46 protein-coding genes, 2 tRNA genes, 1 pseudogene and 1 CRISPR repeat array (2 of these 50 only partly in view) are annotated in these 57,671 nt (G+C 48.7%); of the genes and pseudogenes, 14 read left to right on the forward strand and 35 right to left on the reverse strand.

Features of this window, described 5'->3' with window-relative positions; all coding sequences use genetic code 11:
* From LVJ88_RS02100 to LVJ88_RS02110, 3 genes are all read left to right on the forward strand, one after another.
* A protein-coding gene (locus LVJ88_RS02100) for a tyrosine-type recombinase/integrase (RefSeq protein ID WP_198941578.1) crosses the window boundary here: on the forward strand, positions 1-762 show its 3' portion. The gene continues 453 nt to the left of window position 1, outside the view; 762 of the gene's 1,215 nt are visible here — the last part of the coding sequence; its start codon lies off the left edge, out of view; the stop codon is at positions 760-762.
* 370 nt (positions 763-1,132) lie between these two features.
* Positions 1,133-1,312, forward strand: a complete 180-nt coding sequence (locus LVJ88_RS02105; RefSeq protein WP_158087943.1) for a helix-turn-helix transcriptional regulator — start codon at positions 1,133-1,135, stop codon at positions 1,310-1,312.
* A gap of 1,588 nt (positions 1,313-2,900) precedes the next feature.
* Entirely contained in the window at positions 2,901-3,653 is a 753-nt protein-coding gene (locus tag LVJ88_RS02110) for a hypothetical protein (RefSeq protein WP_085418493.1), read from the forward strand.
* A gap of 298 nt (positions 3,654-3,951) precedes the next feature.
* On the opposite strand, the gene LVJ88_RS02115 is transcribed toward LVJ88_RS02110, so the two are convergent.
* The 4 genes from LVJ88_RS02115 to csm6 form a co-directional block, all read right to left on the reverse strand.
* Positions 3,952-4,959 (reverse strand): IS5 family transposase, encoded by a 1,008-nt coding sequence (locus LVJ88_RS02115; protein WP_244694179.1) that lies wholly within the window; start codon positions 4,957-4,959, stop codon positions 3,952-3,954.
* A gap of 103 nt (positions 4,960-5,062) precedes the next feature.
* A complete protein-coding gene (locus tag LVJ88_RS02120) occupies positions 5,063-6,208 on the reverse strand; it encodes a Card1-like endonuclease domain-containing protein (RefSeq protein WP_158087942.1) in 1,146 nt (381 codons plus the stop codon).
* Between the two features lie 34 nt (positions 6,209-6,242).
* On the reverse strand, positions 6,243-6,494 hold the full coding sequence (csx16, locus tag LVJ88_RS02125; RefSeq protein WP_233127589.1) for a CRISPR-associated protein Csx16: 252 nt from the start codon (positions 6,492-6,494) through the stop codon (positions 6,243-6,245).
* Between the two features lie 62 nt (positions 6,495-6,556).
* Positions 6,557-7,669 (reverse strand): CRISPR-associated ring nuclease Csm6, encoded by a 1,113-nt coding sequence (csm6, locus tag LVJ88_RS02130; RefSeq protein ID WP_085418489.1) that lies wholly within the window; start codon positions 7,667-7,669, stop codon positions 6,557-6,559.
* 923 nt (positions 7,670-8,592) lie between these two features.
* Between csm6 and cas2 (LVJ88_RS02135) the strand changes: the two genes are divergently transcribed.
* From cas2 (LVJ88_RS02135) to cas2 (LVJ88_RS02145), 3 genes are read left to right on the forward strand one after another with little or no spacing between them, the layout of a single operon-like run.
* The gene (gene cas2 / locus LVJ88_RS02135) at positions 8,593-8,871 is read left to right on the forward strand and encodes a CRISPR-associated endonuclease Cas2 (RefSeq protein WP_085418488.1); all 279 of its coding nucleotides are present in this window, start codon (positions 8,593-8,595) and stop codon (positions 8,869-8,871) included.
* 18 nt (positions 8,872-8,889) lie between these two features.
* Positions 8,890-9,873 carry a CRISPR-associated endonuclease Cas1 gene (gene cas1 / locus LVJ88_RS02140; protein ID WP_085418487.1) on the forward strand — a complete coding sequence of 328 codons (984 nt, stop codon included), beginning with the start codon at positions 8,890-8,892 and terminating at the stop codon, positions 9,871-9,873.
* A complete protein-coding gene (gene cas2 / locus LVJ88_RS02145; protein ID WP_085418486.1) occupies positions 9,870-10,193 on the forward strand; it encodes a CRISPR-associated endonuclease Cas2 in 324 nt (107 codons plus the stop codon). Before cas1 ends, cas2 (LVJ88_RS02145) begins: the two co-directional genes overlap by 4 nt.
* 335 nt (positions 10,194-10,528) lie before the next feature.
* A CRISPR array of direct repeats spans positions 10,529-13,878; the repeat unit is 36 nt; unit sequence GTCTTAATCCCCGAATGGTGGGGCTTTGTTTTCAAT.
* Positions 13,879-13,944: 66 nt separating this feature from the next.
* On the opposite strand, the gene cas6 is transcribed toward cas2 (LVJ88_RS02145), so the two are convergent.
* The 14 genes and pseudogenes from cas6 to LVJ88_RS02215 form a co-directional block, all read right to left on the reverse strand.
* Positions 13,945-14,910, reverse strand: a complete 966-nt coding sequence (gene cas6, locus LVJ88_RS02150) for a CRISPR system precrRNA processing endoribonuclease RAMP protein Cas6 (protein ID WP_085418485.1) — start codon at positions 14,908-14,910, stop codon at positions 13,945-13,947.
* A gap of 139 nt (positions 14,911-15,049) precedes the next feature.
* A complete protein-coding gene (locus tag LVJ88_RS02155; RefSeq protein ID WP_085418484.1) occupies positions 15,050-16,708 on the reverse strand; it encodes a hypothetical protein in 1,659 nt (552 codons plus the stop codon).
* Positions 16,709-16,765: 57 nt separating this feature from the next.
* Positions 16,766-17,704 carry a type III-A CRISPR-associated RAMP protein Csm4 gene (csm4, locus tag LVJ88_RS02160; protein ID WP_085418483.1) on the reverse strand — a complete coding sequence of 313 codons (939 nt, stop codon included), beginning with the start codon at positions 17,702-17,704 and terminating at the stop codon, positions 16,766-16,768.
* A 3-nt stretch (positions 17,705-17,707) separates the two neighbouring features.
* Positions 17,708-18,418: a type III-A CRISPR-associated RAMP protein Csm3 gene (gene csm3 / locus LVJ88_RS02165; protein WP_085418482.1), complete on the reverse strand. Its 711-nt coding sequence runs from the start codon at positions 18,416-18,418 to the stop codon at positions 17,708-17,710.
* A 12-nt stretch (positions 18,419-18,430) separates the two neighbouring features.
* Positions 18,431-18,835 (reverse strand): type III-A CRISPR-associated protein Csm2, encoded by a 405-nt coding sequence (gene csm2, locus LVJ88_RS02170; RefSeq protein ID WP_085418481.1) that lies wholly within the window; start codon positions 18,833-18,835, stop codon positions 18,431-18,433.
* A gap of 2 nt (positions 18,836-18,837) precedes the next feature.
* Positions 18,838-21,792 carry a type III-A CRISPR-associated protein Cas10/Csm1 gene (gene cas10 / locus LVJ88_RS02175; RefSeq protein WP_233127588.1) on the reverse strand — a complete coding sequence of 985 codons (2,955 nt, stop codon included), beginning with the start codon at positions 21,790-21,792 and terminating at the stop codon, positions 18,838-18,840.
* 35 nt (positions 21,793-21,827) lie between these two features.
* A pseudogene (locus LVJ88_RS02180) lies at positions 21,828-22,736 on the reverse strand (IS5 family transposase); the annotation flags it as partial.
* Between the two features lie 626 nt (positions 22,737-23,362).
* Positions 23,363-23,614: a hypothetical protein gene (locus LVJ88_RS02185; protein WP_143773663.1), complete on the reverse strand. Its 252-nt coding sequence runs from the start codon at positions 23,612-23,614 to the stop codon at positions 23,363-23,365.
* A gap of 15 nt (positions 23,615-23,629) precedes the next feature.
* A complete protein-coding gene (locus tag LVJ88_RS02190; protein WP_085418478.1) occupies positions 23,630-24,169 on the reverse strand; it encodes a hypothetical protein in 540 nt (179 codons plus the stop codon).
* A gap of 2 nt (positions 24,170-24,171) precedes the next feature.
* Positions 24,172-25,173, reverse strand: coding sequence for a hypothetical protein (locus tag LVJ88_RS02195; protein WP_085418477.1), 1,002 nt, complete (start codon positions 25,171-25,173; stop codon positions 24,172-24,174).
* On the reverse strand, positions 25,167-27,713 hold the full coding sequence (locus LVJ88_RS02200) for a type VI secretion system Vgr family protein (protein ID WP_085418476.1): 2,547 nt from the start codon (positions 27,711-27,713) through the stop codon (positions 25,167-25,169). The genes LVJ88_RS02195 and LVJ88_RS02200 overlap by 7 nt, the downstream gene beginning before the upstream one ends.
* A 479-nt stretch (positions 27,714-28,192) precedes the next feature.
* Positions 28,193-28,269: transfer RNA gene (locus LVJ88_RS02205), tRNA-Asp, on the reverse strand.
* 12 nt (positions 28,270-28,281) lie between these two features.
* Positions 28,282-28,357, reverse strand: a tRNA-Val gene (locus LVJ88_RS02210).
* 57 nt (positions 28,358-28,414) lie between these two features.
* Complete coding sequence (locus tag LVJ88_RS02215; protein ID WP_085355741.1) at positions 28,415-30,406, reverse strand: cation:proton antiporter; 1,992 nt, start codon at positions 30,404-30,406, stop codon at positions 28,415-28,417.
* Between the two features lie 432 nt (positions 30,407-30,838).
* Between LVJ88_RS02215 and rho the strand changes: the two genes are divergently transcribed.
* A complete protein-coding gene (gene rho, locus LVJ88_RS02220) occupies positions 30,839-32,098 on the forward strand; it encodes a transcription termination factor Rho (protein ID WP_054599596.1) in 1,260 nt (419 codons plus the stop codon).
* A gap of 74 nt (positions 32,099-32,172) precedes the next feature.
* Positions 32,173-33,522, forward strand: coding sequence for a deoxyguanosinetriphosphate triphosphohydrolase (locus LVJ88_RS02225; protein WP_085355789.1), 1,350 nt, complete (start codon positions 32,173-32,175; stop codon positions 33,520-33,522).
* A 270-nt stretch (positions 33,523-33,792) separates the two neighbouring features.
* Here LVJ88_RS02225 and tgt read toward each other — a convergent pair whose 3' ends face one another.
* The 12 genes from tgt to guaB form a co-directional block, all read right to left on the reverse strand.
* Positions 33,793-34,908, reverse strand: coding sequence for a tRNA guanosine(34) transglycosylase Tgt (gene tgt / locus LVJ88_RS02230; RefSeq protein ID WP_054599597.1), 1,116 nt, complete (start codon positions 34,906-34,908; stop codon positions 33,793-33,795).
* Positions 34,909-34,989: 81 nt separating this feature from the next.
* Positions 34,990-36,009 (reverse strand): pseudouridine synthase, encoded by a 1,020-nt coding sequence (locus LVJ88_RS02235; protein WP_085355742.1) that lies wholly within the window; start codon positions 36,007-36,009, stop codon positions 34,990-34,992.
* 325 nt (positions 36,010-36,334) lie between these two features.
* The gene (scpB, locus tag LVJ88_RS02240) at positions 36,335-36,952 is read right to left on the reverse strand and encodes an SMC-Scp complex subunit ScpB (RefSeq protein WP_085355743.1); all 618 of its coding nucleotides are present in this window, start codon (positions 36,950-36,952) and stop codon (positions 36,335-36,337) included.
* A 2-nt stretch (positions 36,953-36,954) separates the two neighbouring features.
* The gene (locus LVJ88_RS02245) at positions 36,955-38,073 is read right to left on the reverse strand and encodes an HNH endonuclease (RefSeq protein WP_085355744.1); all 1,119 of its coding nucleotides are present in this window, start codon (positions 38,071-38,073) and stop codon (positions 36,955-36,957) included.
* A gap of 2 nt (positions 38,074-38,075) precedes the next feature.
* Positions 38,076-39,275, reverse strand: coding sequence for a DNA cytosine methyltransferase (locus LVJ88_RS02250; protein WP_085355745.1), 1,200 nt, complete (start codon positions 39,273-39,275; stop codon positions 38,076-38,078).
* A 13-nt stretch (positions 39,276-39,288) separates the two neighbouring features.
* Complete coding sequence (ylqF, locus tag LVJ88_RS02255) at positions 39,289-40,212, reverse strand: ribosome biogenesis GTPase YlqF (protein WP_085418661.1); 924 nt, start codon at positions 40,210-40,212, stop codon at positions 39,289-39,291.
* Between the two features lie 242 nt (positions 40,213-40,454).
* Positions 40,455-41,309: an RNase adapter RapZ gene (gene rapZ / locus LVJ88_RS02260; RefSeq protein WP_085418662.1), complete on the reverse strand. Its 855-nt coding sequence runs from the start codon at positions 41,307-41,309 to the stop codon at positions 40,455-40,457.
* A complete protein-coding gene (gene hprK, locus LVJ88_RS02265; RefSeq protein WP_085418663.1) occupies positions 41,290-42,252 on the reverse strand; it encodes an HPr(Ser) kinase/phosphatase in 963 nt (320 codons plus the stop codon). The genes rapZ and hprK overlap by 20 nt, the downstream gene beginning before the upstream one ends.
* A gap of 3 nt (positions 42,253-42,255) precedes the next feature.
* Entirely contained in the window at positions 42,256-42,705 is a 450-nt protein-coding gene (gene ptsN / locus LVJ88_RS02270; RefSeq protein ID WP_054599606.1) for a PTS IIA-like nitrogen regulatory protein PtsN, read from the reverse strand.
* A gap of 217 nt (positions 42,706-42,922) precedes the next feature.
* The gene (ftsB, locus tag LVJ88_RS02275) at positions 42,923-43,198 is read right to left on the reverse strand and encodes a cell division protein FtsB (protein ID WP_085418664.1); all 276 of its coding nucleotides are present in this window, start codon (positions 43,196-43,198) and stop codon (positions 42,923-42,925) included.
* 17 nt (positions 43,199-43,215) lie between these two features.
* On the reverse strand, positions 43,216-44,502 hold the full coding sequence (eno, locus tag LVJ88_RS02280) for a phosphopyruvate hydratase (RefSeq protein ID WP_085418665.1): 1,287 nt from the start codon (positions 44,500-44,502) through the stop codon (positions 43,216-43,218).
* A gap of 432 nt (positions 44,503-44,934) precedes the next feature.
* Entirely contained in the window at positions 44,935-46,398 is a 1,464-nt protein-coding gene (guaB, locus tag LVJ88_RS02285) for an IMP dehydrogenase (RefSeq protein ID WP_085355750.1), read from the reverse strand.
* A 258-nt stretch (positions 46,399-46,656) separates the two neighbouring features.
* Here guaB and LVJ88_RS02290 point away from each other — a divergent pair, with 258 nt between their 5' ends.
* Positions 46,657-47,097: a DUF4124 domain-containing protein gene (locus LVJ88_RS02290; RefSeq protein ID WP_054599610.1), complete on the forward strand. Its 441-nt coding sequence runs from the start codon at positions 46,657-46,659 to the stop codon at positions 47,095-47,097.
* 213 nt (positions 47,098-47,310) lie between these two features.
* Here the strand turns inward: LVJ88_RS02290 and pmbA are convergent, their stop codons facing one another.
* Complete coding sequence (pmbA, locus tag LVJ88_RS02295) at positions 47,311-48,639, reverse strand: metalloprotease PmbA (RefSeq protein ID WP_085418666.1); 1,329 nt, start codon at positions 48,637-48,639, stop codon at positions 47,311-47,313.
* 128 nt (positions 48,640-48,767) lie between these two features.
* Between pmbA and yjgA the strand changes: the two genes are divergently transcribed.
* From yjgA to LVJ88_RS02320, 5 genes are all read left to right on the forward strand, one after another.
* Complete coding sequence (gene yjgA / locus LVJ88_RS02300) at positions 48,768-49,301, forward strand: ribosome biogenesis factor YjgA (RefSeq protein ID WP_085355752.1); 534 nt, start codon at positions 48,768-48,770, stop codon at positions 49,299-49,301.
* A 420-nt stretch (positions 49,302-49,721) separates the two neighbouring features.
* Positions 49,722-50,846 (forward strand): ABC transporter ATP-binding protein, encoded by a 1,125-nt coding sequence (locus tag LVJ88_RS02305; RefSeq protein WP_085355790.1) that lies wholly within the window; start codon positions 49,722-49,724, stop codon positions 50,844-50,846.
* Between the two features lie 19 nt (positions 50,847-50,865).
* Positions 50,866-51,843 carry an ABC transporter permease subunit gene (locus LVJ88_RS02310; protein WP_085355753.1) on the forward strand — a complete coding sequence of 326 codons (978 nt, stop codon included), beginning with the start codon at positions 50,866-50,868 and terminating at the stop codon, positions 51,841-51,843.
* On the forward strand, positions 51,843-52,733 hold the full coding sequence (locus LVJ88_RS02315) for an ABC transporter permease subunit (RefSeq protein ID WP_085418667.1): 891 nt from the start codon (positions 51,843-51,845) through the stop codon (positions 52,731-52,733). The genes LVJ88_RS02310 and LVJ88_RS02315 overlap by 1 nt, the downstream gene beginning before the upstream one ends.
* Before the next feature lie 167 nt (positions 52,734-52,900).
* Positions 52,901-54,004: an NAD(P)H-dependent flavin oxidoreductase gene (locus tag LVJ88_RS02320; RefSeq protein ID WP_085418668.1), complete on the forward strand. Its 1,104-nt coding sequence runs from the start codon at positions 52,901-52,903 to the stop codon at positions 54,002-54,004.
* Between the two features lie 77 nt (positions 54,005-54,081).
* Here the strand turns inward: LVJ88_RS02320 and LVJ88_RS02325 are convergent, their stop codons facing one another.
* The 4 genes from LVJ88_RS02325 to hisG all read right to left on the reverse strand — a co-directional run.
* Complete coding sequence (locus LVJ88_RS02325) at positions 54,082-54,456, reverse strand: hypothetical protein (RefSeq protein ID WP_085418669.1); 375 nt, start codon at positions 54,454-54,456, stop codon at positions 54,082-54,084.
* A gap of 68 nt (positions 54,457-54,524) precedes the next feature.
* Entirely contained in the window at positions 54,525-55,820 is a 1,296-nt protein-coding gene (gene hisD, locus LVJ88_RS02330) for a histidinol dehydrogenase (protein WP_085418670.1), read from the reverse strand.
* A gap of 95 nt (positions 55,821-55,915) precedes the next feature.
* Positions 55,916-57,157 (reverse strand): NYN domain-containing protein, encoded by a 1,242-nt coding sequence (locus tag LVJ88_RS02335; protein WP_085418671.1) that lies wholly within the window; start codon positions 57,155-57,157, stop codon positions 55,916-55,918.
* 54 nt (positions 57,158-57,211) lie between these two features.
* On the reverse strand, positions 57,212-57,671 hold the 3' portion of the coding sequence (hisG, locus tag LVJ88_RS02340; protein ID WP_085418672.1) for an ATP phosphoribosyltransferase. The gene runs 194 nt beyond the window's last position; only the last 460 of its 654 coding nucleotides appear in the window; the start codon falls outside the window, past its right edge; its stop codon occupies positions 57,212-57,214.

Raw genomic sequence — 57,671 nt, forward strand, 5'->3', positions numbered from 1 at the left:
GATATAGAAAAGGTACTCTCGCCTATTTGGAATGAAAAACAAGAAACAGCCGTAAGGGTTCGTCAGCGTATCGGCAGTATCTTTGATTGGGCAATAGCATCCGAATATTGTCAGTTTAATCCGGTTCCGGCGACACACTATCTGCTTGCGCCTCCGACACCTAAAAAACAGCGTGTAGAACATTTTCCGGCTATGCCGTGGAAAGATATTCCGGAATTTATTGCCAAACATTTGAGGAATGGGGAACACTACAATGTAACAAGGTATATTGTGGAGTTTGTCATTCTGAGTGCGTGCCGTTCAGGAGAAGCTCGCGGGATGGTTTGGGAGGAAGTGGATTTTTCCAATCGAATTTGGACTATTCCGGCTGAGCGTATGAAAACAAAAGCAGTGCACCGAATTCCTTTAACGGACCGAATGTTGGAAATACTAAGCATTCTCAGGGAGTTTGATACCCAATTCGTATTTCCGTCGCCGTCGAAACAACAGCAATTGTCGGACATGGCATTAACGTCTTTCCTACGCAAACATTCGGCGCACAGCAATATTAAAGGCCGGGTGGCAACCATGCACGGTTTCCGTTCCAGTTTTAGAGATTGGTGCTCTGAAAACGGGAAGGATCCCATACAGGCTGAAAGGGCATTGGCTCATACGGTCAAAAATTCCGTAGAAGCTGCTTATCACCGGACGGATCTATTGGAACAGCGTTTTGTACTCATGCAGGATTGGTCTAATTTCTTAGGCAGCTATCATAAAGAGTGAGATCGGATTTAACGGAGAACCATATATATAGCCCACACATAAGCCTATATAGTTAATAGAATATTTGACAAATTTCTTTAATTTTTTTTAAAATATTGACGTTCGATATCCATTGCATGATGGACTGCTTTAAAGCAACCTCAGAGACAGAATTGGATGGTCTGAGAACCGCTCCCCCAGGCCCGTAGCTCAGGTAAAAACGATCTGATTCAGTTTGACCCTGATATTTTAAGGTGTCTCATAAAATTGTTAAAATTTGCCCAACTGAAAATATTACGTCCAATGCCCGAATAGCTGTAACTCGGTGCTGCGGTGGGGTGGTTGGCGAATAAAGAAAAACCGAGTTTCCTTTTTTATGAAGGGAAACATTATGTTACTCACAAGAAAAGAAGTGGCTAAGAAATTGGCGCTTTCTGCGAGTAAATTGGATGAAATCCGCAAAAACGATATCACTTTTCCGCAACCTCTGTATTTGACTGAGTCAAAAAAGATGATTCGATGGAAAGACTCCGATGTCGAAGCATGGATTGAGTCCAAACGGATTTTTTAAAACCATACAACGCTGCATTTTTGCAGCGTTTTTTATTTGTGAAAGTGTTAAATAAAATAGCGGGCCGAAGCCCGCTATGTATTCATTATCTATTTTATCTTTGATAAGCATTTGGATAGATATACACGGTTTTACCTGTCGGCTTACCGTAGGTTGTGTTGATTGGTTATTCCTGCACAGCCAAGTGCAGGCAGTTCTCGGCGGCCAAGCCGAGAACTATTCCGGTCGGTGTGCAGTGACCGGACTCCGATTTTCGCCTTCGCAGGCTCCGCCTCAACAACCGGCGGTCGAACCGCCGGTCATCAGCCGGCAGCCCGTTCAACGCCCGGATGCCATCCGGTTTGATTACGATGAGATTGTTCGTTTGCCCGTTCCTTTCGTATCCCTCACGGGACTTACCTTTGCACGCTGAACTCGCGCTCGGGTACGCAGCTTACGCTTTCCTACTCAGACACTCTCCCGGTCTTTTACCCTTTTCGCCGGTACCACCCGTACGTTTTATGGGCAGTCAGACTTTCCCAAGTTAGTTTGTTGTTACTGCATCATTCCTAGCTGTCGCCTCACATAAATATCCATACCCTACGGCTACCCGGTAACCCGGTTTCAGTCGGTAAAGAGTCCACAAACCCTGACTTACTGGATATTTTGCTTCTTACGGCTCATTCAGTCCACAGCCTCCTCATCCCATCATGAGGTATTCGGATGATTCAACACAGCGCCATTCGGCATCAGTTTCCCGACCCGTTTCGGCTACCGTTACACGCTTAAGCTCTCAACGACCCCGGATTTCTCCGGGTGCCGGCATACCAAGATTTCTCCCGTACGCCCTACAACATTTCTGTTGCACCGCAGCCGTCGTGTGTTGCATACGTCACGCTCTTTCGATACGTCCCGCAGGCCGGACTCTACCGGCTTTCACAAACAAACAGGTCGGTTCCGCATTACTGCGGCCGCCGTTTCCTTGTCGCCCGTTCTTGAAGGCCGAAACGGATTGGGTCGAATCGGGGAGTTTCACCCCGAAGCGCCCTTCGTAGTCGTACCAGCACCATTACGTGCATACGACTTCGGCAAACTGGACGGTTTGGCAGACCATCTCGATCTCATCACGTTGGGGGCTAGCCAACGATTAACAGGTGTGGCTAGCACCATCGGATAGGGTGATTGTAAGGGGTCTCCTTTTGCCGAGATAGGGGCTTTGCTCCCTATCTCGGACTCTTCTATATTTGCTGCCCCTACCTGACTTAAAAATAAAGCCCCAACCCTTGATAATCCTAGTGGGTTGATTACATACCCAAATTTTAAAATTTGGCGTATGATATCTGCAACACAACATAAAAACACAACTGAATACGGTAAACACAAAAAGTAAAAGATCAGGTGTAACAAGAGAGAAATGCGGCCAGGCATTTCGAATCGGATACCGATATTGTTTATTGTTGAGTGGTTTCTCGAAAGAAAGGATGCTGACGAACAGATAGCCTAAGTTGACCAACCGGTTTGGTAATGATGCGCATAGCGCCCGAACAAACTATATGGGTCGGAGGAAAAAACACTCCGGCTCCCCATAACATTTTGTCGAGGAGTGCAGATGATGCCATCCCAAACCCAAACCCAAACCGGATTGTTAATTTTTACCTGCCGTTCCATCTATATGCAGAGAATTGCCGATGCTGTAGAGGACGGCTACGAGTATTACGTCTGCGGTGAAGTGCCGACGGTAAAGCTGCCTGTATTGGTAGATAAATTTACCGTTAACTTCCCCCTACATCACTCGCCCAAACAACGCTACCGTGCGCGTCAGAAAGGTAAAAGCAGCACAAAATTGCTGTGCTACCGTCACGATAAGGAGCCGGATAAAGTCCGGTTTATTTTGCTGCACCGTCGCAATAAAAACAGCGATTTGCCCAAAGGTGAGCAATGGCAGATGGTCACCAACCGCCATACCCGGATTCACAGTAGCGGTTATGAGCTGGTGCGCCTGCCGAATGAACGCAAACCGGACAGCCCCAAGAAACCGTTGAAACCTTACCGGTGGTCGTGGCAGTATACCGGGCAGCGCATGAGCGATTTTGAAGCGGATATAAAACGGGCGGTGGTTCGCAAGTCGGAAGCAGATTATTTGGCGTTGTTCGAAAGACTCTCCCGCACATTAGGCTTCGCAGGTGCGCGACAGCAGGCATTCGGTTTGCTGAAGCGTATGGAAAGTGAATGGTTGAAAACAACCGGCCGGAAACCGCCCCGGCATTTTAATGGCAAGCTGCCTACGGTAATGCGGTTGAAGAATGAAGGGATTACTTTGGCTGAATTGTTAAAAAATCAAAAAATTAAACTCAAAATTTGATTAAATTGTAATGCAACAAGCTAACCAACAAATGATAAAGAACTATCCCAATTTAGCAACGTACTAAGTCATTCTTTTTAGTCAAAACAGAAAAACGTTGTAAAAAATAAGCCCGATGTATGTAACCATCGGGCTTTTATGCTCAAAAGTTATTTCAAACCGAGACCTTTGCAAAACCCCACGCCAACAAACAGCCGGAACATGCTTCATCATGTTCCGGCTGTTTTTGCGTAAAAATCAGGCAAATTACCCCTGAAATCCCCTTAAAGTGCCTCATTATGAGGCACTGCCTGCCTGTTCAGGCAGCAACAGGCACACCTATCCTGTTGGCCGCCTTCAACAGGTTCACACACATCGCCTTCAGGTGGCTTTGCGCCCTCACTTTGCCCAACCCGAAATAGGCTGCCCGGCCATAGCGGAATTTGCGGTGCAACGTACCAAAGCTTTGTTCCACCACATAGCGCACTTTCGCCAGCCGGCCGTTGCGGATTTTCTGCTCTTGGCTTAACGGGCAGCCACGGTGTGCTTTTTGCATGATGCCGTCTTTCAAGCCGCACGCTGCCAAATGTTGTCGGTTCTCCCGGCTGTCGTAGCCTTTATCCGCATAGACGGTGCTGCCTTCTGCGATGTCCGCCGGTAATGGCAGCAGGTGTTTGCACTCATGAGCATTGGCCGGGGTGATGTGCAGTTTCTCAATATAGCCGTCCGCATCGGTGCGGGTGTGTTGTTTGTAACCGAGATGGAAGCGGCCGTCTTTTTTGATCCACTTGGCATCCGGGTCTTTGCCGGGGGTGGTTTCGCCACAGACAACGCCTTCGTCATCCACTTCGATAGCCTGACGCTGTTTGCCGCCGGCCGTCTGAATAATGGTGGCGTCAACGATGGCGGCGGATGCTTTCTCTACTTTTAAGCCCTTGTCAGCCAGTTGGCGGTTAATCAGATCCAGCAGTTCGGCCAAGGTGTTGTCTTGTGCCGGCCAGTTGCGGAAACGGCAGAGGGTGCTGTGGTCGGGAATGCAAAAGTCGTCGAAGCGGCAGAAGAGTTGGAAATCGATACGGGTGATGAGGCTGTATTCGAGTTCGGGGTCGGAAAGGCTGTGCCATTGACCGAGCAGGATGGCTTTGAACATGGATAACAGGGGATAAGCGGGACGGCCGCCGTTGTCGCGCACATAGCGGGTTTTGCGGCCGGTGAGGTATTGTTCGATGGGTGTCCGGTCAAGAATACGGTCGAGTTTGATGAGTGGGAAGCGGTCGAGATGTTTTTCGATGTGGTTGAGGGCATCGGTGTGTAAAAAGCTACTCATGAATAAAATCCTCTAAATTCTCGGAGTTTGATGTGAGTGGGAATTTAGAGGATTTTTGAGGGTTTTGCAAAGGTCTCAAACCGTTTAAAAAAAACGGGTTTACCTATGCTAGGTTCATCCATTTGGACAATAGGGTTTTTAACCCTGACAAACCTTGGCGTTCTATCAATTCAATTTGAGCGCCTTTAGCTCTATCGCGTATCGTATTTCTAGCACCATGCCCACCAGTTTCACGATAAGAAATCAGCGCAGCCCGTGTTTTCAATCCGCCTAATTTTTTTAGGGTTTCCAGCTTATAAAGGGCGTTGTCAGCTTCTTTTTTATTACTTGAAAAATTAGCAGTTTTACATTCCAGTACATGCAAAACATTATTGGCTAACACCACTACATCTAATTCATTATGTTGATTAGTATTTTTATCTGAATTTTCAATCTGTACATTTAAAGCAACATCTTGAACCCCTGGAATTTTGCGGATGACATCAAATACATAATCTTCAAACCAACCTCCGGCAACATACTTCTTAGTCTCTAAATCTGGAAAATGTAATTTTCCGTTTTGTTGGAATAGCAATTCATTGTCTTCCAAAAGATTTAATAAGTAATTAAAATTTTGTTGATACTGTTTTTCTACTTTTGGCATGTTTGCTGTTAAATCGTTTGAATGGGAAATAACATAATTCAATGCAGTCAAACCTTCTGCAAAATTATTGATTCCTTTTACCAATTCTTCCCATAATTTAGGCAAATTCCGTTGAGTCTGACGGTTAATCGTATAACCTTTTCGAACGGGATAGCCGTATAACTGCAAATAATCCTCAATTTTTATTTTTGAAGGCTGTAATACAAACTGCTCATTATTTTCTAAAAGTAAAACCCGATTATCCTTAGCGGTAAAATAAAATACGGGATAACCTTCATCACGAAACATGCCGTAAGCCCCGATTGCCATTAATTTGGTGCCGCCTGTAACATTCAAAGCTACTTTTTGTTTATCAATGTTTAAGAGCAAGTTGAAAATCTCTTCACGCACACTCTGGATATCATATTCGTCATGCAAATCAAATATTTGAACATTAACACGGCAACGGTTTTTCATCACTTCGGCCAACGTTTCCGCCTTTTTTTTCATTGGTTCCGTAGCCAATAAAATAACCTCTTGAGGGCGAAAGTCTTCCGCCAAAACCGGAATAAAATTCGGTAACGCCTGATCCGATACCAAGCATACATGTACATCAAACTTTTTCATCCTTATTATTCCTTTCATTTTTTCATATATACAATCAATCCCACGCCCGAACATCAAAACGACGCAAACATGCGCCCATTCCGTTCATTTCATCGGCAGAATATTCCGAACCGCGCAACTGCAATTTTTGCGGCAGTTGCAGAAAATAAAAAGCCGCGCCCTTCACACATACCTCTGCCGCCAAGTGCAAAGGCAATGTTCCCAATACCATATCACCGGCTTCAATCTTTGCCGTGTCTAAATGCGGCAGGAAGCAATCAACCTTCCACTCGGTTTGATGCTTCATCCACTCAATTGCCCCTTGATGACGTGATACAAAATAAACCATATTTTTATATTTAACTTAACTCAAACAAATCGAATCAGGCTCTCATCCGTTGCCAAACGGTAAGATTTATAATTATATTCGCCGATGCTTTCTATAAAAAACAATGATGCGCGTCCTTGTAGTTTATCTTCAAGCTTCTTTTTCAAACGCGAGCTAACTTCTTGAACAAATCTTTTATCAGATTGGAATTTTTTTAACTGTCGTTCAATTTCCGCTTTGGTTTCAGAAGATTCTGATCGCAATTTTGGTTTTACCTTCACTAAAAAATTTAATACCTCTTTCGCAAAATCCACATCATCTTGGTTACCTCGACCCGTTAAATGTAAACAACGGGCTGGCTGATGCTTTTTGAAATGGGCAAAAGCTGCATAAATAGCAAAATCTTGGTGAGGCAGCTGAAATACGGCTCCTCCGCAACAGATTGTACGCTCCGCAACATTAATTTCCAGATCAAACTGCTGAAGGTCGCGTTGTGTCAGCTCAACCGCTTCCAAATAATTCCAATCATTCTTCAATAACGGCACAGATAAATTTTCACGCATCCGCACAAACGGAATATCTGCCAACATAACTTTAGCTTCCGCCGCATTTCTCATTCCCAATTTCGTATTTAAAAACCGGGTATCCTTATTCGGATAATAAAATTCAGGATGCTGCTCAAAAGCTTCTTCCACCAAAACATGCGATAAACGATCCTGGCTGCGGCCAAACAAAGACAACGCGTAGCCGATATAAAACCCCATTGATTTTCTGCCACCGGCAATCGACACATGCAACTCTGTTTTTTCATTGCTGCATAAATGATAAATAAACCGTACTATTTGGTCGGCCGCACAATCATTCTCTTCAGGTGTACGGATATCTGCCAACGGAACATTTGATTTATCTGCAATGACCTGAATTGTATCTTCGTTAAAACGAATGGCAGGTAGAGCATACTCCTCGCACAAACGATGGAAAAAACCATGTTTCCCCAAAAGATTATCAACAATCTGCCGTTTACCGATTGAAGTCGTCAATACCCAAAGCTCATCCGGAATCCAGTTTTTCTGCCGATATAGAGCAAACAATGTTTCCGTAATAATCTGCGGCGACATTCCTGTAACGGCAACTAAAATCTTCTTTTTATCCATTTCATATCCCAAACAACTAAATAATCATCTCACGAAAATAAATCGTATTTTGCTTTTTTGAAATTCGCCTTGTCCATAAATTTACAGCATAAATAATCAATTTATTTTATTCTCAACTTTTACATCGTTGCCTTCTAAGATTTCCTCAATTAAGAAAATGAAGACCGTTAAAATTTTAATCATATCTTTATCCCCTCTCAAATATAATTAAACAATAGGAATTTTGTATTCTGGTTAATATGCAGTGCCGATAACAGATTTAAACTATTATCAGCATTCTAAACACAACTACTTCTCCAATGCCTCGATAATCACCCTAGCCACCTCCTTCACAACCACCACGGCAACACCCCTAAAAACGTTATCCCACATATTTCTATCCTTTCAAAAATACAATCAAACGATATTGAGCATTTTTAGCTCTCTTTATAAAGTGCCGATAAAAGTCATACTCCATTACCGGCACTCCAACCGCCACTACTTCCTCAACGCATCCACAATCACCTCTACAACAGCCTTCAAAATTTCATTCCACATATCTCTTATCCTTTCTAAACACAACCAACAATGCCGAGGCTTTCCTTTCCCCTCTCAAATACAGTACCGATAACAAATCTATTACCGGCAGTAAACACAACTACTCCTCTTCCAACGCCTCCACAATCGCCTCAGCCACCTTCTCCACTACCACCACAGCCACAACTGTCAAAATTTGACCCCACATATCTCTTATCCTTTCTAAAAATAACCAACAAAACAAAGTAGTTATCTACTATCTACCCTTAAGATACAGTGCCGATAACCAAATTTCTTATCGTGCTCTCGATGAAACGTATTATCCCGGCAAGCCCGAATCCCTACATCAAGTACAAATTTGTTTTTTAACAAAAGCACGATAAAATACAACCAAGGGGAAATATCACATGAGTAAACGAGAGCATTACGTCTTTGCTTACGACATAAGCAACAGCCGCCGACAATATCAAATCCGAAAAATCCTGAAAGCCTATACCATCGGCCATCAGAAATCACTTTACGAATGCTGGCTTACCTCAAGCGAGCATCACAATCTCTGTTTGGCAATCAATAAGATCATTCGAAGCCCAGACAAAATACTCACGTTCAAAATGCCTTCGGCAGACCACAGCAAAATGTACGGCACCGCCACACGTTTGTATTACCAACCGTTTCTCATCATCTAACCATACAGAATAAGAAAAATGACCACCTTATTTATAGACAAACGAAACCTTCAACTTAAAGCCGATAGTGAAGCACTCGTTTTTTACGACAGCAATACCGCAGAAAAACTGGGAACCGTTCCCATCCGCTTGCTAGAAAGAGTATGTATTCACGGAGATTTACAGCTGTCCGCCTCCGTATTGGGAAAATTAGGAAAACACGGTATCGGCTTATTAGTACTAAACGGCCGAAAAAAAGAACCCGTATTAATGATGCCCAATTTGCAGGTTGACGCCAAACGCAGAGCAGCCCAATTCAGCGCAGCCCAAGACCAAGCATTCTGCCTGGCACAAGCCAAATATTGGATAAACAGCAAAATCAATGCCCAATTTGCCACCGTACAGCAAGCCGCCGAAAAAAATCACCACCTACACCCCCATGCAGAAACCCTGCAAAACATACTCAAAAACATTACCGATTGCCCCGATTTAGACAGCCTTCGAGGTCATGAAGGAGCCGCTTCCGCACATTACTTCACCGCCTGGCAGCACATCCTACCCGCCTCACTCAACTTCAAAGGCAGAAACCGCCGCCCCCCGCGAGACCCCTTCAACACCGTACTCTCACTCGGCTACACCCTGCTGCACTTCGAAATCGTCCGCCGCATTTACCTGATCGGTTTAGATCCCTTTGTCGGATTTTTCCATACCATCACACACAGCCGGGAATCCCTAGCCTCAGACCTACTCGAACCCCTGCGCCCCGAATACGACCAATGGGCAGCAGAATGCTTTCACCAAAAAATACTCCGACCCGAAGACTTTACCCAAAAACAAGAAGCCTGCCTGATGGGCAAAGCAGCACGCATCCGCTTCTATAGCGAGATCGAACATTTCCTGCAACACATCCAACCCAAACTCTTCCAAGCATCACGCCGGCTACTGGCAGAATTAGGCAACCACAGCCGGCAAGATCCCGCCGATTTCGACTACACCGAAACACACTGGGAGCAAACACAATGAAATGGCTGATCGCATACGACATCACCTGCCCCAAACGCCTGCAAAAAATCTACCGTTGCCTGTGCAACCACGCCTTACCCCTGCAAGACAGCGTTTTTCTACTCAAAGGCAGCGAAGCCGATTACCAAGCCTGCCATCAAGACCTAATACCACAAATACACCCCAAAGAAGACAACTTACGGATATACGCCCTGCCCGAACACACACCCATCGTCCACTTCGGCAAACGCCCCCTGCCCGAAGGCATCGTTTGGAGCGGTATCGCCTTACAAATCATGCCCCTGCCCGCAATTACCGACACAACCCAAGAGCAAAAATAATGCCCATCCATCAAACTTATGGACAGGCTACAAAACAAATACACCGCAAATTTTCAGACGGCCTAAACTTTCAGACGGCCTAAACCCTACTCCACCAATTGCAGGACATCGCGGTCATCTCACCAGACCAATCCCGCATTCAACCGTAGGGCGGGCATCCCTGCCCGCTGTTCTCACAAACAAGGCACAGCTGCGGGCAAGGATGCATGCCCTACTATAAGGCCGTCTGAAAATGTTTGCCGTACTGTTCAGACGGCCTTTGCAGTTGAGCTCAATTCCCAATGGCGGGGCTTTGTTTTCAATTTTGTAAACGACCGTGAAGGTTTGGTCGTGAGGTCTTAATCCCCGAATGGTGGGGCTTTGTTTTCAATATGAACAAAAACGTCATTGCATTTGATATTGAGTCTTAATCCCCGAATGGTGGGGCTTTGTTTTCAATGTCTGAAATGAATTACATCCGCAACGCCTACAAAGTCTTAATCCCCGAATGGTGGGGCTTTGTTTTCAATGAATTGTCTATTGCTTTCATGAAACGCATGGCAGGTCTTAATCCCCGAATGGTGGGGCTTTGTTTTCAATTCCTAACTCCGGTACAGACGAATGGGAAGAGTTTGTCTTAATCCCCGAATGGTGGGGCTTTGTTTTCAATGTTATACAGGATGTTTCCCACCAAGAATACAGTCTTAATCCCCGAATGGTGGGGCTTTGTTTTCAATTTTTAAAACAGGAGCATAACGATGACTAAGTTATAGTCTTAATCCCCGAATGGTGGGGCTTTGTTTTCAATCTGTGTTGGTTATTTGTTCGTTTCATTTCTGTGTCTTAATCCCCGAATGGTGGGGCTTTGTTTTCAATCGCATCAGCACATCGTTTACCGGCAGCTTGGCAAGTCTTAATCCCCGAATGGTGGGGCTTTGTTTTCAATATATGCCGAGGAAGATATACAGGCGGCTTTTATGTCTTAATCCCCGAATGGTGGGGCTTTGTTTTCAATCAACAGTAAGGCCGACCAAGTGCCGTGCAAAGAGTCTTAATCCCCGAATGGTGGGGCTTTGTTTTCAATCGTGTATACCGAGGCTTACCAAACGGCTGAATCGTCTTAATCCCCGAATGGTGGGGCTTTGTTTTCAATAGAGAGGCCGCATTTAAACGAGCTTATCTACGTCTTAATCCCCGAATGGTGGGGCTTTGTTTTCAATTACACAAGGGGATACTATTGTAGTGCGATACGAGTCTTAATCCCCGAATGGTGGGGCTTTGTTTTCAATTTATCGGCTTAAGCCAAGCGGAAGCCGCCGAGCAGTCTTAATCCCCGAATGGTGGGGCTTTGTTTTCAATACAGACGGAATTTGCTAAAAAAATCCAATCAAGTCTTAATCCCCGAATGGTGGGGCTTTGTTTTCAATCAGCAAAGCGACCAATGTGGCATTGTTTAAGTCTTAATCCCCGAATGGTGGGGCTTTGTTTTCAATTATTTATATTGTTAATAAAAGAAATCTAGATACGTCTTAATCCCCGAATGGTGGGGCTTTGTTTTCAATTAAATGTCGAGGCCGATGGTGAAGGTTCTATTACGTCTTAATCCCCGAATGGTGGGGCTTTGTTTTCAATTATTTATATTGTTAATAAAAGAAATCTAGATACGTCTTAATCCCCGAATGGTGGGGCTTTGTTTTCAATAAAAGCGGCTAAACAAATAGAAGAGGCCACGAAGTCTTAATCCCCGAATGGTGGGGCTTTGTTTTCAATTTAAAAGCTCACTTTACCAAGGCTCAAGCCAACTGTCTTAATCCCCGAATGGTGGGGCTTTGTTTTCAATGTATTAGGCTTGGTAGAAGAACATGCTTATTCCGTCTTAATCCCCGAATGGTGGGGCTTTGTTTTCAATCCAAGAGTACTTTTACTCACTCACCGAAACCCAGTCTTAATCCCCGAATGGTGGGGCTTTGTTTTCAATTCAAATGAGTAGTAAGGCCGGCTGGAAATTTCGTCTTAATCCCCGAATGGTGGGGCTTTGTTTTCAATTTATGATTGGTGGGAAAGTGTTATTGCCAATATGTCTTAATCCCCGAATGGTGGGGCTTTGTTTTCAATCACTATACAGGTAAACAAGAAAGCTATAATAGGTCTTAATCCCCGAATGGTGGGGCTTTGTTTTCAATTAAACCGCTTCCGTCTGAACAAGCAAGGCAACAGTCTTAATCCCCGAATGGTGGGGCTTTGTTTTCAATGACTAAAGTCTTAAATGTATTAACACTGTTTGTGTCTTAATCCCCGAATGGTGGGGCTTTGTTTTCAATGTGATAGACTACATGGCTACTGAAAAGAAAGTGGGTCTTAATCCCCGAATGGTGGGGCTTTGTTTTCAATTGTGAAACATGAAAAGGCGGTATTAACTTGCAGTCTTAATCCCCGAATGGTGGGGCTTTGTTTTCAATAAAACGATTTGGTGTATGCGGCGGGATTATGAGTCTTAATCCCCGAATGGTGGGGCTTTGTTTTCAATTGCAATCCGCCCCCACTTAGGCAAATGTGTAGTCTTAATCCCCGAATGGTGGGGCTTTGTTTTCAATGTATCGAAACTTGAAAGAAATCGAGCTTCCGACGGTCTTAATCCCCGAATGGTGGGGCTTTGTTTTCAATTATCGAGGGTAAAGGAAACGACAGCATCATCAGGTCTTAATCCCCGAATGGTGGGGCTTTGTTTTCAATAAGTAACAGCAGAGCAGATAGCTAAATTCTTTGGTCTTAATCCCCGAATGGTGGGGCTTTGTTTTCAATCGTGATGGTAGATTGGAATGGTATGATTGTAAATGGTCTTAATCCCCGAATGGTGGGGCTTTGTTTTCAATCTCTAATCGATTCCGTGACCGTCACTCAGCAGAGAGTCTTAATCCCCGAATGGTGGGGCTTTGTTTTCAATTCCAATGTTCGCTTGGACGACAAGTATAAGATGGTCTTAATCCCCGAATGGTGGGGCTTTGTTTTCAATACATGGCCGCGTGTAGTACGGACAAGTTGGAGGTCTTAATCCCCGAATGGTGGGGCTTTGTTTTCAATCGTTCAGCGTCGCTGTTACGCTTTGGTATTTAGGTCTTAATCCCCGAATGGTGGGGCTTTGTTTTCAATGGAGAATATCGAGCAGTTGGGTCTGGATGTGGGTCTTAATCCCCGAATGGTGGGGCTTTGTTTTCAATTGTAAAAGTTTACAAAGAGTTGCCGCCGTCAATTGTCTTAATCCCCGAATGGTGGGGCTTTGTTTTCAATTCAACTAACAATGAAAGGCATTAAAAATGAAAGTGTCTTAATCCCCGAATGGTGGGGCTTTGTTTTCAATTAAACGATGATAAAAGATATTTTGTTTGTCATTGTCTTAATCCCCGAATGGTGGGGCTTTGTTTTCAATCCCTGTTTTGCTCGCTGATGGCACTATGGTTAGGTCTTAATCCCCGAATGGTGGGGCTTTGTTTTCAATTTACCGTTCTGAGTAGCAGAGCAGTGGATAATGAGTCTTAATCCCCGAATGGTGGGGCTTTGTTTTCAATTTAGAAATCACTCTAACCGTACTGTTACCTTTATGTCTTAATCCCCGAATGGTGGGGCTTTGTTTTCAATTGAAACACCTGAAGGTATCCGTGTGGCGATAGACGTCTTAATCCCCGAATGGTGGGGCTTTGTTTTCAATAGCAGGTCTGTTTTTCTCCTTTTAAAGTCAGTGGGTTGGAAACGGGGTTTCCAATCTTTTCAAAGTTTACAAAGTTAAACATGGGTTAACCTCTTTTATCTTGTAGCGTCCGTAGCCGAACACGGTTTCTTTGCCTATGTGCAGCCATTGTCCGAGGTGGAGCAGTTGGCTGAATGGTAACGGTAAATCTTGAAATTGCCAAGTGCCTATGGCTCCGCCTAAGTTGATGTGCTGTTGTTGGCGGTTTGAATAGCGGCTCCAGTCCAGCCATTGCAGTTGGTGGCGGCTTTTTATGTGTGCTGCGGCCTGCATCAAGCTTGGGTAATCGGTTTCCAAGTTCTGCCAATATAGGGTGGCGAGTGCGGATGTGCGTCTGACCAGCTGTTTGAGCAGGATTTCGGCGGTAAGGCGGCGGATGCCTAACACGCTGTTTTGCTGTTGCAGGCGCAAGGGGGTTTGGAAGGTGATTTCTATGTTTGCCGGATAGGATGCGGGCAAAACCAGGGTGTTGGGATGAGGTTCGATTTGGTTGTTGTGGTAAACGGATTGCCAGCAGCCGTTGTTTTCTACGGCTATGTCTTCCAATGTTCCTGTTGTGTTGTTTTTTGTTATGCCGCGCTTGAAGGCTTGGCCGAAAGCATAAGCGATAAGTGGAAGCTGTTGTCTGGCAGAGCCGAGCAATACGATATCGAATTGGTAGGTGCTGTCGGCAGAATGGTATCGGATGCCGTCTGAAAATGCTTCGATGATGTAGGGTTGCGGCGGGTTTTTGTGCTGGCTTTTGTTTAGCCGGTTGCTGGGCGGGGTGGCGAAAATGCAGCTGTACGGGCAGGTTTGCAGGAGGGTGCAGCCGCTGCATTCTTTTTGCCGTGTCATGCAGGCGGCTTTGCGCAGGGCGTGTCCGAATACGCCGCGCAAGGTGGAGCCTGCATAGGGCTGGAGGTGTAGGTCTTGGTTTAGGCGGAAGCTGAAGCGGTAGCGTGCGATGGGCAGCTCGGCCGGTAAGTTGAGTGGGTTTGCTGGGTTCATCATGAAACGGGTAATAAACGGCTGTGCTTTTTATCGGGTATCTGTCAAGGCGGTTGATGCGTGCGGCTGGTGCTTGTCGGCGGGCAAATGCGGGAGAGGCTGCCGGACGGGTTGGCCGATACGGCTGCCCGCCCCGCAGGGTTTATTCTCCGCGCAATTGGCGCAACAGGGCTTTGATTTCTTTTTCGCGTTTTCCTGCAAATAAACCGGGTTGCTGTTTGCTGATTTTGCCCCACGAGAAGGCTTCGGCGATGCTTTTTTGGGTTTGGGCATCGAAGTCTTGCGCTGCCTGCTGCAAGGCTTGGCTGAAGGCTTGGTACAGTTCGTTGTGCGCCTGCTGATTGCGGCTGTCGAATGTAAATTCGGCCAGTTTTTGTTGCCATTGGGCGATCAGCCGCTCTTCGGGTGGCATGGCTGCCAGTGCGGCGGCCTGCTCTGCGGCTTGACGTTGCTTTTCGGCTTCGGCTGCTTGTTTTTCCTGCTCGATGCGCTGTTGTTCCCGTTCTTGCGCCTGTTTGCGCTCTGCCGCCTGTTGGCGTTGTTGTGCTAATGCGGCGGTGATGGCGGCGGTATCGGTCAGGTGCGTGCCGTTGCGTTCGCACCATTGTTTTAAGGCGGCGTTGTCGCTTTTCAGGTCGATTTCGATCAATACCCAACCGAAAGGTAACAGGCCGTGGGTTTCTTTATCGGATTGGGCGGCAAGCCAAACGGTAGTGGTGTTAGATTGAAGCGTGTATCTGCCACCTTTGCCTTTAATAGCTATTTTTGCGTGGCCGTCTAATGTTTTGCTTTCGGCTCCGCCGTTTTTACCCAAACGCATCAACATGATTGTACCTTGCTCGAGCTGGGGCTTGAGGTCGTCAATGAGTTGGCGGGTTTGTTTCAACCATTCCGGGCTTACAAGGTTACGCTCTTCTAAAATTTGATTTTCTTTGTGCCAGCGTGGCAAATGGTAGGTATTGACGTAGATAGCCAACTGTTTTAAGTCTATGGGCTGTAAACCGGCATTGGGTAGTTTCCGTTCGGGATTTTTGATATAGGGTTGGTGAGCCAACAATAAATGTTGAATAGTGCATGCCGTCTGAAAGCGGCGGTATTGTGCATGCTGGATCGTTTCTCGGCGGCCTGTAACGCCTTTGGCGGCTTGGATTTTTCCGTCTTTTATAACGGCTTGTTTTTTGTGGTTGACGGCATATTGTATCTGCGTGGATACAGTTTCAAACGGCATGAAGTCTGCCGTTTTGAAAAGACGCATGATGTCGCTTGCAAAGCTGCCGAGCTTTTCGTTTTCGTATTTGGCTGCGCTGCGGCTGTTGGGCGCTTCAGCCGGTGGAGATTGACGTGTAAGCGCATCCAACAAGGCGGTGCGTACGCTTCCTTTAAACGCGCTGCCGGGAATATAGGGCTGATGGGTAAGCGGATTAACAGCCGTACATTCGATGCTTAGCTGGTTATGAACTTTTTTGCCGTTGCCTTCCTGCTGTACTGCTTTACCGAGTTTGTCGTTATATTCTCTCTCCAAAGCACGGCCGACACCTATGGCTTTATAGGCGCAATCTTGAAAGGTTGCGGCATGTTTTTTGAAATATTTTTGTATTTCGATGAAGTTGCCCCGTTGCGCTACGCTCATCAGCTCGTCGTATTGCGCTTTGTTTAATGTGGCTTGCGCGGGATCAAAAACATACATGATGCCGTCTGAAATCACATATTCGGTTGGCTGATAGTCCTCACCCGTACCCAAGTGCAGAGGCGACAAAGGGGTAAGGTAGAGATGATGTTGTTGTAAGAATGGTGCTGCCATGTTCTCTTCCGTTTCTTTTTTCAGACGGCCTATCGTTTTATTGAGGCCGTCTGAATATTATGGGTTGTTGCCGGCGGGTTGAAACCGCAATGCCGGGGCGTAGCCTTGATGTACCGCCTGCGGCTGACCGGCGGAAATGCCGCCGATACCTTGGCCGACAAAGATTGTATCGGGTGCTGTGCCGCTCAACACGGCACCGGTTTGCGCCATTAAAATCGGCTTTTTAAACGGGCTGCCTGCTGTGGCCTGAATATTGCCGTGCCGCCCGAAGCGGGTTTGGATATTGTAAAAACTGTTTTCCGCATCAAAGCCTTGGTTTTGCGGGCAGCAAGGTGCTAATGTCCACACGGTATCGCCGCCGGATTGCTGATCAAATAGATCGGTGGTTTCCCATGCGCTGATGCTGAATTTGCCCAAGCCTGCACTGGCATCTCGTCCGTAACCGCTATAACCGATATTTCGGATAACTTGTTGCACATCCTCTGCTTTCAGACGGCCTTCATCCAACAATAGGTAGATTTCCCATGAGCTGCCTGCCGCATACCAGATTTGCTCGCTTTCGTAAGGGGTGAATTGGCCGCCGGCTACGGTTGTGTGGGTTTGGCGGTTAATGCTGTTATGGGGTTGTGCATATTCTCGTTGCAAATGCTCTGCAATATCGCTGCTGCATTTTGCTTGGTTCCGCCAAGTTTTACAGGGCATATCTAATGCGGATATAGGCAACCATTGTCGTTTCCTCAGTTTTTTTTGGTTAGTTTCGCTGTCTTCTTTCCAATAATAAGACGGCAAAGTTGGCAAAGGCAGATAACCCGCGGGAAAGGCATCGGATACAACCAGAAACGGCTTCTGTTCAGTATAACCTTGAAGGCATTCTGCCAACACGGTCTCGCCAAATTGCTCGACAATGCCCCAGCAGATTTGCCCGAATAAGGTGTCGCCTACCAATGGTGTGCCGAATGCGGTTTCGGGGCATAGTGTTAATTTGAATGCCTGCATGATTTAGTTTCCAAAAGGTTGGATTTGCGCGAAGTGTTCGCCAATGTCATCACCGTTGCGGGTCAGTTTGCTGAATTTGACTTTACCGTAACCGCGCGAACCCGAACCGCCTAAGCTGTCCCATTCTAAAAGTTTCAAACCTTGCAATAAAGTATCTATCAATTCGGTACCATCGTTATCAAATTCTTTGATGCTCAGTTTGAATTTAAACTCTGCACCGGCCGGCACGCGCTCGGTTTGGCGCGGATGTTCGGCAGTACCCGCAATACGGTTGATGCGGTTTTCGCTTTTTACTTCGGTAAACGGCACATTATCATTGCGTAAACGCTCGGCATACTCAGGGCAAAGATTGCAATCCCAAAATGAAACACGGGTATGACCGATTTCTTTTTGGAGACTTTCATCTTGCGTGCCACCACTCACTCCGAATAATTGCAGAATATGTTTCACGGCTTGTTTTTGACTGCCTTGCGAATGTTCGTATTCTTTCTCGCTTAAAGGGGCTTCCTGTACGGCACCGCTTTTCCATTCAAGTAAACTACGGATTTTGCCTTTCAGGCTGCTGCCGGGAATATAAGGCTCGCCGCTGACCGGATGCTTCATCACTGTATTGTCAATGCCGCCGATATGGATTTCGCCGTCACCCGCACCGATATGCAAACCTGTTTCTAAAACAAGCGTGGCTTCTAAGATATGGATTTGTTTTAACTGCATAGTGGTTCTCCCTTATTTCTGTTCACTGGCTTTACGGAAACCCAAAACGGCTTCAAAAAATAATTTGGCGTGTTTTAAAGTTTCCGGGCTGTTAATTTGGCTGATGATTCTGTTAAACACATCGACAAAGTTTTTATCCACATGGCCGCGCCCTTGAGAATAAGCAGCCTTAGCTTTCAACATATGGATAAACGGTGCGGCCTGGCGGTAAGCTTCGCTTCGCTCGCTTGCATGGAAAACCTTGTCGTGCCACATTACCAGCTCATCATAAAATTTGCGCAACTGAGTGGATTTGTTGACATCCGCCACTCTTCCGCGTTCGTTCGGGAGAGGGCTGATAAAATCTGCCGTTTCCTGAGCCACCTCGGAAAAAATATTCTCTGCCAGACTATCCAGCTTAATTAGGTTCAGATTCATCTCTATCTCGCTCTTAATAAATAAAAATGGTTAAACAGGGGAATACGGTATTTACTGCCTAATTTTTCAATGCCGTTTTGATAAAAAGCTTCAGTAAGCCGGTTATACGCGTTTTGCTTGGCTTCTTTGCCAATGATGTTTTTCTGCATATTCACATAACGACGTGTGCGGTAGACAAAGCGGCTGCGCCACATGCCTGCAACAGCAATATCTACAGAAGCGCTTGCGTCTTTTTCTTTTTGTGCGGCATCACAAAACTCCAGCATGGCATAGATATAACCTGTACTTAAACCGTAATCCGTTTTCAAACTGCTGATTTGCTCTTGTGCGGCCATAATATCTTTCCAGCCCGACCAAGCCAGAGTTTCACCATATACGGATATAGCATTTTTACTGTGACAGGCACTTTGATAGGCTTTTGCCTGTTCTAAAGCTTCTTCAGCATAAGCAGATAATTTACGCAAAGGCAGGCCGGGTTTGCTGACGGCAATGCCAGCACTGAAAGTTATGCCCTTATTTTCCGCCACATAGATTTGGAACTTTTCCCGCATCTCTGCCGCCAGTTTTTGCGTTTGTAGCCAGGGGCCAATCAGAAAAAAGTCATCGCCTCCGGCAAAAACGGTATAAATATTAGGATAATTTTGAGCGCAATAAGCAGGCAGCCACAGGCTGAAAAAGTGGTTCATCTGCCGAGATAATGCCGCCATTTTGGCAAAGGTCGGCTCTTTCAAACCTTGTTGAAAAATGGTACCTAAATTGTCGATATCGCCTTTAAGGGTAGCAATAGCGATTTTCCCGATAAAATCACCATCTTTATACTGCCGTTCTTCGCAAGCCAAATGATTGAAGGTTTTGGGATTGCCTACTTTAATTTCAGATACGTCATCCGCTTCTTTCAAACTGCCATATTTATCCTCCAGCCATTCGTCGCCTTCGCTAAAACACGGCACATATGCATTGATATAGCGGCGGGCATAGCCGTGCCATAAAGGCCGGCTGATTTCAGGTAAGCTAAAGTCCCAACAGCGCAGCAGCTTGCCTGATTGTGCTTCTGCTCCGAATTTGCCACTCAGCTCCTCTTCTTCAGTAAATGCAATATGGAAGCCGAAAATAGGCAATTTCAATTTACGGGTATAGTTATCATGACGAATACTATCCGCTTGGTTAAATACCATTAAGCGGTCCTGTTTGGTAAGCAGGCTGCCAAGTGTGATTTGGTCGTCAGACAAATAGGCTACCGAGATTCCTTCTTTGTTTTCGAAATTAGCGGGCAATTGCTGATTATATTGGCACTCTTTATGAGCGGAATAATCTGCCGGCAAAATACATGGAGCATCACCGGTTAGCGCGAAACGTTGTAGTTTTGCTTTTTCCAATACGGCAAATGATTTTTTTACCAAATCAGCAAAACGCTTTTTATCGACAAAATCATTGCAAGATGCTTCTTGGTAAGCCAAACCTAAACCAACTTGCCCGTAAGTATGTTGTAAAAACCAATCATTGATTTCACGGCGGACTTCTTCCAGAGCCTGTTTCACATCATCTGTATTCGGAGCCACAATCATAAATTTGCCGGCCGCATTCAATACTTGCGAAGTTGGAGGCAGCTCACAAGCTTCTAAAATTTTTAAGGCTGCAAGCTCGGCAAACAGCGATACTTGAAACGAACGTCCGCGCAATAATTTGGCGGCACGTTTGTTGGTTTGGCTGCCTGATGCGAAGATAAAATTCTGAATACCGAAGAAATCACCTTGAATCAGCAATATTTTCTGCTCATCCCAATCACTTCGATCCCGCAAACGACTTGCATCGGATGTGCTTGTTTTGCCGCAAGCCTCATGCCAACGCCAAAGCGCCGCTGCCAAAGCTGCTGTGGTTTTACTGTGGTCGTAAAGTGAAACCTCCGGCTTCGTGCCGAAGGCCGTTGCCGATGGAATGGCTTGAGTATAGTTTTGCCAAAGCGTATCGAAATGATCTAACCACAGATGCCAATTCTTACGATGGGATTTAGGAATTTCGGAAATGCCGCATTGAATAAATTGCTCCCACAGCTTACGGTATTCTTCCTGTGCAGGCTCATTTTGGGCAGGTTCGGCCTCTAAACGCTTTTTCGGAAAAATATTTTCGGCAGATAAAGGCTTGAGCGGATAACACCATTGCAATTGATTAATGTCGTTTGTTACCAAGCTTTGATTATGGATGTCGATTTGCTCAAATAGGGTAAGCAAACGGGCTTGGTAATGGTTTTTACCGGTTTGCTGTTGCTCTCTTTCATCACTGGATTGGTTGTAATGTTCAAACTTTTCACGCTCGAAACCTGAAGCAACACGATCGGCGGTGGCAATAATCCATTGTAAGAATGTCTCAGGTTTATGGTGCATTGCAGAAGCATTTAGCAATGAATCGGTTTTATCTTCACCGCTACTTCTACCTGCAAACGGATACATGTCGCCTTTAATTAAATCAGGTACATTTTGCTCCAGTAAATCCCAAGCCAATGCAGTATAGGCCGCATGTTTGTGCGTGTAATAAAGCGGTTTCCCATTATCGATTTTTTGCGGACAATACATTTGTATATGTGTATTCAAAACCGAATCAGTCACATCCAATTTTGCCCGCTCAGCAAATTTCCCCAGATCATGCAGATAAGCAGCAAATGCTACTTTAGCTGTTGAGTCTCTCATGAATCCTCCATTTGTAACCAATTTCGCATGTTTAACATAAATATAACAAAAATAATAATAAGTAAACATAAAAACAAATTTGTTTTTGTGTTTGTAGTAATTGACGCTCAAATAATTATACTTATTGTAAGGGACATAGTTGTCGTAGCTATCAGGAAAAAAATAGATTATCTGTTTGTTGCCATTGATGATTTTTGAAAAGATCTGTATGTAAATATCGTGCATCACCGCACTTTCTACAAGGAGCGCGATTTTGTTTAAATTGAGGTGCATTGTTTACACTCTCTGCACAATAATGCATCGTAGCGATAGACTGCCCGGGCATGGCGGAATTTACGGTGCAGCGTACCAAAGCTTTGTTCGACCACATAACGGGTTTTCGATAAGTGTCGGTTACGTTTGGTTTGCGCTTCCGTCAGCGGCCGGTTGCGGTGGGATTTGCACATGATGCCGTCCCGCAGCTGATGTTCTCTCAGATGTTGCCGGTTTTCCATACTGTCGCAGCCTTTATCGGCATAAACAGTCGTGCCTTTGGCTAGGCCTTCCAACAAAGGCAGCAGGTGTTTGCACTCATGGGCATTGGCGGCAGTGATATGCAGTTTCTCAATGTAGCCTTCCGCATCGGTACGGGTATGTTGTTTGTAGCCCAGTCTGTATCGGCCGTCTTTCTTCACCCAACGGGCATCGCTGTCTTTACTCGGTGTGGTTTGGCTACTTACTTGTCCTTCGTCATCCACTTCTATGGCCTGACGTTGTTTGCCGCCGGCCGTCTGAATAATGGTGGCGTCAACGATGGCGGCGGATGCTTTCTCTACTTTTAGGCCCTGGTCAGTCAGTTGGCGGTTAATCAGCTCCGGTAGTTCGGCCAGGGTGTTGTCTTGTGCCGGCCGGTTGCGGTAGCGGCATAAGGTGCTGTGATCGGGGATGCTTAGTTCGTCAAAACGGCAAAACAGATGGAAATCGATGCGGGTAATGAGGCTGTGTTCGAGTTCGGGATCGGAAAGGCTGTGCCATTGGTAGAGTAGAACGACTTTGAACATGGACAGCAGAGGATAAGCTGGACGGCTGCGGTGGTCTCGAAGGTAACGGGTTCTTTGATGGTTGAGGTAATGTTCGATCGGTTGCCAATCAATCACCTGTTCCAACTTCAAAAGGGGGAAGCGGTCGATGTGTTTGGCAATCATGGCTTGTGCGGTTTGCTGAAAGAAGGTGCTCATGAAAAATCCCCTAAATGTCTTGGTAGGGAATTTAGGGGATTTTTTTGGGGGGATTTTGCAAAGGTCGCAAGCCTGTACGTCAACCGTCTTAACTCGGTTACCTTCAACAACCCCGAACTGGTACGCTATGGTTACGACAACCTTCAGCAAAGCTATATAAGACCACCGCTCCCGACGGTAGCCGTACCTAAATTGACTGCCACTAAATAATATTAAACCTGCTGGCTGCAGTCAATTCAATGAACCTGTCGGCTAGACAGCCGGTTATACCTACAACGCCTAGTGGCCCCTACTGCCGCCTTAACCCATTGGGTAAAACTGATGTAGAAAATCCTACCATTTGTTAAATTCTGAATAACATTCAGTTGGAAAAGCGCTACCATCATATCCAAAAAAATTTCATCATGAATCTTGCAAAAATGCATGTAACTATCAAAATGATCATTGTTTATGCCATTTTCGATATTTTTTGTCTTCATCTCAATAGTGAACAGTGTATTTGGAGAGAACCAAAATGAATCTTTAATATAAATAGAATTATCATTTACACTCACACATTTTTTATTTTCTTTATTAAATTCACAATTAACACTTGCAGCCTCCTTTTGACTATTTGGTTTAAATAGCTAACTTATAAGTACAGCGCTTGATATTGATTTTGTTAGTTTTCCGGCATATACGATGGTATTTTCCGTTAAATCAACCGGTTTAATAGCTAATCCCACTTCATCTTGTGAAACTGTAAACTTCACATCATTTCTGATCATGTAATGATCCACATGATCAGCTCTTGTCATAAATCTCCATATTCCCCATAAATAAAATGCTATTAAAAGCAGTAAAGGAATCAATAACCAACTTGTTTTAAATTTAGCCATTTCTACCCGTTACGGTTAATTTACTAATTGATCAGTTGTTTTACACTCAGATGGAAGTTTATCATCATCCTCACTAAAAAAAACTTGACCATTATTTCTGCAGAAAAATGTATAACTTGATCCTACATATCCTCCTACACTCCCATCATCTTCTTTACCTTGAACGCGTAGAAATAAAGCATAAATAGTTTTAGGTTGGAACCATGATAAATCATGAATGGTAAAAATATTATTATAAATACTTACACAACTATTACTTGGTGAATTGGTAAATAAGCAGTTGATTTCTTTTACTACCGAATCTTTCTCCATTTCCCAAAAAATAACGTCTTTATCTTCATCCTGAATTGCACCCATGAAAATCATTTTATCGGCAGATAATGAAGCAGTAGAAATCATCAGCTTCTTATCATTATCTTCTAAAAAAAATTTTACTTTAAGTGAAACATAATCTCGATGGGTATATCCAGTCATAAATGCCCACATTCCCCATAAATAAAATGCTATTAAAAGCATTAATGGAATTAACAACCAACGTTTTTTAAATTTAGCCATTGCTAATTCCCTTTCAGAACACGTTCAACTTTTTCTTTATACATATGCTTATGCTGAATATTTTTTTTATTAAAACTCCTAACTAGACTCTCATCTTTTTCAATAAAAAGAGCATAATAATCAGCAATTATTTCAGCTTGTTGTTCCAAATTATATTCTTCAAAACGACGCTGCCTGACTTCATTACCGATATTTCTTGGCGCAACATCGACATAATCATTAATGCTATATTCATATGGTGTAACCGCATCCGATAATTTATTTGCTCCTATTGAATCTAAAGCACCACTGATTCCGGTTGCGCAGGAGAGTACTGCTCCACGTGCCAAGACAAAGTCTCCTTTTTGGTATTGCCATATATGTGCCATTTCATGAACAAACAGGTGTTTTAAAGATCCACCACTTTTTTGAAGAGTGGAATAATCATCTTTATAAAGATGTCCCTCTCCTGTATACATTTCTCCATTAGGGGTCATTGCCCATAAAGGTTTATGTCCCGGCATAAATTTCTTCCGATGGATTTTTACTTTCTTATAGTCTATCTTATCCCCAAATATCGGATATAGCATTTTAATTTCCCCGTTGGTTAATCCCCTCGTTTTAATATTGGTAATTGATACCTGAGTCTTCTTTTCTTGTCCTCTGCCGTCGGAAGACTCAAAGTAATCCAAAGTGGCTTCCAGCAATTCCGGTTTTACCTTTTCCGTCGTAAACTCAGATAGATGATAAGGAATGTAAAAAGGATGTTTGCGTACCGGAATCATCTTTCCGCCCACGTTTTTATACAGCATAATTTCTTTAACATACCGTGGTGCTGCTGCCAAGGGTATCGGGCGTGTTGTCTTATGAGGGCCTATTATCAGATTATTTTTTACAGGTTGCTTTTTTACATCCAAAATAATACTGCCTTTAGTGTCATGTACCTTGACATCATAAAAAAGGCTGTTTATTTGGGCATTGGTACGTATTTTTGCATAGATGTGAAATGTAATCATATTTACCATTTGCATTCCTTGCTGTTTAAATTTTCTGCTTTTATCGGTAAGTTTTCTATCAATTGTATATCTGAAAAATCATCATTTTCAGGCATCAGATGGACTTTAATTTTTTTTCCCGGGTTATTTAAATAAAATTTTTGTGTAAATCCTTGTTCATCAGTTTTCCCTTCGATTACCTGATAATCTTCAAGAAAAGCGATATAGTTGGTATTCTTGTACGGAACTCCATTGTCATCAACAAACTGATACTCTAAATCGTATAGCTTATTTTCAGGAAATAATGGTAATACAGGAGAGTTATAGCTGCTCGGCCCCATCACCTGAAACCCCGCACACTTCACCCACACCATTTTCGGACAGCCCAGTTCGATGTTGCCGTCTTTAATCTTGATGTACGCCCCGCCGCTGGTGAGCAGGATTTCGTCTTTGGCCGCTACTATTACTTTTCCCGCGCTGCTGGTGATGGTGGCATCCTTGAGGGCATTGATCTGCATTTCATCATTCTGTGCCTGAATCTCTACCTTGCCCTGATTGGCCTGGAGTTTGGCGCCTTTGCTCTGTGCAAACAGGTTGACGCTTCCGACCGCATGGGCGGTGAAGTTGCTGCCGGCGCTGATGTCGGTGTCGCCGCCGCTGATATGGTGGATGTGTTGACCTGCGGTGTGCAGTTGGCTTTGCGGGGTGGCGCTGGCGATGCCGTCGGGGGCGGATTGGATGATGCCGGCGCGTTGCAGCTGTTTGAGGCTGTCGTTCAGACGGCCTGCCTGCTCTTCGGCCTCGGTGGCTTCGTTTTGGGCGGTGTGGGCAGCTTTATTGAGGCTTTTGGCTAGGGAGATTGCTTGTTCGAGCTGGGCGATGGCGGCATCCATATCCAATACCTGTCCCGAAGCCTGATTTTGAGCGTCGGTACTGATGAACAAACCCTTGCCCGCCCGCAATGCACCCCAACTGTCGGTACGCAGCTCGAAGCCTTCGCCGTTGTCGCCGCGTTTTTGTCTTTGGCTGTCGACGATATGGCCGAGGTTGAGCTGGGTTTTGCCGTATTCGGTCGCCAGTTTGATGTGTTCCTGTCCCTGTTTGTCTTCCATCCGCAGCTTATTATTGGCCCAAGTGCGGATAACGTTGCGGGTGTTCCAATCGGCAGGGACGTGGTCGGGGTGGGAACTGTCGTGCATCACGCCGCTGATATACGGCCTGTCGGGATTGCCCTGTACGAACGACAGCATCACTTCGGTGCCTTCGTGTAAGGGGAAGTGTTGGCCGTAGTCGGGGCCGGCATAGGGTTTGGCCAGGCGGATGGGGCGGCTTTCTCCGCCGGGGCTCCATTCGTCGAGGTCGAACGGCAGTTTGACGCGGTAACGGCCCATATTGTCGATATAGGCGTAGGTGTAGTTGCCGGGGCTGGTAACTCTGGCGGGTAGGCTGCCCTGAATCTTGGGTAGCGGAGTGATGCGTTCGGGGCGGAAGATGCTGTCGGCGGGGATGGCGGTGAAAGTATGGCTGTACGCTTGGTCGCGGCTGCCGCTGTGGGTGAGCGACACCGCCAACCAGCCGTTGGGCGCTTCGCTGAAGCTTGGGGCCGTCTGAAACACCAGGCCGGAGCTGAGGGCGGTGATGTTGCCGCTGCCGGATGCGACGATACGGCGGTTGTGGTTCAATTGTTGCAGTAAGGCCGTCTGAAGTTGCGCTTCTTCGGGTGTCTTGTGATGCAAACCCCAATGGCTGTCGCTGCCGAGTAAGACGCTGCTGTCGGTTTCCGTGTCCTTCGCCGTTACTTCGGACGACAAATCGGTATCGGCATCGCGGTAGTTGTAGTCACCGACGCGGATGGATTCGAGAATGGGATTGTGCTTCACCTGTAAGGCGAACACTGCCTCCTCGCCGACGCTCTCCAATCCGCCGTGGGGGCGGTAGGGATACGGATGACGGTTGTCGCGAAAATAATGGGCGGCATCGTCACCGAATACCGCCACATCGCCATATTGAGCGTTCTGCTCGAAGGCGTACCAAATCCCTTCTTCTTCGCACAGCCGGTTGATAAAGGCGAAGTCGCTTTCCTGATACTGGGTCACATATTCGCGTACACCGTATTCGCGGGAAGTGTTAAAGCGGAAGTCGACACCGGCAAAACCGTGGTGTTTCAGCAGCGACGAAATAATGTCGGGCACGTTTTGGTTTTGAAACAGCCGCGAAGTACGGTGGTGTTTCAATGCGGCGATGCGCGGTTCCAATACCATGCGGTAACGGGTTTCGTCCGCCGATACCGACAGCTTCTCACACGAAGTGATGATGCCACTCCACTCCTTCAACGGCTCGGGAGCCAACATCCCGTCAATCAAACCCAACGCATCACTACTTACCGGCGTTACCGTAAACTTCGCCGCTTGGTTGATGTAGGACGACAGCGGTAAGTCGGCATCGACTGAGGTGAGTTCGATGTCGATGCGGTAGGCCGTATTCAATGCTTCGGTGGCGGTGAAGCAAACGACGGAGAGGGAGGGAGCGAAGCGGGAGAAGCTGAGGTGGTAGGATTGGGTTTGGGTCATCGTGACACTTTCTCAAATCAGTAAAGCGGGATTGATGCGTTTATTTAAACTGAAATATATCAAATTAAATATTTATTTTCTATTTGCATATGACAAAAGGCCGTCTGAAATTTCAGACGGCTCTTAAAATGAAATTATCCATACAATGAGTTCCTGACTTGGCTGCAGCTACGCAAAAAAACGGCAAATGAATTCATTACACCAACCAGTGCACAAAAAATAGACTTTCAGTGCGATAAGCCTGGCAGAATCACTAAGGTTTAAACACAGCCGCTGCACCGGCGTAATCAAAATGCCGGGCGAGCGAACCTCCTCAAACGAGGATGGTTTTGGCCTAGTGACAAACGTATTGACTAGTGAAGATTTATATATGAAAAAAGCCAGTGATTGATCACCGGCTTTATGAGGTACACAATATGGTACATAAAACAGATATAACCCGAAATTCATTATATTAATTATCAGGTTATGATAAGAATTGGCGGAGTGGACGGGGCTCGAACCCGCGACCCCCGGCGTGACAGGCCGGTATTCTAACCAACTGAACTACCACTCCGCGCAGAAAACTTGGTGGGTGATGACGGAGTCGAACCGCCGACATTCTGCTTGTAAGGCAGACGCTCTACCAACTGAGCTAATCACCCGTGTCGTTGCGAGAACGTGATTAAACCAAATCTTGATGAAGGGTGCAAGCGGTTTTTTTAAGAAAATATGGTGTTTCCTTGTAGGCACCAGTTTTCAAAAGAAATTATTTTTTCTTTGTGGCCGGCAACAACCAGAATGTCGTTGGGCTCGAAAACAAAGTCTTCTTCAAAATCCTGAATGCGGTGGGTATGTCTGCGCACAAACAGCAGTTTGACGTTTAATTGCTGCGCAGGGAGATGTGCGGTGTTTTTGCCTACGGCATAGGCTTCGTTGGTCAGGGCGAAGGCATGGCGGATGATGTGGCTGTTTGTATCGTCGGAAGATTCGGAATCGTCGCTGCCGCTGAATAAATCGGCCACCATGGCATAGCGGCTGCGGCGGATGTTCATAATAATTTGGGAAACTTTCTGATAGGGCAGGCCGGATTGCAAAAGGGCGTGCGAAGCGAGGGCGAGGCTGGTTTCTTTGGTGTCGGACACCACCTCTTCGGCACCGATGCGGGTGAACTTTTGCAAATAATCATCGCTGATGGCGCGAACATGTACCGGCATGGTGGGGTGTGCGCTCATGATGTTGTCGAGTACATGTTGGGTTTCGTGCATATTGTTGAGTGTAACAATCACCATGCCGGCACGGCTCAAACCTGCGGCTTCCAATACTTCGCGCCGTTTGGCATCGCCGAAAGACACGGGTTCGCCGGCGCTGCGGGCGAGGCGCACGCGTTCGGCGTCCAAATCAAGTGCGTAGTAGGGGATGTTTTCTGCCGCCAGAATACGGCCTATGGTTTGCCCGCCGCGTCCGTAGCCGATAATCAGGGCGTGGTTGGATTTGTTCATGGCGGCAATCAGCATGTTTTGCAGGTCGACTGCCTGCATATCCCAGCTGGATTTCACTAATTTGCCGATGAGTTTGTCGCTGGCGTTTAAGATGAAGGGGGCGATAATCATCGACAGCAGTACGGCAGCGGTGGCGGCTTGTTCCAGTTCGGGCGACACCATGTTGATTTTTCCGGAAATAGCCAAAATAACAAAGCCGAATTCTCCGCCTTGCGCCAAATACAGCGAGGCTTTCAGGCTGTCTGCCGCAGAGTGTCTCATGCGGAAAGCGATGGCAAAGACAATGGCGGCCTTTAAAAAGATCAGCAGGCCTAGCAGGGTAAGTATCAAAGGCCAGCTTTCGGTTAATGCCTGTATGTTGAGTTTCATGCCTACGGTGATGAAGAAGAAGCCCAGCAAAATATCGCGAAACGGGCGGATATCGTCTTCAACCTGAAAACGGTATTCGGTTTCGGAGAGCAGCATACCGGCTACAAATGCACCCAATGCCAGCGACAAACCTTCCAATTCGGTCAGATAAGCCACGCCGAGCGTAACCAGCAGCACATTGATCATAAACAGCTCGGATGATTTCCGTTTGGCAACCAAGCGGAACCAAGGTGTCATGACCCGGCTGCCCACCACAAACAGCACGCCGAGCGTCAAAATCATTTTGAGTGCGGCCAAACCCAGTTCCAGCCACAGGTTGCCGCTGTTGCCGCCGGCCAGTGCGGGTAGAAGAATCATCAGCGGTACGACGGCGATATCCTGCATCAGCAGCACGCCCATCGCCATTTGCCCGTGTGTTTGCCCCAACTCGGTTTTTTCGGAAAGAATCCGGCTCACGATTGCGGTGGACGACATGGTAAGCGCGCCGGCCACGGCGAATGCCCAGTTAAACGGTGTGCCGGTGGCCATTAAAATCATGACGAAGGCGCCCATGGTCAGCACCACCTGCATTCCGCCCAAGCCGAATACCAATTTGCGCATGGCTTTGAGTTTGGAGAGTGAAAATTCCAGCCCGATGCTGAACATTAAAAACACGATACCGATTTCGCCCAAATAATCGGTGGTTTCGTTTTTCGGAATCAAATGCAGCATGCCCGGGCCGGCCAAAAAGCCCGCCAGCAGATAACCCAGCATGGAGGGAATGTTGTACTTGCGGCAAAAAATCACCGCAATCACGGCTACGAGTAAAACGATAACGATGGGTGCGAGGGAAATATGTTCCATGATGTTCGTCAGAATGAGAAGGCCGGTGGATTCAAGCGTTCAATAGTTGGTGCGCCTGAGTTTATTTTATAAGGATTATTATAGCCGTATCGTTGTATGCTGTTGGAAATAAGCATCAAAAAATAAACAGGCCGTCTGAAAGCAGCCGCAGCGGTAAAGGGGCGTATATGCCGTATTGTTAAAAACATAAGTTTTATAATCGACGGAAAACTGTAAACGGTTGTTTCAGACGGCCTGCGGGAAAGGCTCTGCGCTTAAATCCATTTGACACTTACCGGCGAACTCCCTAAAATGCCACCCCGACAAGCACCTTGTCGTTCTATCTGCCGCTCAGGCAACCGAATCCCCGATATATCTTGAATTTCAGACGGCCTTTCAAGCTTTTGCCGCCGCAATCAAAATATCTGTCAAAATCCATTTACATTAATCACTATGCACGTTTCTGAACTACAAACACAACACATCTCCAAACTTTTGGAAATGGCCGAGCAGCACGGCATCGAAAATGCCAACCGCCTGCGTAAACAAGACCTTGTTTTTGCCATTGTGCGCCAACTGATGAAGCAGGGCCAATCATTTACCTGCTCCGGCACGCTTGAGATTCTGCCCGACGGTTTCGGATTTCTACGCAGTTCCGATACTTCTTATTTGGCCGGCCCCGATGATATTTACGTTTCTCCCAGCCAAATCCGCCGCTTCAACCTGCACACCGGCGACACCATAGAAGGCAGCGTGCGCGTACCTAAAGACAACGAACGTTATTTTGCCTTGGTGCGTTTGGACAGCATCAACGGCGACAACCCTGAAGTCTGCAAACACAAAATTCTCTTTGAAAACTTAACTCCGCTTTTCCCCACCAAACAGCTCAAACTCGAGCGCGACATCAAAGCCGAAGAAAACATTACCAGCCGCGCCATCGATTTGGTTTCTCCCATCGGCCGCGGCCAGCGCGCCCTCCTGGTTGCCCCGCCCAAAACCGGTAAAACCGTGATGCTGCAAAACATCGCCCATGCCGTTACCGCCAATTACCCCGAAGTAGAATTGATTGTGCTGCTGATCGACGAACGCCCCGAAGAAGTAACCGAAATGGCACGCAGCGTGCGCGGCGAAGTGGTGTCTTCTACGTTTGACGAACCGGCCGCCCGCCATGTTCAGGTGGCCGAAATGGTGTTGGAAAAAGCCAAGCGTATGGTCGAGCATAAAAAAGACGTGGTGATTCTGCTCGATTCGATCACCCGCTTGGCGCGCGCCTACAATACCGTGGCTCCGGCTTCCGGCAAAATCCTGACCGGCGGTGTCGATGCCAATGCGCTGCACCGTCCGAAACGCTTTTTTGGTGCCGCGCGCAATGTGGAAGAGGGCGGTTCGCTCACCATTATCGCCACGGCTTTGGTAGAAACCGGCAGCCGTATGGACGACGTGATTTACGAAGAATTCAAAGGCACGGGCAATATGGAGCTGCACCTCGACCGCCGCATGGCCGAAAAACGCCTGTTCCCCGCCATTAACATCAACAAATCCGGCACGCGCCGCGAAGAGTTGCTGGTGCCGAACGACCAGCTTCAACGCATGTGGCTGCTGCGCAAATTCCTGCATCCGATGGACGAAATCGAAGCCACCGAGTTTTTGGTCGGCAAGCTCAAAGATTCCAAAGACAACAACGATTTCTTTGAATTGATGCGCGGTAAATAACCCACACCCGAAGGCCGTCTGAAAAGGTTCAGACGGCCTTCTTATCCATAAAGACCCCATTGCTTATGAACGTAATGAATTGGCAGCAACTGCTCTCCCCCCAACGCTTCCGCATGAAAGACGGTGAAATCGTGCCCACGGTAACACCGTCCACCCAAGAGGGCGCGGATGCCCTGCGTACCGATTTCCATATCGACTACGACCGCGTGGTGTTCTCCGGCGCATTCCGCCGTTTGGGGCGCAAAACGCAGGTTCATCCGTTTGCCGAACATGACCATACCCATAACCGCCTGACCCACAGCGTGGAAGTGGCCAGCGTTGGCCGCAGCTTGGGCAACCGCGTCGGCGTGATGATGCAGGCGGGCGGTTTTCTGCCGCAGGGCAATACGCCGAGCGACATCGGCGCAGTGGTTCAGGTGGCCTGTTTGGCGCATGATTTGGGCAATCCCCCGTTCGGGCACACCGGCGAAGATGCGTTGCGCGACTGGTTCCGCAACCCTGCCCACAGCGTTTATCTGGAAACCTTGGCCGAAGGCGAGCGCAACGATGTGCAGACTTACGAAGGCAATGCCCACAGCCTGCGGATTTTGGCCAATCTCGAAATGTACCGCGGCAAAGGCGGTATGCGCTTAACTTCGGCCACCATCGGGGCTTTGCTGAAATATCCGTGGACAACGCTTGATCCCAACGGATTGAAAAAATTCAATATTTATCAAACCGAACTGCCTTTTATCCGTCGTGTGGCCGAAGAGTTGGGCTTGATTGAGTTGGGCAAAGACCGTTGGGCGCGCCATCCGCTGTCGTATTTGATGGAAGCCGCCGACGACATCTGCTACGCCCTGCTCGATTTGGAAGACGCGGTAGAAATCGGCTTGCTGGGCGATGCCGAAGTGGAAAGCATTTTGTCGGAACTCACCTTTACCGAAGCCACAGGTGCATGGCAGGCGCAAAACAGCCGCCAGCGGTGCGCCATGCTGCGCGGTATGGCCATCGGGCGGGCGGTTGAAGATGTGGCGCAAACATTCATGACGCATCAGCAAGACTTGCTGGGCGGCCGGTTTAAAGGACGGGATTTATTGGCTTTGTGCAGCCCCGAAGTGCAAAACACTTTGGAAAAAGCCAAAGAGTTGGCACGAACAAGGATTTTCCGCCACCAAAGCAAACTGATTACCGAAATTGCCGCCTTCCCGTGCGTCGGCTCGATTCTCGACCTGCTCGTTCCTGCTGCTTATGCTTTGGTTACGCAAGGGAAAGTGAGCGTTCGCCAATCGCTGGCTTTGGAACTGCTGAAAAACGACGACCCGATCAGCGCCGAAGACAGTCTTTATCAGGCTTATATGAAGATTTTGGACTTTGTCGGCGGCATGACCGACAACGCCGCCGCGCGGATGGCAAGGGAAGTATCGGGCATCGGCATGGTGTGATGGATGGGCAGCATTTTTTCAGACGGCCTCAATGCCGGAGGCCGTCTGAAATATAGTTAATCCACTTAAGTTTAATAACAAAACCGTCATACTCGGGTTTGACCAGAGTATCTTGAGTTTCAGCAAATTTAAGAGATACTCGGGTCAAGCCCAAGTATGACGTGTGTACTATTTTTAAGCGGATTCACTATACATAAAACAGGCCGTCTGAAAATTATTTTTTCAGACGGCCTGTTTACATATTGACGCAAGCGGCTTGTCGGCGGGCGTTTAATCCGTACCCCGTGCGCGGTTTTCGTGGAACTGCGCCTGCCATTCGGCAAACTTGCCTTGTTCGATGGCTTCGCGCATTTCCGCCATAATCACTTGATAGAAATGAAGGTTATGGATAGTGTTTAATTGCGCGCCCAAGATTTCGCCGGCTTTGTGCAGGTGGTAGAGATAAGCGCGGCTGAAGTTTTGGCAGGCGTAGCAGGTGCAGCTTTCGTCCAGCGGGCGGGTGTCGTGCTTGTGCTTGGCGTTTTTGATTTTGATGTCGCCGAAGCGGGTAAACAGCCAGCCGTTGCGGGCGTTGCGGGTGGGCATCACGCAGTCGAACATATCTACGCCGTGCGCCACGCCGTACACCAAATCTTCGGGCGTGCCGACGCCCATCAGGTAGTGCGGTTTGTGGGCGGGCAGCATCGGGCCGACTGCGCGCAACATGCGGTACATTTCGGGTTTCGGTTCGCCCACCGAAAGGCCGCCGATGGCCAAGCCGGGGAAATCGAATTCTTCCAAGCCTTTCAACGACTCTTCGCGCAAGTCTTCATACATCGCGCCTTGCACGATGCCGAACAGCGCATTGGGGTTGTTCAAATCTTCAAACGCTTTTTTAGAACGTTCCGCCCAGCGCAGGCTCATTTGCAGCGATTTACGCGCCTGCTCGTGCGTGGCTTCGCCGGGCGTGCATTCGTCGAGCTGCATGGCGATGTCGGAATTGAGCACGGTTTGGATTTTCATGGAGATTTCGGGAGACAGAAACAGTTTGTCGCCGTTGATCGGGCTTTTGAACGTGCAGCCTTCTTCGGTAAGCTGGCGCATGTCGGAAAGCGAAAATACCTGAAAACCGCCTGAATCGGTGAGAATAGGTTTGTTCCAACCGATAAATTGATGCAGTCCGCCGAATTGTTCGATCACTTCCAAGCCGGGGCGCAGCCACAAATGATAGGTGTTGCCGAGAATAATCTGCGCTTTGATGTCGTGCAGGTTGGCGGGGGTCATGGCTTTGACCGAGCCGTAGGTGCCTACGGGCATGAATACGGGTGTTTCGATGGTGCCGTGGTTGAGTTCGAGTGTGCCGCGGCGGGCGTGGCCGTCGGTTTTATGTAAGGTAAATTTCAACATGATGTTGTGTGTAAAAAGTCAATGTATCAAAGTAGAAGATCATGCCGCCTTGTGAGCAAGGCGGCGGAGAAGGCGGGGCAATTATCTGCGGCGGCGGGAGCCGGGCAGGGGCATGTCGGCCCATTTCATCACGCCCGCCACTTCGGCCGGATTCAGCTCGTAAAACTGGCCGCGTTTCAAGCGGTTGGGCAAACCGATGGGGCCGAAGCCGACGCGCACGAGACGGCTCACGGTTAAGCCGAAATGCTCGAAAATGCGGCGCACTTCGCGGTTGCGGCCTTCTTTAATGATCACGTTGTACCATTTGTTTGCCCCTTCGCCGCCTTGCTCGTAAATGCGTTCCACTTTGGCCAAACCGTCTTCCAAGATCACGCCTTCTTCGGTAAGCATTTTCATCTGTTCGGTGTCCAGCCCGCCCAACACGCGCACGGCGTATTCGCGTTCGACTTCAAAGCTGGGGTGGGCGAAGCGGTTGACCAGTTCGCCTGATGTGGTAAGGATCAACAGGCCGCTGGTGTTGATGTCCAAACGGCCGATGGCCACCCAACGGCTGCTGGCGGCTTGGGGCAGGCGGTCGAAAATGCTCACGCGGCCTTGCGGGTCGTCGCGAGAGACGATTTCGCCTTCTTGCTTGTAATAGAGAATAATGCGCGGCAGGCGGTCGGGCCATTTGAGCTTGATTACGTTGCCTTTAACGGTAACTTGGTCGTCGGGCGAAACTTTGTCGCCAAGCCGGGCGGTTTTGCCGTTAACGGTAACCAAGCCCTGCGTAATCCAGTCTTCCATTTCACGGCGCGAACCCACGCCCGATGCGGCAAGGGCTTTTTGCAGGCGCACCGGCTCGAAACTGTCTAAATCGACCCGTTTTTCTTTCAAATCGCGGGCGCGTTCCATGATTTTTTGATTGGGATTGCGCACCACCAGCTTTTTGGCGCGGGAAGCCTGCGTTTTCGGCGCGGCAGGTTTGCCTGCGGCTTCTTTTACGCCTGTTTTATTCTTAAGGCCGTCTGAAAACTTGCCTGTGTTTTTGCGGGAAGCCTTTTTCTTGGCCGGTGCGCCGTCGCGCAATTCACGTTTGCTTGAGATTTTTTTGGTGTTCACTTAAAAGCTCCTAACGCATTTTCCTGAAAAGAAAACGGTTCTTCTGCGGCTTGTGCGGCAGGATGGGTTGTTAAAAAATAAATTAAGATGGGTTTTCAGACGGCCTTTTGTAGGGTCGGGGCCGCCTGAAATTAATTCAACCGTAGGTCGGATACTTGTATCCGACACACAATGGTATGCCCGCGATTTTGTCGGATTCGAGAATCCGACCTACTGCTTACAGAGAGGCGGGATACTCGATTCAAGCCCGAGTATGACAGGTTTCAAGTAAGGCCGTCTGAAATTAATTTAACCGTAAGTCGGATACAAGTATCCGACCTACTCATTAATTCAGTACGGGCGGTTCGTTAAGCGGCTCGGTTTGCCCGGCTTCTGTTTCTTCGTCGCCGCTTTCGGCGGGTTCAATCAAGTCGGGCAATACCAGCTCGCCCAATTCGGTAAGCGGCGGCAGTTCTTCCAAACTTTCCAACTGCAAATCGCTTAAAAACACATTGGTCGTCGCCCATAAAGCAGGGCGGCCGATAGAATCGCGGTGGCCGATCACCTCAATCCAACCGCGGTCTTGCAGCGTTTGCATCACGTTTTGCGACACCGCCACGCCGCGTATGCCTTCGATGTCGCCGCGCGTAACCGGCTGCTGGTAGGCGATAATCGCCAGCGTTTCCATCACCGCACGCGAATAACGCGGCGCACGCTGTTCCTGCAAACTGCCCAACCGCTCGAATGCGGCTTGGGCAATCTGAAAACGCCAGCCTTCATGCGTATGCACCAACTGCAAAGCGCGGTTTTGCCAGCGGGTTTTCAAGTTCGCCAGAACATCGATCAGCTTGTCGGGCGACAGCGGCGGAACGCACAGCTCGCGCATGGTCTTTTCGCTGAGCGGTTCGGTTTGAGTAAGCAGCGCGGCTTCGATAAGCGCGTCGGGGGGGAGTTTGTCGGTCATGGTTATAAAAAATCTTCAATATTATCTTGAAATACATATTGTCGATGATATGCTAAATATTTTTCACGGCCCTCGGGATAAATACGCATTTTATTTTTTGCGTTGGGATTGATATTGAGCTTTTCCCAAGTATAAAGGCTTAATCGTGTTCCGCAAATTAATCGCCCATCATCTAAAAATGTAATATAACCTTGATCAAACAACCAATCATAAGTCGGTGTTAAAGCTAAACCGTTCAGATAATCCAGTGCTTCTAGTTCATTATCTTCTTTAATACAAGCCATATAAGGCTTAATGTGGCTGGCTATCAATAAAATTTCGTCTGTAATCAATGTAAAAGGACATTGTGGCATATGATTAAGTACATCTTTACGGTATTTTTGTTGTCCTTTTCTACCTACATATTTAATAATTTCTTGTTCAATAACCTGTTCAGGCTCAAAATTCAATGCTTCAGCTTTATCTGTTGATAAAAGTTGAGGATGAACAATAGAACGAAATTGATAATCCAAAAAAATCCTAAAATAAAATAATGGCTTGGAATTTTCAGTTTCCTGAACAGGTAATAATTTAAGAATCGATAAGTAACTAATTTTAGGTAAGACAATTTTACGCCAAATTGCCCAAATTTCATCATCAGAACGAATGTATCCTCTACGATAACCTTTAGTATTTTCTAAATGATCTGATACATCATAGATAGAAAAAAATAGATTTTCTACTTTTAAATTATCAATACTTTCAACATATTCATCATAAAATTTTGAAATATCATTATGATAGAGTTGCTCTTGTTTTTGATATTCAACTTTGGCATCAATCAAATAACGCTTCAAATTTTCTTTATTAAAAAAGCAATTTTGCTGAATAATAGGATATTCAGCTCTCTTTCCTTTAATGGTTCTTGTAACCCCCCAATTCTCATATTCAAAAAATGCCCTTAATCTACGTCCACTTTCATCAATATAACTTCCAACGTATTTGCGAGCTTCTCCATTGCCACCAAATATAGACAATTTATTATTACGATGAATAAAACTATCTTCCGCCCGTAAGTTTTGAATACTATCAATAATGAAATACTCTATATTTTCAATTGTGATTTTTTGATAATTCAACATTCTTATTCTCCATATTGAGTGATATCCATTTGTTTTAAAAGAGCAATCAAAACATCAACAACGATACTATTTCCGGCCTGGCGATACATCTGTGTATCGCTCACTAAAATTTTAAAATCATCACGAAATCCCATTAAACGCAAACATTCACGTGGTGTTAATTTCCGAATACGCCCACGATTATGTGTAACGTAATTATCCACACCTGCACGGTGCATTTTGTGCATTGTTTGTAATAATGGACGAGCAATAGATAAATCTGTTTTTGTGCTGGTTTTAAAATTTTTTGTTCCCTCAGCTAAAACATAATTCTTGATTTTGTCAGATAAATAATATTTTTCTTCAACATCATTGACATCGAAAATAAAATCATCAAATTCTGATTCACAGGCAGCCTGAAAAATAAAATCACCGTGCCAATTAAATTGTTGATTAGCTTTTTGACACAATGCAATATCTCCGTTGATTTGTGTATAACGTTTTTGCCGATTTTTTGAGCTAGTAACAAATTTTACGCCTTTTTCACGTAAAAAATATTTACTGTCTGTATAGTCTTCCAAAAAATCTTGCATGGTATGCTCTAATTTAATTTTTTCAGGAAACTGAAATCCATTTTTAAGTGGCGTGTGAAAACCCACCACAAAAATACGTTCACGATGTTGAGGAATACCATAGTCTTTGCTGTTCATCACTTGAAAATACAAATCGTACCCCAATGAATGAAAAACACTTTGTACCACTTCCCAAGTTTTTCCATTATCGTGATTGAGTAAACCTTTCACATTTTCATAAATAAACACTTTGGGTTGTACTTCATCAACTACACGAGCGAAATCATAAAATAATGTTCCGCGTGTATCCTCCAATCCTGCACGTTTTCCTACCATTGAAAAGGCTTGACAAGGACTACCACCAACTAAAATATCAACTTGATTTTTAAATGGTTTTGCATCAAATTGCGTAATATCGTTATGCCAAAATTTTTCATCAAGTGTATAGTTGCCAAGATAACTTTTTTTGACATTTGCATCAATATCGCCTGCAAAAATAATAGAATGATTTAATTTTAAACGATTAAATGCCTGTTCAATTGCACCAATTCCACTAAATACAGTAGCTAATCTGATGTGTGCATTGGGTTGCGAGAAAAGGTAATTTTTCCAACTTTTATCGTCGATATTAAATAAATTATTCGTATTCATATTGTTAATTATGCTATCTTTTACGCTCTGCTTTGCGCATTTCACGCAAGGCTTTCAATTCGGCTTCTTTCTGTTTGGCTGTTTTGAGCCATGCTTCCCATTGGTTCGGCGTTTCGAGCGTGATTCTGCCGATGTGGCCGTCGCGGAAATCGGTAAGGATGTTTTCGGCGGTTTTTTGGTAGTTGATGCGTCCGCCGCTTAATACGGCTCCGCGTTTTTTGGCGATCCATTCGAGCCATTCGGTGTCGTTCCAATGGCTGCTGGGGTCTTTGTCGGCTTGGTAACGTGTCTGCAACAGGGGCAGGTAGTGGCGGCGCAGGTAGTCGAGCAGTTCGAGGGCGACTTCTTCTTCGTCGAGTGCGTTGCGGCCTACGGCACCGCTGGCGGCGAGGTTGTAGCCGCTTTCTGCTACGATGATTTTCGGCCACAACATGCCGGGGGTGTCGTAGAGCCAGAAGTCGTCGGCGAGAAACAGGCGTTGTTCGGCTTTGGTGATGCCGGGTTCGTTGCCGGTTTTGGCGGATTTTTTGCCGATCATGCCGTTTATCAGGGTGGATTTGCCGACGTTGGGGATGCCGCAGATGAGTACGCGCAGGGGTTTGTCGATGCCGCCGCGGTTGGGCATCATGTTGCGGCAGGCGCGGGTGATTTTGGCGGTGGCACCTTGCTCGGAAGAGTCGAGAGCGATGGCTTGGGTGTCGGGCTTGTTGTTGTAGTAATCGAGCCAAACGGCGGTGCGTTCGGGGTCGGCAAGGTCTTGTTTATTGAGGATTTTGAGCTTGGGTTTGCCGCGCGAAAGTTGTGCCAGCAGGGGATTTTCGCTGGAGGCGGGCAGGCGGGCATCGAGCATTTCAATCACCATATCAATGCTTTTGATGCGCTCGGCGATGGCTTTTTTCGCCTTGTTCATGTGGCCGGGAAACCATTGGATTGCCATAATGTTTTGCTCTTTTATCGATATGGATAGCAAATGGGTTTGCTATGGGTATGTGTTTTGTGAGGAGGCCGTCTGAAAATAGTGCTGCTTTATTTCGGGTTGGTTTATTGCCCGTAATCGGCCGAATAACGTAATCAGGCAGCCCGACAAAGGCTGCCTGAATGAATGCCGTAATTATAGCATATTGTTTTGTTTTAAGCTTTCAGACGGCCTCCGGTGCAAGAGGCCGTCTGAAAAGATAGTTAACGCTCTGCCAATCGGATAAGTTGGCGGTGGCGCACAAGCAGTTCGTATTGGCCTTGCAGCCGTTTGGCAAGCTGTTCGACTACATACACCGAGCGGTGCTGCCCGCCGGTGCAGCCGATGCCGATGGTAACGTAACTGCGGCTTTCTACCTGCATTTGGGGCAGCCAGCGGCTCATGAAGTTGCTGATGTCGTTAATCATTTCTTGCACGGCGGGCTGTTGGCCGAGATAGTCTTGAATCGGTTTGTCCATGCCGTTGTACGGGCGCAGTTCGGTATCGTAATAGGGGTTGGGCAGGCTGCGCATGTCGAAAAGAAAATCAACGTTGGAAGGTACGCCGTATTTGAAGCCGAATGATTCTAAAATCACCAACATGCCGTTGCGTTCGAGTTTCAGCCATTGTTGAACGGTGTAGCGCAGTTGCTGGGCGTTCATTTTGGAGGTGTCGATACAATAGGCCAGCTCGCGCAGGGGGAAAATCCAAGCCCTTTCTTTTTGCAGGCTTTCGAGCAGGGTGAGGGTTTGCCCGGAAAGGGGGTGGCTGCGGCGGGTTTCGGAAAAACGGCGGATCAGCACGCTTTCTTCGGCTTCGAGAAACAGAATTTCTACGTCATGACCCTGTTGGCGCAACTGCCGGATTTGTGTTTCGGCTTCTTTGATGTCGATGCGGGAACGGATGTCGATGCTGATACCCAGTTGGGAAACTTCGCTGCTTTCGGTGTGGTATGTTACCAAGTCGGGCAGCAGGCCGATGGGAAGGTTATCGACGCAGTAATAGCCTAAGTCTTCGAGAAGTTTGAGCGCAACGGATTTGCCGGAGCCGGAAAGCCCGCTAATCAATACTATTTTCATGGCCGGATTCGTTTTCTTTCAGCATGGTTTGGTGGCGTTCCAAAAATTCTTTGGTGCTGTCTTTGCCGCGCAGCTGCAGAATATAGTTGCGCACGGCGGCTTCGACCAATACGGCGAGGTTGCGGCCGATGGCGACGGGCAGGGTAACGGAACGCACGTTAACATCTAAAATGGATTCGGTTTCGGAGCGGATGCTCAGGCGGTCGAGCCGTTTCATGTATTCGTCGTCGGCCGGAACCAGATTGATGATTAATTGAAGTATTTTTTTGGGGCGGATGGAAGTTTCGCCGAAAATGTGGCGGACGTTGAGCACGCCCAACCCGCGCACTTCCAGAAAATCCCGCAGCATCGGCGGGCAGCGGCCGTCGAGGGTTTCGGGGCCTGTGCGGTATAGCTCTACCGCATCGTCGGCAATCAGGCTGTGACCGCGGGAAATCAGCTCCAACGCCAGCTCGCTTTTACCCAGCCCGGATTGGCCGGTGATCAATACGCCGATTTCAAACACGTCGAGAAACACGCCGTGTTTGATGGTGGATACGGCCAATACGCGTTGCAGGTAAATGCGCAAAACGTCCATCAGATACGGGCTTTCCCGTTTGGACATCAGCAAAGGCACGTTATTGGTGTGGCAGTAGTCGCGCAGCACGGGCGGCACGGGCAGATCGTTCGCCACGATAACGAGCGACATGGGCAGATCGAAAAGCTGATAAAAACCGGCGGCGGTTTCTCCGGCCTCCATGCGTTGCAGGTATTCGACTTCCGCTACGCCCAAAACCTGCACTTGGTTGGGGTGGATAAAATTCAAATGGCCGACCAGCGCCAAAACGGGCTTGTCGGCCTCAACGCCGATACGGTTGTCGGCGCCCGCCGTTCCTGCTGCCCAAGCCAGTTGCAGCTTGTGCTGGTTGTCTTGGTAAAGGCGGCGTACTGATATGCTGGGCATTGTTTACTCTTCTTTTAAAAGCTGCTGCACTTCTTCGGCAGATGTGGCAGCCATCAATGCTTCGCGTACTGATTTTTGGGAGAATCTGCCTGCCAGTTTCGACAGCACTTCAAGATGCTCGCCGGTGGCGTTTTCGGGTACCAACAGCACGAAAATCAGAGAAACGGGTTTGCCGTCGGGCGCATCGAATGCCACGGGTTCTTGCGTGCGGATGAATGCACCTACGGCTTTTTTAACCGAAGCATGGCGGCCGTGGGGAATGGCCACGCCTTGACCCAAGCCGGTGGTGCCGAGTTTTTCGCGGGCAAACAGGCAGTCGAACACATCTGCGCGGGCTAATCCGGCTTCGTTTTCAAGCAGCAGCCCGGCTTGCTCGAATATGCGTTTTTTACTGCTGACTTCTAAATCCAGCACAATATGTGATAAAGGCAAGATTTCGCTGATCAGGCTCATATCTTTCTCTTTTTAAGTAAGCAAAACAGGGTGCGATTGTACCGACAGTTGGTGTAAATCTCAAATTTTCCGGCGTGATTTACACTGTGACGGCGTGTTTTTTATTTGTTTATATTTAAATAATTCAATGGGTTAAAATTTTACGGTTAACGGTGGGTAATAAGAGGGAGGCCGTCTGAAAAGTTTTCAGACGGCCTCCTGATTGCGGTTTGATGCCTTAGCGGCGGTAAACCAAGCGGTAGTAGGTTTCTCCGTTTTGGATGTAGCCTAAATCCACCCGTGCAATTTCGGCTATGGCATCTTGGCCTTCGGCCAAATCGTTTACTTCTGCCGTAAGGGCATTGTTACGCAAAGTCAGTGCCTGATTTTTTTCTTCCTGCGCGGCAACTTGGTCTTGCAGACGCCACATATCGCGCCAACCACCTTTGGAGAGCCAAAGGCTGTATTGGAACCATGCCAGCGCGGTAATTAAAACCAGGGTAACCCACTTCATATATTAGATACCTTTAATTATTTGCCCAGTTGGTAGAAGGCGGCTTTGCCGGGGTAGTAGGCGGCTTCGGCCAATTCTTCTTCGATGCGCAGCAATTGGTTGTATTTGGCCATGCGGTCGGAACGGCTCAGGGAGCCGGTTTTGATCTGCATGCAGTTGGTGGCAACGGCCAAATCGGCGATGGTACTGTCTTCGGTTTCGCCCGAACGGTGGCTCATCACACTGGTGTAGCGGTTGCGTTTGGCCAGTTCGACGGCTTTGAGGGTTTCGCTCAATGTGCCGATTTGGTTGACTTTTACCAAGAGAGCGTTGGCGATGCCTTGTTCGATGCCGTCGGCCAAAATTTTCGGGTTGGTAACGAATAAGTCGTCGCCGACCAATTGTACTTTTTTGCCCAGTTTTTCGGTCAGGTGCTTCCAGCCTGCCCAGTCGTTTTCGTCCATGCCGTCTTCGATGGAAACGATGGGGTAGGTATCGACCAGTTTGGCCAAGTAGTCGGCAAACTCTTCGCTGCTCAAGGCCAAGCCTTCTGCGCTCAGGTGGTATTTGCCGTCTTTGTAGAATTCGCTAGAAGCGCAGTCTAATGCAAACAATACGTCTTCGCCGGGGGTGTAGCCGGCGGCTTTTACGGCTTCCTGCATCAGTTGCAGGGCTTCTTCGTGGCTGTTTAAGTTGGGCGCGAAACCGCCTTCGTCACCTACGGTGGTGGGGAAGCCTTTTTCGTCGCACAGTTTTTTCAGGGCGTGGAAAATTTCGGCACCGCAGCGCAGAGCTTCGCGGAAGCTTTTTGCGCCTACGGGCATGATCATAAATTCTTGAATGTCCAAGCTGTTGTTGGCATGTGCGCCTCCGTTGATCACGTTCATCATCGGTACTGGCATGGCCATCGGGCCGGCACCGCCCAAGTAGCGGTAGAGCGGCAGGCCGGCATCTTCGGCGGCGGCACGGGCAACGGCCATGGATACGGCCAAAGTGGCGTTGGCACCCAAACGGCCTTTGTTGTCGGTGCCGTCCAGTTCAATCATCACTTGGTCGATGTAGCTTTGCTCGGATGCGTCCAAGCCAATCAGGGCTTGAGCGATTTCGTTGTTGACATGTTCTACGGCTTGCAGCACGCCTTTGCCCAAATAACGGGTTTTGTCGCCGTCGCGCAGTTCCAATGCTTCTTTTTGGCCGGTGGATGCGCCGGAGGGTACGGCGGCACGCCCCATTACGCCCGACTCCAGCAATACGTCGCACTCAACGGTGGGATTACCGCGGGAATCCAGAATTTCGCGGGCAAAAATATCAACGATTGTGCTCATGGAAATCTCCTGATTTTGAACAATTAAAATGAAATAGGGTGGTTTCAGACGGCCTGAGACCTTTGTAAAACGCTCGTCTGCGGCGCATTTCTGCGTTGTGTGCTGCCCGCTTGTTTGCCTATCTAATATGATACGTCTGCACCCGCTGTGCTGTTAAGCCTTCAAGTGAATACGCATCTGCGGGCTTTGAAGGGTCTCGGCCGGAACAAGGGCTGCTGTGAAATAATATTACAAATATTACAGTTGCCGATTATAGCGTTTCAGGCCGTCTGAAACGAGTATTTTGCCGTTAAATCATATAAAACTTGTCGGAAGTCAATGAACCTAAAAGCGGTTTTGATGTAGCGGCATGTAATTTTAGATAGGCCGTTTTGTATAAAATGCCGAGGCCGTCTGAAAGCGAACATATTTTCAGACGGCCTGTGTACCATATCAGCGGTGGTAGTTCGGTGCTTCTTTGGTGATTTGCACGTCGTGAACGTGCGATTCACTCATGCCGGCCGAAGTGATTTCCACAAACTCGGCTTTCTCGTGCATTTCGGCGATGCTGGCGCAGCCCAAATAACCCATGCTCGAGCGCAGGCCGCCCATCAGCTGGTGGATAATCTGCACAATCGGGCCTTTGTAGGGCACGCGGCCTTCGATGCCTTCGGGCACATATTTATCGGTGCTGTCTTGTTTGTCTTGGAAATAGCGGTCGGAAGAACCTTGGCTCATCGCGCCCAGCGAACCCATGCCGCGGTAAGACTTATAAGAACGGCCTTGATACAGTTCGATTTCTCCCGGTGCTTCTTCGGTACCGGCAAACATGCCGCCGAGCATCACGGTGCTGGCACCGGCTGCCAACGCTTTGGCAATGTCGCCCGAGAAGCGGATGCCGCCGTCTGCAATCAGCGGTACGCCCGTGCCTTTCAGGGCTTCGGATACATTATGGATTGCCGTTAACTGCGGCACGCCCACGCCGGCCACAATGCGGGTGGTGCAAATCGAACCCGGGCCGATACCGACTTTTACCGCGTCCGCACCGGCCGCCACCAGATCGCGTGCAGCCTGTGCCGTGGCAATGTTGCCGCCGATAACTTGAACTTCCGGAAAATGCTGTTTGACCCAACGCACGCGGTCGAGCACGCCTTGGCTGTGACCGTGGGCGGTATCCACCACCAACACATCTACGCCTGCTTCAACCAATGCTTTCACGCGCTCGTCGGTGTCCGCACCCACGCCAACCGCCGCACCTACGCGCAGGCGGCCGTCTGAATCTTTGTTGGCATTGGGAAATTCGGTGGTTTTCAGAATGTCTTTAACCGTAATCAGACCTTTCAGCTCCCACGCTTCGTTCACAACCAATACGCGCTCGACTTTATGGTCGTGCATCACATCGCGCGCATCTTCGATGCTGGTGCCTTCCGGCACGGTAACCAAACGCTCGCGCGGGGTCATGATGGCCGAAACCGGTTGGTCGAGACGTTTTTCAAAACGCAGGTCGCGGTTGGTTACCAAGCCGACCACTTTGCCGTTTTCCACCACCGGCAGGCCTGACATTTTGCGCTTGCGGCGCGACAGCATTTCCACCAAATCGCGAATCGGCATTTCGGGCGGAATGGTTACCGGATCTTTAACAATGCCGCTTTCGTGGCGCTTAACTTTGGCCACGGCGGCGGCTTGGCGTTCTACCGTCATATTTTTATGGATAATGCCGATGCCGCCTTCCTGAGCCATAGAAATGGCCAGCTTGGCTTCGGTAACCGTATCCATTGCGGCAGAAAGAAGGGGAAGATTGATGGTGATGTTGCGGGTGAGGGGGGTTTGGAGTTTGACGTCTCGCGGCAGCACTTGGGAATGTGCGGGAACCAGTAAAACATCGTCAAAAGTATAGGCTTTCTCTACGATACGCATGATGCTCGGGCTTTCAGTTTGTGCAAGATGCACGGCATTGTATCAAATTTGGCCTGCGCTTGATACCCGTTTTCGGCAGATTCAAGCCGTTAAATTTAACGAACTGACATAAGTTGTGCCCGCTTGGGTGGTGCGTTTCGTTGTAACGATACCAAAAGTAACCTTTGCGGTGCAGGAAAAGCGCTTTGTATCATGACACTTACTTAATTTAACAGTACAATGAAGGCCGTCTGAAACATAACTGAAAGAAAAAAGACTATGCACATTACCCGTTTTGCCCCATTAGTTTTGATTTCCGGAATGCTGTTTTCCGGCAGCCTGGCTACTGCCGAAGTGTACACATGGAAAAACAAAAGCGGTGGAAACAGCTACTCGGATGTGCCGCAAAATCTGAAAGCTTCGCAATCCGGCACCGTAAATATCCGTACCCATACCGTTATCCGGCCGGCGGCACCGAAAGCAGCAGAAGGTGAAGGCACGCTTGCCGACAAACAAAAGGAATTGAGCGACGCGATTGCCGAAGAAAACAAAAAAATCGAAGAACGCAATAAAAAGGTTGAGGAAGAAAACCGCCTGCAAAAAGAAGGCAACTGTAAAATTGCACGCATGAACCGCCAGTTTGCCGAAACGGCGCGGATTGCCAACCGCGAAGAATTTGTGAAACGCTACGATGCCGATGTGGCGAAATTCTGTAATTAATCCGTTATTTATTCATTTTTAGTAACAGCATCGACAAAGCTGTTTGCCAATAATCAAACAGGCCGAGATCTTTGCAAAACCCCACGCCAACAAACAGCCGGAACATTCTTCATCATGTTCCGGCTGTTTGTTGGCGTGGGGTTTTGCAAAGGTCTCAGGCCGTCTGAAAGGGGTTCAGACGGCCTGTTTCCAATATGGAAGACATTATAGTAATCAGCTTCCCGCCACGGTCATTTCCTGAATAAGTACCGAGCCGATTTTATTGGTGGAACGTTTCAGCGCATCGTCGGCCACGCCCACTATATTCATATACATATCCTGCAAACGCCCGGCAATGGTAATTTCTTCTACGGGATGGGTAATCACGCCGTTTTCTACCCAAAAGCCCGCTGCGCCGCGCGAATAATCGCCCGTGAGCATATTCACGCCTTGCCCCATCAATTCCGTTACCAGCAGGCCGGTGCCCATTTCTTTGAGCAAGTCGGATTGTGCCGCATGGGTGTGGTTCAGATACAGATTGTGTGCGCCGCCGGCATTGGCTGTGGTGTGCATGCCGAGCTTGCGCGCGCTGTAACTGCTTAAAAAATAACCTTGGATAACGCCGTTTTCAACCACGAAGCGCGGGCGGGTGGCAACGCCTTCGGCATCGAAATAGGTGCTGCCGAACGAGCGGGGAATATGCGGTTCTTCGCGAAGGCTGAGAAAATCGGGCAATACCGCTTTGCCGAGGCTGTTAATCAGAAAGCTGCTTTGCCGGTAAAGCGCGCCGCCGCTCAATGCGCCGACGAGATGGCCGATCAGGCCGCCGGCTACGCTGGTGTCGAACAGCACGGGGTAGCTGCCAGTGGCGATGCTGCGCCCGCCCAAACGCCTTAAAGTGCGGTAGGCGGCAGTTCGGCCGATACTTTCGGCATCTTCCAAATCGTGGTGCGAGCAGGCGGCATCGTACCAATAATCACGCTGCATGCCGTCTGAATCGGATGCGACTACGCTGCACGAAATGCTGTGGCGCGTGCCTTGTTGGTGGGCGGCAAAGCCGTGCGAATTGCCGTAAACGTATTGGTAGTGTCCGGTTTGTATGGCGGCACCCTCGGAATTAGAGATGCGGTTGTCGGCATTCAATGCTGCCTGTTCGCATTGTTTGGCAAGCACAACGGCGGCTTCGGCAGATAAATCCCATTCGTGGTATTTGTCTAAATCGCCGATTTCACGCGCCATCAAACCGGCATCGGCCAAGCCTGCGCAATCGTCTTCGGCGGTGTATTTGGCAATATCGACGGCCGCCTTCACGGTGTCGCTCAGAGCTTGCGGGGAAAAGTCGGCGGTGCTGGCACGGCCTTTGCGTTGGCCGACATAAACGGTGATGTCGAGCGATTTATCCTGTTGGTATTCGATTTGTTCGATTTCGCCCAAGCGCACGCTTACGCTTTGACCGAGCGATTCGCTCAAGTCGGCTTCGGCGGCTGTGGCTCCGTATTCGCGGGCGAGGGAAAGCACCTGCCCGCAAAGGTCGAGCAGTTCGTTTTTGCTGTGGTTGAACATGGGTAATCCGATGAAAAAATCGGTGTCATTTTAACTGTTTTCAGACGGCCGCGGCAAAATTGTGGCTATGGCGGGGATAGGGCGGGGAGCTGTGTTAGAATGCAGCGGTTATTGAACCGGATACCGCTATGAGCAACAACGAGCAAGAATGGGTCAGCAAAACCCAAATGAAAAAACAGATGGACAGCCTGCAAGACCTCGGTATGCAGCTGACCAAGCTTTCCGCCGATACGCTGAAAAAAATCGGCTTGTCGGAAGATTTATACGAAGCAGTGGTAACGTATAAAAAAATCACGTCCAACGGTGCGTTGAAACGGCAGGCGCAATACATCGGCCGCCTGATGCGCGATACCGATCCCGAACCGATTGAACGCTATCTGGCCAAACTGCGCGGCGACAATGCCGCCCATAACGCCTTTTTGCAGCGGGTGGAACAGGCGCGCGACCGCCTGATAGCGGGCGACGACGCACTCACGGCGTTTATTGCCGACTATCCGCATGCCGATGCCGGCAAGCTGCGCACGTTGATTCGCAATACGCGTAAAGAGCAGGAACTGAACAAGCCGCCGAAAAACTTCCGTGCGCTGTTTCAGGAAATCAAAGCGGTTATGGACGGCAACGCTGATGCGGCAGAAGATGCGGATGCAGAACCGTTTGAATAAAAAAGTTTCCGGCCGGCACGCTGTAACGCTATTCAATTGGCGATTCATCTGCCCATAAACAACTACATATAAACATCGAGGCCGTCTGAAACACCATTTTCAGACGGCCTCGTTACAGCGCGGCGGCAATTTATTTTTTTGTCATGGCAGGGCAGATGTGTTGCCCTTGCCGTACACAAACTCGGCACGATTTACATAAACCGCCGCAAAGTTTAATTTTGTATTGCCCCGCAAAGGGATAGGCTAATATAATTGCAGGTTCACAAAACAGGGCTGTCGGCAACCTTCACCGGTTTCTCACAGCCCTGAGAAATTTTTCATGCTGCCCGTGCGCTCTTTAAACCAGCAATCAAACAGCTTTTTATCACCCCGCGAAAATCCGTTTTGCCGGTACTCGTTATTAACTGGAGTATTGCCATTATGAACGCAACCCCTGCGTCTACCATCCAACCCTATCTGCAAATACAAGGTTTGGTAAAAAAGTTTGGTGACAATTATGCTGTCGACCACATCGACTTAGATATTGAAAAACACGAAATCTTCGCCCTTTTGGGCAGTTCGGGCAGCGGTAAATCCACGCTGTTGCGCATGTTGGCGGGCATGGAAACCCCCAATCAAGGCAAAATCATTCTCGACGGGCAAGACATTACCCGACTCGCTCCCTACGACCGCCCCATCAACATGATGTTCCAAAGCTATGCGCTGTTCCCGCACATGACGGTGGAGCAAAACATCGCTTTCGGCCTCAAACAAGACAAAATGCCCAAAGACGAAATCGCCGCCCGAGTGGAGGAAATGCTGCGTTTGGTGCAGATGACCAAATTCGCCAAACGCAAGCCGCACCAGCTTTCAGGCGGCCAGCAGCAGCGCGTGGCTTTGGCACGCAGCTTGGCCAAACGCCCGAAAATCCTTCTGCTTGACGAACCTTTGGGCGCGCTCGACAAAAAACTGCGCCAACAAACACAACTCGAATTGGTGAACACGCTGGAGCAGGTGGGCGTAACCTGCATCATGGTAACGCACGACCAAGAAGAAGCCATGACCATGGCTACCCGCGTAGCGATTATGTCTGAAGGCAAATTGCAGCAAGTCGGCACCCCCAGCGATGTATATGACTTCCCCAACAGCCGCTTTACCGCCGAATTTATCGGCGAAACCAATATTTTCGACGGCACTGTGCTGGAAGATCACGCCGATTACGCCATCATCCAGCTGCCCGAATTGGAAAACAAAATCCGTATCGATCACGGTTTGGGCGGCCGCTCCGAACAAGACTTATGGATCAGCATCCGACCCGAAGACATCGATTTATACAAAGAAAAACCGGAACACTTGGGCGAATACAACTGGGAAAAAGGCGTGGTGAAAGAAATTGCTTATTTGGGCAGCTTCGCCATTTATCACGTTCAGCTGGCCAACGGCCGCGTGATTAAGAGCCAAGTTCCCGCACCTTACTGGCATGTGCGCAATATCGCACCGCCCACTTGGGAAGAAACCGTGTATGTAAGCTGGCCGGAAAACCAGCCTACGCCGTTGTTCAGCTAAGCCGTAAGGATTACCCGACATGAAATTGAAAACCCTGAAACGCAAGCTGTTGCGCCGCCCCGGGCAGCGTGCAGTTATTGCCGTGCCTTATCTTTGGCTGCTGGTGCTGTTTCTGATTCCGTTTGCGATTGTGTTGAAAATCAGTTTTGCCGAACAAGAGCTGGCGATTCCGCCTTATTCGCCGCTGATTACCACCGACCCCGATTTCGGCCGTCTGAATATCGCGTTGAATTATCAAAACTATGCCGATATTTTCCAAAACTTTTGGAGCAGTTTAGGGCAGATGCTGAACCCGTTTTCAGACGGCAACGGCAGCAATATCTATCTGCTGACTTATTGGCTGTCGATTAAAACGGCGCTTACCACCACCTTAATCTGCCTGCTGCTGGGCTATCCGATTGCCTACGCCATTTCGCGCGCCAATCCTGCTTACCGCAACGGTTTGCTGCTGGCGATTATGCTGCCTTTCTGGACATCGTTTCTGCTGCGCGTATATGCGTGGATGGGCTTGCTCGGGCACAACGGCATCATCAACAACTTCCTGTTGAAACACAATATTATCAGTGAGCCGTTGAATCTGTTTTACAACGCGTTTTCGCTGAATTTGGTGATGGTTTACGCCTATCTGCCGTTTATGATTCTGCCGCTTTACACCCAGCTGGTGAAACTGGACGGCAGATTGCTGGAAGCGGCTTCCGATTTGGGTGCGGGGCCGGTGAAATCGTTTTTCTCGATTACCCTGCCTTTGTCGAAAACCGGCATCGTGGCCGGCTCCATGCTGGTGTTTGTGCCTGCGGTGGGCGAGTATGTGATTCCCGAATTGGTGGGCGGCTCCGAAAATCTGATGATCGGTAAAGTGTTGTGGCAGGCGTTCTTTGATCAGAACAACTGGCCGCTGGCTTCCGCCGTTGCCGTGGTAATGGTGATATTGCTGGTGATTCCGATTGTGTTGTTCCACCGCTACGAAAACCGTGAAATCGAAGAAGGAGCCAAATAATGTCTAAATACAAATTGTCTTGGTTTCTCAAGCTGATGTTGGCGTTGGGGCTGGCGTTCCTTTATATACCGCTCGTTATCTTGGTGATTTATTCGTTCAACGAATCCAAGCTGGTTACGGTTTGGGGCGGTTTCTCGACCAAATGGTACAGCGCGTTGGCAGGCAACAGCACGATTTTGGAAGCGGCATGGCTGTCGCTGCGTATTGCCGCCGTATCGTCGCTTGCGGCGGTAGTGCTCGGCACTTTGGCAGGCTACGCGCTGGCGCGTATCAAGCGTTTCCGCGGCAGCACGCTGTTTGCCGGTATGGTGTCCGCGCCGATGGTGATGCCCGATGTGATTACCGGTTTGTCGATGCTGTTGCTGATTATTCAGGTGCAAATGTTCCTGCAAAGCAGCGAATTGTTGAGCTGGCTGTATTTCGACCGCGGCTTCTTCACTATTTTCTTGGGTCACACCACATTGTGTATGGCTTATATCACCGTGATTATCCGCTCGCGCTTGGTTGAGTTGGATCAGTCGCTGGAAGAAGCCGCCATGGATTTGGGTGCGCGCCCGCTGAAAATCTTTTTCGTGATTACCCTGCCGCTGATTGCGCCTGCGATTGCTTCGGGCTTTTTGCTGGGCATCACGCTGTCGCTGGATGATTTGGTGATTACCTCGTTCTTGTCCGGCCCCGGTTCTTCAACCTTGCCGCAAGTGATTTTCTCGAAAATCAAACTCGGTTTGGATCCGCAGATGAACGTGTTGGCAACCATTATGATTGCTATCGTCGGCACGCTGGTTATCGGCATCAATTATTACATGATGCGGCAAACCACCAAACGCGAACGAGAAGCCGCCGAAGCGTATCGTCAGGAAAAACTGGCTTTGGAAAATGCCAACAAATAATCTTACTGCACAGGCTGCCCGTTGAACGGCAGCCTGTTTTTTTACCGTGTGGTACGATGAAGCAAGTTTATGGCCTGTAAAAACATCCGTTTCAAACTGCGCGGCATTAAACAACCGCCAAACATTTTCAGACGGCCTCGACAGCCAATCACAACAAAGGAGAAACGATGAGCCGCATTTCCGACCTTCTCAGCCTTATTCATACTCGCCTGCCGGTTGTCCAAGCGCCGATGGCGGGAGTTCAAAGCAGCAAGCTGACGATTGCCGCCTGCCAGGCGGGTGCTTTGGGTTCGCTGCCTGCTGCTATGTTGCCGTCTGAAAAACTGTGCGCCGAAATCGAAACCATACGCCGACATACCGATCAGCCGTTCAACGTCAACTTTTTTGCCCACCGTCAGCCCGAAGCAGACACGGCGCAACAGGCAAAGTGGCTGGATGCACTCGCGCCGTTTTATCGTGAATTCGGTTTAACGGAACAAGATGTGCTGCAAGGCGGAGGCAGGCAGCCGTTTGGCGAAGAGCAGGCGGAAATTGTGATGCAATACCGCCCGCCTGTGGTCAGCTTCCATTTCGGCCTGCCGGAGCCAGCTTTGTTAGACAAAGTAAAAAGCAGCGGCGCTGTGGTGATGTCAAGTGCCACCACCGTGGAAGAAGCCCGTTGGCTGGAGGCGCACGGGGCAGACATCATCATTGCGCAAGGTCTGGAAGCAGGCGGGCATCGGGGCATGTTTCTCAGCCGCGATTTGAACCGCCAGCAAGGTTTATTCAGCCTGCTGCCGCAAATCTGTGCTGCCGTGAATGTGCCGGTGATAGCTGCCGGCGGCATCAGCAACGCCGCTACCGCACGGGCAGCGCGTGCTTTGGGTGCAGCCGGTGTTCAAATCGGTACGGCTTTGATGTTGGCGGAAGAGGCCGACACCTCGGCACTCCACCGCAAAGCCCTGCAAAGCGAACGGGCGGCCGATACCGTGTTAACCAATCTCTTTAGCGGCGGCTTTGCCCGCGGTATCGTGAACCGCTTTATCCGCGAAGCAGGCCCTATCAGCGATGCCGCACCGCCTTTCCCGCTCGCCCAATCCGCTTCTGCACCGTTAAAAGCGGCGGCAGAAGCGCAAGGCTCGGATGAGTTTACGTCTTTATGGGCAGGGCAGAATGCACCGCTGGCTTGCGAAGGCGGCGCGGTGGATATTATCCGGCGGATAGCCGAAGGTTTCGGCGGAGAGGCAAGTTTTAATGGGGGAAGGGTAGGCATCAGCATTCAGACGGCCTGATAACCGGATTGAAATCAGTCGCTAATGTTTCGTTTGTGTTGCTATGCGGCCGTGAGTGAAGAAGGGGATTGCGCGGCTCAAACCGGTGTTTGTGCCCACATCCGCACCAATGCCATACAGAATGCAAAGATAAAACCGCACAGAAAGCGGAAATGCCACGAAGAAGATGTGTGCCGCCCGCGTTGGCGGTCGATCAGGCATATCATGCCGCCTGCCAGCATTGGTGTCAGCACCAAGTTGAGCATTTGCAGGCCTTCGCTGCGGATGAAATGTTCGGGGAAAATCAGCAGACTGACGCCGCCGATAAGCGCACCGATGATGCCGTATCCGATAAGCGTCAGCCACGGGCGCGGTTTCCGCTTGGAATCGGCTGAACGTATCCCCAATTCGGCCAAAATTTCGGCAACGATCTGTAAAAATAACTCTGCAAGCAGCTCGAATAAAATTTCCATAATGATTCAAAATGAGGCCGTCTGAAATGTTCAGACGGCCTTTTCAACCTTATCTATATCTATCTATATCAAAGCTTTTTCAAACGGAATTCCGCCGCTTTGGCATGGGCGGTAAGCATTTCGCCTTGTGCCAACACGTCGGCAATCCGGCCGAGCTTTTGCGCGCCTTGTTCGGAAACCTGAATCAGGCTGCTGCGTTTTTGGAAATCGTAAGTGCCCAGCGGCGAAGAGAAACGCGCCGTGCGGCTGGTGGGCAGCACATGGTTGGGGCCGGCGCAATAGTCGCCCAAGCTCTCGCTGGTGTATTTGCCCATGAAAATCGCTCCGGCGTGGCGGATTTTTGGCGCCCATTCCTGCGGGTTTTCTACCGATAATTCCAGATGTTCCGGCGCAATATAGTTAGCGGTTTCGCAAGCGTCATCGAGGTCTTTGGCCAGAATCATCGCGCCGCGGTTGTTTAAAGAAGCCTCGATAATGGCACGGCGGGGCATGTCTTCGATCAACCTGTTCATGGCCGCTTGAACGTCGTCTAAATATTGCTGCGAAGTGGCAATCAGAATCGCTTGGGCGATTTCGTCGTGTTCGGCTTGGCTGAACAAATCCATCGCCACCCAATCGGCGGGCGTGGTGCCGTCGGCAATTACCAGAATTTCAGACGGCCCGGCCACCATATCGATGCCTACCACGCCGAACACGCGGCGTTTGGCGGCGGCCACAAACGCATTGCCGGGGCCGGTGATTTTATCGACCTGCGGCACGGTTTCGGTGCCGTAAGCCAAAGCCGCCACCGCCTGCGCACCGCCGACGGTGAACACTTTGGTTACGCCGGCCACAAATGCCGCCGCCAACACAATATCGTTGCGCTCGCCTTTGGGCGTGGGCACCACCATGATGATTTCGGGCACGCCCGCCACATGCGCGGGCATGGCATTCATAATCACCGAGCTGGGATAAGCCGCCTTGCCGCCGGGCACATAAATGCCCACACGGTCGAGCGGGGTAATCTGTTGGCCGAGCAGCGTGCCGTCTTCGTCGGTATAGCTCCACGATGCCATTTTTTGGTGTTGGTGGTAGCTTTCCACACGGGAGGCGGCGGTTTTCAAGGCCGTCTGAACTTCAGGGGCAATGCGTTCGAAAGCAGCCTGCAAATCGGCTTGGCTCAACGTTAAATCGGCCATAGTTTGTGCATTCATGCCGTCGAAACGGTTGGTGTATTCGATTAGCGCCGCATCGCCGCGCTTTTGTACGTCGGCACAGATGTCGGCAACAATTTGATCGATTTTCGGGTCTTGCGCGGTTTCAAAAGCCAGCAACGCTTTCAGCTCGGCTTGGAAATTGGGGGATTGGGTGGAAAGATGTTTCATTTGTATGTGCTGCCTTTAATTCTTCAATAAAAATAAAAGTTTTTCAGACGGCCTATAACCAACTCTCAAAGCAAGAAGAGGCCGTCTGAAAATATTCAATCCTTGCTCACAAACCGCTTGTTCACGCGCACGCGTTCGCCGCGGCCGGCTTTTTTGATTTCCAACCAGTCGCTGTAAACGGCGTGAATCAGGGCGCGGTCAGTGTCGAAGCCGTAATCGTGCGGGTTCACCGTGGGGGCAAGCTGTTTCAATACGTCGCTTAGGCGTGCCCAGCCTTGCGGGTCGGCAGTATTGTCAACGGCTTGCTGCACCAAAGGAATGAGCTTGGTAAATTTGGCTTTGCCGTTTTTGGGTTTGGGTGCTTCTTGCTGCTCGGGCTTGGCGGTTTCGGCGGCTTCTGCCGTTGGTGCGGGCGGTACGATAGCGGCTGTTTCCGCTTCCGGCTGTTTGCGCTCTTGCTGCTGGCGTTTTTTGCCGCGTTTGTTGGCGGGTTTGCCGCTGTCGGTTTCGGCAGCGGGGGCTTGCGGTACGGCTGCTTCGGCAACTTGTTTTTCTTTACTGTCTTTATTTTCAGACGGCCTGTTGTTTTTTTCGGCCGGATTCGGATATCTGCGCACTTGGATTTGATTGTTGTCGGTGCGGTATTCAAACAAATCAAGCGATTTGATCAGGTCGGAAAGTTTGCCGAAACCGTAGAGGCGCGGGTCGAAATCGGGGTTGGTTTTGTTGATGTAGCTGCCGATGGGGCCGAGGTTGGCCCAGCCGAGGTCGTCGGCATTTTCTTTGACAGCGCGGGTGAGCAGTTTGGAAAGGTCGGCTTGCTGGCCGGTATTCTCGGCAGGTTCGTTCTGCGTTTTGGTTTTGCCGCTGTTTTTGTTTTTTTCCGGCGTGCGTTTTTCGGGGCGGAAGATTTCGGTGTAGATGAATTTGTCGCAGGCTTTGCGGAAGGCTTCGGGGGTTTTCTTTTCGCCGAAGCCGTAAACGGTAAGGCCGCTTTCGCGCAGACGGCTGGCGAGGCGGGTGAAGTCGCTGTCGCTGGATACGATGCAGAAGCCGTCGAAGTTGCCGCTGTAAAGCAAGTCCATCGCGTCGATCACCAAGGCCATGTCGGTGGCGTTTTTGCCTTTGGTGTAGGCGAATTGCTGCACGGGGATAATGGCATGCGGCAGCAGAGCGGCTTTCCATTTGGAAAGGCCGTGGCTCCAGTCGCCGTAAATCCGTTTGACGCTGGCAATGCCGTATTTGGCGATTTCGGCCAGCAGGCGGTCGATGATGTCGGCGGGGGCGTTGTCGGCATCGATTAAGACGGCCAGTTTTTTATCTGAGGTGATGTTCATGGGGTAGTCTAATTTAAAGTGAAACGTGTAACAGCGGCTTTTCAGACGGCCTCTTTACGGTTTTTCTACCGCTTCGGCAAACGCATTGATAATCGGCTGGATAAGTGCGTGTTTGACTTTCAACGCTGCTTTGTTGACCACCAAACGGCTGGAAATATCCACGATATGCTCCACCGCTTCGAGATTGTTGGCCTTCAACGTGCCGCCGGTAGATACCAAATCGACGATCGCGTCGCTCAAGCCGACCAGCGGAGCAAGCTCCATCGAGCCGTAAAGTTTGATGATGTCCACATGTACGCCTTTGCCGGCGAAGTGTTCGGCGGCGATGTCGGGGTATTTAGTAGCAACGCGCAAACGGTTGCCGGGCTGTGAGGCGACGGCATAATCAAAACCTTTGCGCACGGCAACCATCATGCGGCATTTGGCAATCTGCAAATCCAGCGGCTGATACAGGCCGTCGCCGCCGTGCTCGATCAATACGTCTTTGCCGGCGATGCCGAAATCCGCCGCGCCG

The organism is Neisseria dumasiana, from assembly GCF_022870885.1.
Lineage (GTDB): Bacteria > Pseudomonadota > Gammaproteobacteria > Burkholderiales > Neisseriaceae > Neisseria > Neisseria dumasiana.

What these genes read in the sequence shown, in the direction of transcription:
- LVJ88_RS02335 (WP_085418671.1), bottom strand. Translation starts at nt 57,157, where the DNA reads ATGAACATCACCTCAGATAAAAAACTGGCCGTCTTAATCGATGCCGAC.
- ylqF (WP_085418661.1), bottom strand. Translation starts at nt 40,212, where the DNA reads ATGGCAATCCAATGGTTTCCCGGCCACATGAACAAGGCGAAAAAAGCC.
- LVJ88_RS02215 (WP_085355741.1), bottom strand. Translation starts at nt 30,406, where the DNA reads ATGGAACATATTTCCCTCGCACCCATCGTTATCGTTTTACTCGTAGCC.
- LVJ88_RS02155 (WP_085418484.1), bottom strand. Translation starts at nt 16,708, where the DNA reads ATGGCAGCACCATTCTTACAACAACATCATCTCTACCTTACCCCTTTG.
- LVJ88_RS02325 (WP_085418669.1), bottom strand. Translation starts at nt 54,456, where the DNA reads ATGGAAATTTTATTCGAGCTGCTTGCAGAGTTATTTTTACAGATCGTT.
- LVJ88_RS02310 (WP_085355753.1), top strand. Translation starts at nt 50,866, where the DNA reads ATGAAATTGAAAACCCTGAAACGCAAGCTGTTGCGCCGCCCCGGGCAG.
- LVJ88_RS02250 (WP_085355745.1), bottom strand. Translation starts at nt 39,275, where the DNA reads ATGAATACGAATAATTTATTTAATATCGACGATAAAAGTTGGAAAAAT.
- ptsN (WP_054599606.1), bottom strand. Translation starts at nt 42,705, where the DNA reads ATGAGCCTGATCAGCGAAATCTTGCCTTTATCACATATTGTGCTGGAT.
- rho (WP_054599596.1), top strand. Translation starts at nt 30,839, where the DNA reads ATGCACGTTTCTGAACTACAAACACAACACATCTCCAAACTTTTGGAA.
- LVJ88_RS02110 (WP_085418493.1), top strand. Translation starts at nt 2,901, where the DNA reads ATGATGCCATCCCAAACCCAAACCCAAACCGGATTGTTAATTTTTACC.
- LVJ88_RS02200 (WP_085418476.1), bottom strand. Translation starts at nt 27,713, where the DNA reads ATGACCCAAACCCAATCCTACCACCTCAGCTTCTCCCGCTTCGCTCCC.
- cas1 (WP_085418487.1), top strand. Translation starts at nt 8,890, where the DNA reads ATGACCACCTTATTTATAGACAAACGAAACCTTCAACTTAAAGCCGAT.
- cas6 (WP_085418485.1), bottom strand. Translation starts at nt 14,910, where the DNA reads ATGATGAACCCAGCAAACCCACTCAACTTACCGGCCGAGCTGCCCATC.
- hisD (WP_085418670.1), bottom strand. Translation starts at nt 55,820, where the DNA reads ATGAAACATCTTTCCACCCAATCCCCCAATTTCCAAGCCGAGCTGAAA.
- LVJ88_RS02190 (WP_085418478.1), bottom strand. Translation starts at nt 24,169, where the DNA reads ATGGCTAAATTTAAAAAACGTTGGTTGTTAATTCCATTAATGCTTTTA.
- csm2 (WP_085418481.1), bottom strand. Translation starts at nt 18,835, where the DNA reads ATGAATCTGAACCTAATTAAGCTGGATAGTCTGGCAGAGAATATTTTT.
- LVJ88_RS02105 (WP_158087943.1), top strand. Translation starts at nt 1,133, where the DNA reads ATGTTACTCACAAGAAAAGAAGTGGCTAAGAAATTGGCGCTTTCTGCG.
- LVJ88_RS02195 (WP_085418477.1), bottom strand. Translation starts at nt 25,173, where the DNA reads ATGGTAAATATGATTACATTTCACATCTATGCAAAAATACGTACCAAT.
- hprK (WP_085418663.1), bottom strand. Translation starts at nt 42,252, where the DNA reads ATGCCCAGCATATCAGTACGCCGCCTTTACCAAGACAACCAGCACAAG.
- pmbA (WP_085418666.1), bottom strand. Translation starts at nt 48,639, where the DNA reads ATGTTCAACCACAGCAAAAACGAACTGCTCGACCTTTGCGGGCAGGTG.
- LVJ88_RS02320 (WP_085418668.1), top strand. Translation starts at nt 52,901, where the DNA reads ATGAGCCGCATTTCCGACCTTCTCAGCCTTATTCATACTCGCCTGCCG.
- yjgA (WP_085355752.1), top strand. Translation starts at nt 48,768, where the DNA reads ATGAGCAACAACGAGCAAGAATGGGTCAGCAAAACCCAAATGAAAAAA.
- LVJ88_RS02225 (WP_085355789.1), top strand. Translation starts at nt 32,173, where the DNA reads ATGAATTGGCAGCAACTGCTCTCCCCCCAACGCTTCCGCATGAAAGAC.
- LVJ88_RS02120 (WP_158087942.1), bottom strand. Translation starts at nt 6,208, where the DNA reads ATGAAAAAGTTTGATGTACATGTATGCTTGGTATCGGATCAGGCGTTA.
- cas2 (WP_085418488.1), top strand. Translation starts at nt 8,593, where the DNA reads ATGAGTAAACGAGAGCATTACGTCTTTGCTTACGACATAAGCAACAGC.
- LVJ88_RS02245 (WP_085355744.1), bottom strand. Translation starts at nt 38,073, where the DNA reads ATGTTGAATTATCAAAAAATCACAATTGAAAATATAGAGTATTTCATT.
- rapZ (WP_085418662.1), bottom strand. Translation starts at nt 41,309, where the DNA reads ATGAAAATAGTATTGATTAGCGGGCTTTCCGGCTCCGGCAAATCCGTT.
- tgt (WP_054599597.1), bottom strand. Translation starts at nt 34,908, where the DNA reads ATGTTGAAATTTACCTTACATAAAACCGACGGCCACGCCCGCCGCGGC.
- LVJ88_RS02315 (WP_085418667.1), top strand. Translation starts at nt 51,843, where the DNA reads ATGTCTAAATACAAATTGTCTTGGTTTCTCAAGCTGATGTTGGCGTTG.
- eno (WP_085418665.1), bottom strand. Translation starts at nt 44,502, where the DNA reads ATGAGCACAATCGTTGATATTTTTGCCCGCGAAATTCTGGATTCCCGC.
- csm4 (WP_085418483.1), bottom strand. Translation starts at nt 17,704, where the DNA reads ATGCAGGCATTCAAATTAACACTATGCCCCGAAACCGCATTCGGCACA.
- ftsB (WP_085418664.1), bottom strand. Translation starts at nt 43,198, where the DNA reads ATGAAGTGGGTTACCCTGGTTTTAATTACCGCGCTGGCATGGTTCCAA.
- LVJ88_RS02115 (WP_244694179.1), bottom strand. Translation starts at nt 4,959, where the DNA reads ATGAGTAGCTTTTTACACACCGATGCCCTCAACCACATCGAAAAACAT.
- cas2 (WP_085418486.1), top strand. Translation starts at nt 9,870, where the DNA reads ATGAAATGGCTGATCGCATACGACATCACCTGCCCCAAACGCCTGCAA.
- scpB (WP_085355743.1), bottom strand. Translation starts at nt 36,952, where the DNA reads ATGACCGACAAACTCCCCCCCGACGCGCTTATCGAAGCCGCGCTGCTT.
- cas10 (WP_233127588.1), bottom strand. Translation starts at nt 21,792, where the DNA reads ATGCACCTCAATTTAAACAAAATCGCGCTCCTTGTAGAAAGTGCGGTG.
- csm6 (WP_085418489.1), bottom strand. Translation starts at nt 7,669, where the DNA reads ATGGATAAAAAGAAGATTTTAGTTGCCGTTACAGGAATGTCGCCGCAG.
- LVJ88_RS02185 (WP_143773663.1), bottom strand. Translation starts at nt 23,614, where the DNA reads ATGGCTAAATTTAAAACAAGTTGGTTATTGATTCCTTTACTGCTTTTA.
- guaB (WP_085355750.1), bottom strand. Translation starts at nt 46,398, where the DNA reads ATGCGTATCGTAGAGAAAGCCTATACTTTTGACGATGTTTTACTGGTT.
- csm3 (WP_085418482.1), bottom strand. Translation starts at nt 18,418, where the DNA reads ATGCAGTTAAAACAAATCCATATCTTAGAAGCCACGCTTGTTTTAGAA.
- LVJ88_RS02290 (WP_054599610.1), top strand. Translation starts at nt 46,657, where the DNA reads ATGCACATTACCCGTTTTGCCCCATTAGTTTTGATTTCCGGAATGCTG.
- LVJ88_RS02305 (WP_085355790.1), top strand. Translation starts at nt 49,722, where the DNA reads ATGAACGCAACCCCTGCGTCTACCATCCAACCCTATCTGCAAATACAA.
- csx16 (WP_233127589.1), bottom strand. Translation starts at nt 6,494, where the DNA reads ATGAAGCATCAAACCGAGTGGAAGGTTGATTGCTTCCTGCCGCATTTA.